Annotated in this window: 57 protein-coding genes and 1 tRNA gene (2 of these 58 running past the window's edge); 27 read left to right on the top strand and 31 right to left on the bottom strand. The window is 71.6% G+C overall.

The features are described 5' to 3' along the window. From ACFYOP_RS07455 to galU, 5 genes are all read right to left on the bottom strand, one after another. A protein-coding gene (locus ACFYOP_RS07455) for a GNAT family protein (RefSeq protein ID WP_356896527.1) crosses the window boundary here: on the bottom strand, nt 1-448 show its 5' portion. It extends 164 nt beyond the left edge of the window; the window shows 448 of its 612 coding nt (coding positions 1-448); the start codon lies at nt 446-448; the stop codon falls past the left edge of the window. A 14-nt stretch (nt 449-462) separates the two neighbouring features. After that, nucleotides 463-969, bottom strand: coding sequence for a MogA/MoaB family molybdenum cofactor biosynthesis protein (locus ACFYOP_RS07450; RefSeq protein ID WP_356896378.1), 507 nt, complete (start codon nt 967-969; stop codon nt 463-465). Beyond that, entirely contained in the window at nt 966-1,529 is a 564-nt protein-coding gene (moaC, locus tag ACFYOP_RS07445) for a cyclic pyranopterin monophosphate synthase MoaC (protein ID WP_356896376.1), read from the bottom strand. Before moaC ends, ACFYOP_RS07450 begins: the two co-directional genes overlap by 4 nt. A 72-nt stretch (nt 1,530-1,601) precedes the next feature. Further along, complete coding sequence (glp, locus tag ACFYOP_RS07440) at nt 1,602-2,903, bottom strand: gephyrin-like molybdotransferase Glp (RefSeq protein WP_356896374.1); 1,302 nt, start codon at nt 2,901-2,903, stop codon at nt 1,602-1,604. A gap of 4 nt (nt 2,904-2,907) precedes the next feature. Then, nucleotides 2,908-3,834, bottom strand: a complete 927-nt coding sequence (galU, locus tag ACFYOP_RS07435) for a UTP--glucose-1-phosphate uridylyltransferase GalU (RefSeq protein ID WP_356896372.1) — start codon at nt 3,832-3,834, stop codon at nt 2,908-2,910. A 93-nt stretch (nt 3,835-3,927) separates the two neighbouring features. Between galU and ACFYOP_RS07430 the strand changes: the two genes are divergently transcribed. After that, nucleotides 3,928-4,545 carry a 5-formyltetrahydrofolate cyclo-ligase gene (locus ACFYOP_RS07430; RefSeq protein WP_356896370.1) on the top strand — a complete coding sequence of 206 codons (618 nt, stop codon included), beginning with the start codon at nt 3,928-3,930 and terminating at the stop codon, nt 4,543-4,545. Here the strand turns inward: ACFYOP_RS07430 and ACFYOP_RS07425 are convergent. Continuing rightward, nucleotides 4,511-7,303 (bottom strand): penicillin acylase family protein, encoded by a 2,793-nt coding sequence (locus ACFYOP_RS07425; RefSeq protein WP_356896368.1) that lies wholly within the window; start codon nt 7,301-7,303, stop codon nt 4,511-4,513. The two genes, ACFYOP_RS07430 and ACFYOP_RS07425, sit on opposite strands and share 35 nt — an antisense overlap. A 217-nt stretch (nt 7,304-7,520) precedes the next feature. Between ACFYOP_RS07425 and ACFYOP_RS07420 the strand changes: the two genes are divergently transcribed. From ACFYOP_RS07420 to ACFYOP_RS07395, 6 genes are all read left to right on the top strand, one after another. After that, on the top strand, nt 7,521-9,086 hold the full coding sequence (locus tag ACFYOP_RS07420) for a potassium/proton antiporter (protein ID WP_356896525.1): 1,566 nt from the start codon (nt 7,521-7,523) through the stop codon (nt 9,084-9,086). Nucleotides 9,087-9,368: 282 nt separating this feature from the next. Next, nucleotides 9,369-10,640, top strand: a complete 1,272-nt coding sequence (locus tag ACFYOP_RS07415; RefSeq protein ID WP_356896366.1) for an MFS transporter — start codon at nt 9,369-9,371, stop codon at nt 10,638-10,640. 67 nt (nt 10,641-10,707) lie between these two features. After that, on the top strand, nt 10,708-11,046 hold the full coding sequence (locus tag ACFYOP_RS07410) for an FmdB family zinc ribbon protein (protein WP_356896364.1): 339 nt from the start codon (nt 10,708-10,710) through the stop codon (nt 11,044-11,046). 81 nt (nt 11,047-11,127) lie between these two features. Beyond that, a complete protein-coding gene (locus tag ACFYOP_RS07405; RefSeq protein WP_356896362.1) occupies nt 11,128-11,991 on the top strand; it encodes an S-methyl-5'-thioadenosine phosphorylase in 864 nt (287 codons plus the stop codon). A 280-nt stretch (nt 11,992-12,271) separates the two neighbouring features. Further along, nucleotides 12,272-12,853: an RcpC/CpaB family pilus assembly protein gene (locus ACFYOP_RS07400; RefSeq protein ID WP_356896360.1), complete on the top strand. Its 582-nt coding sequence runs from the start codon at nt 12,272-12,274 to the stop codon at nt 12,851-12,853. A 123-nt stretch (nt 12,854-12,976) separates the two neighbouring features. Next, nucleotides 12,977-13,495, top strand: coding sequence for an MscL family protein (locus ACFYOP_RS07395; RefSeq protein ID WP_356896358.1), 519 nt, complete (start codon nt 12,977-12,979; stop codon nt 13,493-13,495). 23 nt (nt 13,496-13,518) lie between these two features. Here ACFYOP_RS07395 and ACFYOP_RS07390 read toward each other — a convergent pair whose 3' ends face one another. Then, nucleotides 13,519-13,725, bottom strand: coding sequence for a hypothetical protein (locus tag ACFYOP_RS07390; RefSeq protein ID WP_189886260.1), 207 nt, complete (start codon nt 13,723-13,725; stop codon nt 13,519-13,521). Nucleotides 13,726-13,987: 262 nt separating this feature from the next. On the opposite strand from ACFYOP_RS07390, the gene ACFYOP_RS07385 reads away from it, so the two are divergent. Further along, on the top strand, nt 13,988-15,040 hold the full coding sequence (locus ACFYOP_RS07385) for a P1 family peptidase (RefSeq protein WP_356896523.1): 1,053 nt from the start codon (nt 13,988-13,990) through the stop codon (nt 15,038-15,040). 144 nt (nt 15,041-15,184) lie between these two features. Then, nucleotides 15,185-15,985, top strand: coding sequence for a DUF6227 family protein (locus ACFYOP_RS07380; RefSeq protein WP_356896356.1), 801 nt, complete (start codon nt 15,185-15,187; stop codon nt 15,983-15,985). Between the two features lie 142 nt (nt 15,986-16,127). Here the strand turns inward: ACFYOP_RS07380 and ACFYOP_RS07375 are convergent, their stop codons facing one another. After that, entirely contained in the window at nt 16,128-17,753 is a 1,626-nt protein-coding gene (locus tag ACFYOP_RS07375; protein WP_356896354.1) for an MFS transporter, read from the bottom strand. Between the two features lie 62 nt (nt 17,754-17,815). Between ACFYOP_RS07375 and ACFYOP_RS07370 the strand changes: the two genes are divergently transcribed. Further along, nucleotides 17,816-18,775, top strand: coding sequence for a YafY family protein (locus ACFYOP_RS07370; RefSeq protein WP_356896521.1), 960 nt, complete (start codon nt 17,816-17,818; stop codon nt 18,773-18,775). A gap of 176 nt (nt 18,776-18,951) precedes the next feature. On the opposite strand, the gene ACFYOP_RS07365 is transcribed toward ACFYOP_RS07370, so the two are convergent. After that, nucleotides 18,952-19,977, bottom strand: coding sequence for a sigma-70 family RNA polymerase sigma factor (locus ACFYOP_RS07365; RefSeq protein ID WP_356896352.1), 1,026 nt, complete (start codon nt 19,975-19,977; stop codon nt 18,952-18,954). Between the two features lie 149 nt (nt 19,978-20,126). On the opposite strand from ACFYOP_RS07365, the gene ACFYOP_RS07360 reads away from it, so the two are divergent. Beyond that, nucleotides 20,127-20,666: an N-acetyltransferase family protein gene (locus ACFYOP_RS07360; RefSeq protein WP_356896350.1), complete on the top strand. Its 540-nt coding sequence runs from the start codon at nt 20,127-20,129 to the stop codon at nt 20,664-20,666. Nucleotides 20,667-20,725: 59 nt separating this feature from the next. Here the strand turns inward: ACFYOP_RS07360 and ACFYOP_RS07355 are convergent, their stop codons facing one another. Next, nucleotides 20,726-21,508, bottom strand: coding sequence for a class III extradiol ring-cleavage dioxygenase (locus tag ACFYOP_RS07355; RefSeq protein WP_356896348.1), 783 nt, complete (start codon nt 21,506-21,508; stop codon nt 20,726-20,728). A gap of 129 nt (nt 21,509-21,637) precedes the next feature. Between ACFYOP_RS07355 and ACFYOP_RS07350 the strand changes: the two genes are divergently transcribed. Continuing rightward, nucleotides 21,638-22,153, top strand: a complete 516-nt coding sequence (locus ACFYOP_RS07350) for a MarR family transcriptional regulator (RefSeq protein WP_356896346.1) — start codon at nt 21,638-21,640, stop codon at nt 22,151-22,153. Between the two features lie 127 nt (nt 22,154-22,280). Here the strand turns inward: ACFYOP_RS07350 and ACFYOP_RS07345 are convergent, their stop codons facing one another. Both ACFYOP_RS07345 and ACFYOP_RS07340 read right to left on the bottom strand, forming a co-directional pair. Beyond that, nucleotides 22,281-23,804 carry an MFS transporter gene (locus ACFYOP_RS07345; protein ID WP_356896344.1) on the bottom strand — a complete coding sequence of 508 codons (1,524 nt, stop codon included), beginning with the start codon at nt 23,802-23,804 and terminating at the stop codon, nt 22,281-22,283. A gap of 190 nt (nt 23,805-23,994) precedes the next feature. Continuing rightward, complete coding sequence (locus ACFYOP_RS07340) at nt 23,995-24,642, bottom strand: helix-turn-helix domain-containing protein (protein ID WP_356896519.1); 648 nt, start codon at nt 24,640-24,642, stop codon at nt 23,995-23,997. Nucleotides 24,643-24,940: 298 nt separating this feature from the next. On the opposite strand from ACFYOP_RS07340, the gene ACFYOP_RS07335 reads away from it, so the two are divergent. Then, on the top strand, nt 24,941-26,218 hold the full coding sequence (locus tag ACFYOP_RS07335) for a M6 family metalloprotease domain-containing protein (RefSeq protein WP_356896342.1): 1,278 nt from the start codon (nt 24,941-24,943) through the stop codon (nt 26,216-26,218). On the opposite strand, the gene ACFYOP_RS07330 is transcribed toward ACFYOP_RS07335, so the two are convergent. Then, nucleotides 26,191-27,894: a class I adenylate-forming enzyme family protein gene (locus tag ACFYOP_RS07330; RefSeq protein ID WP_356896340.1), complete on the bottom strand. Its 1,704-nt coding sequence runs from the start codon at nt 27,892-27,894 to the stop codon at nt 26,191-26,193. The genes ACFYOP_RS07335 and ACFYOP_RS07330 overlap by 28 nt on opposite strands. A 243-nt stretch (nt 27,895-28,137) precedes the next feature. On the opposite strand from ACFYOP_RS07330, the gene ACFYOP_RS07325 reads away from it, so the two are divergent. After that, the gene (locus tag ACFYOP_RS07325) at nt 28,138-28,650 is read left to right on the top strand and encodes an HPP family protein (RefSeq protein WP_356896338.1); all 513 of its coding nucleotides are present in this window, start codon (nt 28,138-28,140) and stop codon (nt 28,648-28,650) included. 1,065 nt (nt 28,651-29,715) lie between these two features. Here the strand turns inward: ACFYOP_RS07325 and ACFYOP_RS07320 are convergent. The 4 genes from ACFYOP_RS07320 to ACFYOP_RS07305 all read right to left on the bottom strand — a co-directional run bounded on the left by ACFYOP_RS07320 (nt 29,716) and on the right by ACFYOP_RS07305 (nt 32,954). Next, on the bottom strand, nt 29,716-30,627 hold the full coding sequence (locus ACFYOP_RS07320; protein ID WP_356896336.1) for a LysR family transcriptional regulator: 912 nt from the start codon (nt 30,625-30,627) through the stop codon (nt 29,716-29,718). Nucleotides 30,628-30,668: 41 nt separating this feature from the next. After that, a complete protein-coding gene (locus ACFYOP_RS07315) occupies nt 30,669-31,358 on the bottom strand; it encodes a CGNR zinc finger domain-containing protein (RefSeq protein ID WP_356896334.1) in 690 nt (229 codons plus the stop codon). Between the two features lie 203 nt (nt 31,359-31,561). Continuing rightward, complete coding sequence (locus ACFYOP_RS07310) at nt 31,562-32,194, bottom strand: pyridoxamine 5'-phosphate oxidase family protein (RefSeq protein ID WP_356896332.1); 633 nt, start codon at nt 32,192-32,194, stop codon at nt 31,562-31,564. Nucleotides 32,195-32,321: 127 nt separating this feature from the next. After that, on the bottom strand, nt 32,322-32,954 hold the full coding sequence (locus ACFYOP_RS07305; protein ID WP_356896330.1) for a carboxymuconolactone decarboxylase family protein: 633 nt from the start codon (nt 32,952-32,954) through the stop codon (nt 32,322-32,324). Between the two features lie 135 nt (nt 32,955-33,089). Between ACFYOP_RS07305 and ykgO the strand changes: the two genes are divergently transcribed. The 11 genes from ykgO to ACFYOP_RS07250 all read left to right on the top strand — a co-directional run bounded on the left by ykgO (nt 33,090) and on the right by ACFYOP_RS07250 (nt 45,221). Beyond that, on the top strand, nt 33,090-33,212 hold the full coding sequence (gene ykgO / locus ACFYOP_RS07300; protein WP_356896328.1) for a type B 50S ribosomal protein L36: 123 nt from the start codon (nt 33,090-33,092) through the stop codon (nt 33,210-33,212). Nucleotides 33,213-33,585: 373 nt separating this feature from the next. Continuing rightward, the gene (locus ACFYOP_RS07295; RefSeq protein WP_356896326.1) at nt 33,586-35,085 is read left to right on the top strand and encodes a vanadium-dependent haloperoxidase; all 1,500 of its coding nucleotides are present in this window, start codon (nt 33,586-33,588) and stop codon (nt 35,083-35,085) included. Between the two features lie 297 nt (nt 35,086-35,382). Then, nucleotides 35,383-35,592 (top strand): ferredoxin, encoded by a 210-nt coding sequence (locus ACFYOP_RS07290; protein WP_356896324.1) that lies wholly within the window; start codon nt 35,383-35,385, stop codon nt 35,590-35,592. Next, a complete protein-coding gene (locus ACFYOP_RS07285; protein WP_356896322.1) occupies nt 35,589-36,836 on the top strand; it encodes an FAD/NAD(P)-binding oxidoreductase in 1,248 nt (415 codons plus the stop codon). The genes ACFYOP_RS07290 and ACFYOP_RS07285 overlap by 4 nt, the downstream gene beginning before the upstream one ends. A 99-nt stretch (nt 36,837-36,935) precedes the next feature. Beyond that, on the top strand, nt 36,936-37,382 hold the full coding sequence (locus ACFYOP_RS07280; RefSeq protein ID WP_356896320.1) for a VOC family protein: 447 nt from the start codon (nt 36,936-36,938) through the stop codon (nt 37,380-37,382). 135 nt (nt 37,383-37,517) lie between these two features. Beyond that, entirely contained in the window at nt 37,518-38,432 is a 915-nt protein-coding gene (locus ACFYOP_RS07275; protein ID WP_356896318.1) for a pyridoxamine 5'-phosphate oxidase family protein, read from the top strand. A 477-nt stretch (nt 38,433-38,909) separates the two neighbouring features. Then, entirely contained in the window at nt 38,910-39,326 is a 417-nt protein-coding gene (locus ACFYOP_RS07270; protein WP_356896316.1) for a cupin domain-containing protein, read from the top strand. Nucleotides 39,327-39,388: 62 nt separating this feature from the next. Further along, nucleotides 39,389-39,985, top strand: coding sequence for a cobalamin-dependent protein (locus ACFYOP_RS07265; protein ID WP_356896314.1), 597 nt, complete (start codon nt 39,389-39,391; stop codon nt 39,983-39,985). Next, nucleotides 39,982-41,406 (top strand): methylaspartate mutase, encoded by a 1,425-nt coding sequence (locus ACFYOP_RS07260; protein ID WP_356896312.1) that lies wholly within the window; start codon nt 39,982-39,984, stop codon nt 41,404-41,406. The genes ACFYOP_RS07265 and ACFYOP_RS07260 overlap by 4 nt, the downstream gene beginning before the upstream one ends. 6 nt (nt 41,407-41,412) lie before the next feature. After that, nucleotides 41,413-43,503 carry an FAD/NAD(P)-binding protein gene (locus ACFYOP_RS07255; protein WP_356896310.1) on the top strand — a complete coding sequence of 697 codons (2,091 nt, stop codon included), beginning with the start codon at nt 41,413-41,415 and terminating at the stop codon, nt 43,501-43,503. After that, entirely contained in the window at nt 43,500-45,221 is a 1,722-nt protein-coding gene (locus tag ACFYOP_RS07250; RefSeq protein ID WP_356896308.1) for an AMP-binding protein, read from the top strand. The genes ACFYOP_RS07255 and ACFYOP_RS07250 overlap by 4 nt, the downstream gene beginning before the upstream one ends. A 137-nt stretch (nt 45,222-45,358) precedes the next feature. On the opposite strand, the gene ACFYOP_RS07245 is transcribed toward ACFYOP_RS07250, so the two are convergent. After that, on the bottom strand, nt 45,359-46,615 hold the full coding sequence (locus ACFYOP_RS07245; protein WP_356896306.1) for a PQQ-binding-like beta-propeller repeat protein: 1,257 nt from the start codon (nt 46,613-46,615) through the stop codon (nt 45,359-45,361). Between the two features lie 342 nt (nt 46,616-46,957). After that, entirely contained in the window at nt 46,958-47,278 is a 321-nt protein-coding gene (locus ACFYOP_RS07240) for a hypothetical protein (RefSeq protein ID WP_356896304.1), read from the bottom strand. Nucleotides 47,279-47,506: 228 nt separating this feature from the next. On the opposite strand from ACFYOP_RS07240, the gene ACFYOP_RS07235 reads away from it, so the two are divergent. After that, a tRNA-Arg gene (locus ACFYOP_RS07235) sits at nt 47,507-47,582 on the top strand. A 76-nt stretch (nt 47,583-47,658) separates the two neighbouring features. On the opposite strand, the gene ACFYOP_RS07230 is transcribed toward ACFYOP_RS07235, so the two are convergent. The 12 genes from ACFYOP_RS07230 to ACFYOP_RS07175 all read right to left on the bottom strand — a co-directional run bounded on the left by ACFYOP_RS07230 (nt 47,659) and on the right by ACFYOP_RS07175 (nt 54,437). Beyond that, complete coding sequence (locus ACFYOP_RS07230; RefSeq protein WP_356896302.1) at nt 47,659-48,810, bottom strand: site-specific integrase; 1,152 nt, start codon at nt 48,808-48,810, stop codon at nt 47,659-47,661. Further along, nucleotides 48,810-48,998 (bottom strand): helix-turn-helix domain-containing protein, encoded by a 189-nt coding sequence (locus ACFYOP_RS07225; protein WP_356896300.1) that lies wholly within the window; start codon nt 48,996-48,998, stop codon nt 48,810-48,812. The genes ACFYOP_RS07230 and ACFYOP_RS07225 overlap by 1 nt, the downstream gene beginning before the upstream one ends. Then, nucleotides 48,995-50,284, bottom strand: a complete 1,290-nt coding sequence (locus ACFYOP_RS07220) for a replication initiator (protein ID WP_356896517.1) — start codon at nt 50,282-50,284, stop codon at nt 48,995-48,997. Before ACFYOP_RS07220 ends, ACFYOP_RS07225 begins: the two co-directional genes overlap by 4 nt. A gap of 149 nt (nt 50,285-50,433) precedes the next feature. Next, nucleotides 50,434-50,619: a hypothetical protein gene (locus ACFYOP_RS07215; protein WP_356896298.1), complete on the bottom strand. Its 186-nt coding sequence runs from the start codon at nt 50,617-50,619 to the stop codon at nt 50,434-50,436. Between the two features lie 5 nt (nt 50,620-50,624). Further along, nucleotides 50,625-50,825, bottom strand: a complete 201-nt coding sequence (locus tag ACFYOP_RS07210; RefSeq protein ID WP_356896296.1) for a hypothetical protein — start codon at nt 50,823-50,825, stop codon at nt 50,625-50,627. Nucleotides 50,826-50,917: 92 nt separating this feature from the next. Then, a complete protein-coding gene (locus ACFYOP_RS07205) occupies nt 50,918-51,268 on the bottom strand; it encodes a SpdD-like protein (RefSeq protein ID WP_356896294.1) in 351 nt (116 codons plus the stop codon). 32 nt (nt 51,269-51,300) lie between these two features. Then, on the bottom strand, nt 51,301-51,495 hold the full coding sequence (locus ACFYOP_RS07200; protein WP_264244360.1) for a hypothetical protein: 195 nt from the start codon (nt 51,493-51,495) through the stop codon (nt 51,301-51,303). 15 nt (nt 51,496-51,510) lie between these two features. Further along, a complete protein-coding gene (locus ACFYOP_RS07195) occupies nt 51,511-51,702 on the bottom strand; it encodes a mobile element transfer protein (protein WP_356896291.1) in 192 nt (63 codons plus the stop codon). 5 nt (nt 51,703-51,707) lie between these two features. Further along, nucleotides 51,708-51,839, bottom strand: a complete 132-nt coding sequence (locus ACFYOP_RS07190) for a hypothetical protein (protein WP_388451018.1) — start codon at nt 51,837-51,839, stop codon at nt 51,708-51,710. Between the two features lie 64 nt (nt 51,840-51,903). Next, nucleotides 51,904-52,581 (bottom strand): DUF2637 domain-containing protein, encoded by a 678-nt coding sequence (locus tag ACFYOP_RS07185; protein WP_356896287.1) that lies wholly within the window; start codon nt 52,579-52,581, stop codon nt 51,904-51,906. Nucleotides 52,582-52,725: 144 nt separating this feature from the next. Continuing rightward, nucleotides 52,726-54,093, bottom strand: a complete 1,368-nt coding sequence (locus tag ACFYOP_RS07180; protein ID WP_356896285.1) for an FtsK/SpoIIIE domain-containing protein — start codon at nt 54,091-54,093, stop codon at nt 52,726-52,728. A 5-nt stretch (nt 54,094-54,098) separates the two neighbouring features. Next, on the bottom strand, nt 54,099-54,437 hold the full coding sequence (locus ACFYOP_RS07175; protein ID WP_264244424.1) for a hypothetical protein: 339 nt from the start codon (nt 54,435-54,437) through the stop codon (nt 54,099-54,101). A 348-nt stretch (nt 54,438-54,785) separates the two neighbouring features. On the opposite strand from ACFYOP_RS07175, the gene ACFYOP_RS07170 reads away from it, so the two are divergent. After that, nucleotides 54,786-55,306 carry the beginning of a helix-turn-helix transcriptional regulator gene (locus ACFYOP_RS07170; RefSeq protein WP_356896283.1) on the top strand. It continues 613 nt past the right edge of the window, so 521 of the gene's 1,134 nt are visible here — the first part of the coding sequence; the start codon lies at nt 54,786-54,788; its stop codon lies beyond the right edge, outside the window.

The following is a 55,306-nucleotide window of genomic DNA, read 5'->3' as shown; positions in this document are numbered from 1 at the left end:
CCACGACGCGGCGGCTGGGCTCGTTCTCCGGGCGAATACAGACCTCGATACGGTGCAGACCGATCGAGCGGAAGCAGTGGTCCACGGCGAGAGCGACCGCCGTCGGCATGACGCCGCGGCCGGCGACGCTCCGGTCGACCCAGTACCCCACATGGCCCGAGCACATCGAGCCCCAGGTGATCCCGGCGACGGTCAGCTGTCCGACGAGGGCGCCCTGGTAGTCGATCACGAACGGCAGCATCCGGCCGGCGTTCGCCTCCGAGCGCAGATGGCGGACCATCTGCCGGTACGTCGGGCGCTGGACGACCGGGCCGCCGGGGGCCGGCGGCGGGATCGTCGCCTCCCAGGGGCGCAGCCAGTCGCGGTTGCGCCGGTTGACCTCACGCCAGGCCCGCTGGTCGCGCAGCTTTATGGGGCGGAGGGTGACGTCTCCGTCCACCAGGACCACCGGCCAGCTGACGCTCATGACTCGCCGGTATGGTCGCCGCCGCGCAGCTGGTCGACGGCATGGCGCAGGATCGGCTCCAGGACCGCGAGCCCGTCCCGCACACCTCCGGTGGAACCCGGGAGGTTGACGATCAGCGTGCGGCCCGCGACGCCGGCGACGCCGCGCGACAGCACGGCGGTCGGCACCTTCGCGCGGCCGTGGGCGCGGATCGCCTCCGGGATGCCGGGTACCTCGTGGTCGAGGAGGGCGCGGGTGACGTCGGGGGTCCGGTCGGTGGGCGAGATACCCGTGCCGCCGGTGGTGACGATGACGTCGTACCGGTCGGCCACGCCCGCGCGCAGCGCCTCGCCGACCGGGTCGCCGTCGGGGACGATCCGGGGGCCGTCGACGGCGAAGCCCAGCGCGGTGAGCTTCTCGGCGATCACCGGGCCGCCCCGGTCCTCGTAGACACCGGCGGAGGCCCGGTTGGACGCGGTGACGACCAGTGCCCGGTAGGGGGCGGTGGCGTGCTCGGCGGTCATGCGTGCGCTCCCTGCGTTCCCGGTGCCCCCTCTGAACTCTGCGTTCCCGCAGAGCCCTGGGACGCCTGTGACGCCTGCGGGGCCTCACGGGTCCAGTCGCCGGACTTGCCGCCCGACTTCTCCTCGACGCGGATGTCGGTGATGACGGCCGCCTTGTCGACGGCCTTGATCATGTCCACGACGGTGAGGGCCGCGACGGAGACCGCCGTGAGCGCCTCCATCTCGACACCCGTGCGGTCGGTCGTCTTCACCGTCGCGGCGATCTCGACCGCGTCGTCGGCGACGAGAAGATCGAGCTTCACGCCGGAGACGGCGAGCGGGTGGCAGAGCGGGATCAGGTCGGGCGTGCGCTTCGCCCCCATGATCCCGGCGATCCGCGCCGTGGCGAGGGCGTCTCCCTTGGGGACGCCCTCACCGCGCAGCAGCTCCACCACGTGGGACGAGACCAGGACGCGGCCGGTGGCACGGGCGGTGCGGGCGGTGACGTCCTTCCCGGATACGTCGACCATGCGGGCCGCCCCCGCCTCGTCGATGTGCGTCAGCCTGCCTTGCGTACTCATGTGCGCCTGTGCTCCCGGTCCGGGCCCGTCGCGGCCTGTGTGGTGTGACACGCTACCGCCACCGGGGGCCGGTCAGCCCAGGAGGACCACGACGACCTCGGTGCCGGGCTCCACCGACGTCTCGGACTCGGGAACGACGATCAGACAGTCGGCGTGGGCGAGGGCCGCGACCAGATGGGAGCCCGCGCCGCCGACCGGGGTGACGCTGCCGGACTCCGCGTCGTACGTGCCGCGGAGGAACTGGCGCTTGCCGGCCGGGGAGCCGAGCGCCTTGTCCGCCTTGAGCACGGCGCGCGCGGTCGGGCGGTGCACGTCCGGCAGGCCCATGAGCGTACGGATCGCGGGGCGGACGAACAGCTCGAACGAGACGTAAGAAGACACCGGGTTGCCGGGCAGGGCCAGCAACGGGGTGTGGTCCGGGCCGATGGAGCCGAAGCCCTGGGGCTTGCCCGGCTGCATGGCGAGCCGGCGGAAGTCGATCCCGCTGCCCGGCTCGTCCTCGTCACCGACCGAGGAGAGCGCCTCCTTGACCACGTCGTACGCGCCGACGCTCACGCCGCCCGTGGTGACCAGCAGGTCGGCGCGGACGAGCTGGTCCTCGATGGTGGCGCGCAGGGTCTCGGCGTCGTCGGTGACCGCGCCGACCCGGTACGAGATCGCGCCCGCGTCCCGCGCGGCGGCGGCGAGCGCGAAGCTGTTGGAGTCGTAGATCCTGCCCTCGGTCAACTCCTCGCCGGGCTGCACCAGTTCACTGCCGGTCGACATGACCACCACCCGGGGGCGGGGGCGGACGCGCACCGTGCCGCGGCCGATCGCCGCGAGCAGCCCGATCTGGGGCGGCCCGAGGACCGTGCCGGCCTCAAGGGCGAGGTCGCCCGCCTGTACGTCACTGCCGCGGGCGCGCACATGGGCGCGCTCCTCGGCGGGCCGGTGGACGCGGACCTCGCCGCTCGCGCCCTCCGGGGCCTCACCGGCCGGAAGCATGGTCAGGGCCGCTCCCCCGCCGGTGCCGCCGTCGGTCCACTCGACCGGGACGACGGCCTGGGCGCCGGGCGGCAGGGGCGCTCCGGTCATGATGCGGGCGGCCTGGCCGGGGCCGACGGTGAGCAGAACGCCGCCGCCCGCGGCCACGTCGCCGATGACGGTCAGGACGGAGGGGAACTCCTCCGTGGCGCCCGCGACATCGGCGACCCGCACCGCATACCCGTCCATGGAGCTGTTGTCGAACGGCGGCAGCGCGACCGGGACGGTGACGTCCTCGACGAGGACACAGCCCTGCGCGTCCGGCAGTTGCAGCTCGATCGGGTCGAGCGGGCGGATCGCGGCGAGGATGTCCTCGAGGTGGTCGTCGACCGACCAGGTCGTACTGCTCACGGTCCTACATCTCCTCGGTCACAAAACTGCGAAGCCAGTCCCGGAACTCCGGGCCCAGGTCCTCACGTTCGCACGCGAGTCTGACAATGGCACGCAGATAGTCACCGCGATCGCCGGTGTCATAGCGGCGGCCCTTGAAGACCACGCCGTGGACCGGACCGCCGGGACTGCCCGCGGGGTCCGTGGCCGACTGCTCGGCCTCCGCGAGCTTCTGCAGGGCGTCGGTGAGCTGGATCTCGCCGCCGCGGCCCGGCTCCGTCTCACGCAGTATGGCGAAGACGGCGGGGTCGAGGACATAGCGGCCGATGATCGCCAGATTGCTGGGCGCGTCGGCCGGGTCCGGCTTCTCCACCAGGTCGGTGATCTTGACGACGTCGCCCTCGGCGGTGGGCTTCACGGCGGCGCAGCCGTAGAGGTGGATCTGGGCCGGGTCGACCTCCATCAGCGCGATGACGCTGCCGCCCTCGCGCTCCTGCACCTCGACCATGCGCGCCAGGAGCGGGTCGCGCGGGTCGATCAGGTCGTCGCCGAGGAGGACCGCGAAGGGCTGGTCGCCGACGTGCGGTTCGGCGCACAGCACGGCGTGGCCGAGGCCGCGCGGGTCGCCCTGGCGCACGTAGTGCATGGTGGCGAGGTCACTGGACTCCTGGACCTTGGCGAGCCTGCCGGCGTCGCCCTTGCGGGAGAGCGCCTCCTCGAGCTCGTAGTTCCGGTCGAAGTGGTCCTCGAGGGGGCGCTTGTTGCGGCCTGTGATCATGAGCACGTCGGAGAGACCGGCCGCCACGGCCTCCTCCACGACGTACTGGATCGCGGGCTTGTCGACCACAGGCAGCATCTCTTTGGGAGTGGCTTTCGTGGCAGGCAGGAACCGGGTACCGAGGCCTGCGGCGGGGATGACAGCCTTGCTGATCCTGGAGTGCGACTGAGTCATGCGGAGACAATAACCGCTGAACATGGGCGGAAGATGATGCTCCGGTTAACTTCGTGACCATAAGGACGTGTACAAGATGTTTACGGATGGTCAATGAACGCCGACATGTCGGGAAAAAGTGAGCTGCGGGCCGAACTTCTCGGCGCTCGCAGGCTCTTGTCGGCACAAGACGTCCAGGAGACCGCCGCGGTTCTCGCGCGACACGCCCTGGGCCTGCCCGAACTGGCGGACGCCGGCACCGTCGCCGCCTATGTCTCGGTCGGGCGCGAACCCGGCACGCGCGCGCTCCTCGACGCGCTCCGCGCCAGGGGCGTACGCGTCCTGCTGCCGGTGCTGCTGCCCGACAACGACCTCGACTGGGGGACGTACCGGGGCCCGGACCGCCTGGAGCCCGCCGGGCGCGGACTGCTGGAACCGGCCGGGGAGCGGCTCGGTCCGGACGCCGTCGTCACGGCGGACGCGGTGCTGCTGCCGGGCCTCGCGGTGGACACCCGCGGTATGCGGCTCGGGCGCGGCGGCGGCTCGTACGACCGGGTCCTGGCGCGCCTGGCCGCCGCCGGGGCGCACCCGGCGCTGGTGGTGCTCCTCTACGCGAACGAGGTGGTCGCGCGGGTCCCGGTGGAACCGCACGACCACCCCGTGCACGCGGTGGTGACGCCGGACGGCGTCAGCCGGTTCACGGGACCGAGTGACCCGGCGGGTGGAGGGTGAGCGTGTCGACGGCGTCGGCGGACACCGCGTTCGCGCTGTAGGCCCAGTCCAGCAGTTCGCCCTGGGCCCACTTGTCGGTCTGGTCGGTGTAGTGCGCGCTGAACGCGTGCCCGGACGCGCCGGTGAGGTTGATCCACCGGGACTCGTCCCAGTCGCCGACGTTGACGACCATCCGCATCGAGGGGACCCACACGACCTCGTAGCCGCCGGCCGCGTTCCACCCGGTCGCGTTCACGGCCGCCTCGCCGCCGCCCAGGTTCCACGGGCCGCGGTTGAGCATGCGCTGCAGGAAGCCGGGGCCCTCGGTGCCCAGCGTCTGGTTCTTCAGCGTCAGCTGGTGCAGTCGGCCCCAGCTCCAGCTGGAGGCGTCCTTGCCGAGCTTGGCGGTCAGCTCCCAGCGGGCGTCCACCATCGCGCGGCCGAGCAGCTCGTCACGCTGGTCGGTCGCCTCCTCCGTACGGGTGCGCGGCGACTGCCACCAGGCGTTGTCCTCGTCCTTCAGCAGCCGGCGCACCACCTCGAACCAGCGGTCGCCGCCGTCCGGCTGAGCCGAGTCCGCGTCGCGCCGGCCGCACTCGCGCACCCGCTCCTCGAGGTCGTCGTCCGGGGCGGTGCTGTCGGCGGGCCGGACACTGAGGCACTCGCCCTCGACGCGCAGCTCCTTGGGGAGCTTGTTGCCGAACGCCAGCTTCAGGACGTTGCGCCACACGGCGTTGAAGTAGGCGGCGGCGCCGGAGTCCGGCTCCTGGGTGTAGTCCCAGCCCTCCAGCAGCTTCTGCGCCTCGCGGACGTACGGGTCGGAGATGTCGATCTTCAGCAGATAGGGCGTCAGCAGCTTCGCGATCTCGCTGCTGTTGTCCATCTGCATGGTGCGCATGTCTTCGGTCGAGATCTTGCCGCCGTCCTGGATCTTCGACTCGACCAGGTCGTTGATGCGCTGGCTGCGGGCGCCGTAGCCGTAGTCCTTGGTGATCAGATACGGGTACTTCTCGGCGTCGATGACGGCCTGGTTGGCAGTGACGATGTAGCCGCGCTCCGGGTCGTACTCGTACGGCAGCTCGTCGAAGGGGATGTAGCTCGTCCACTTGTACGCCGGGTCCCAGCCGGGTGCGGGCATCGAGCCGTCGCCCTCGGCCCTGACCGGGATCTTTCCGGGCGCCTGGTAGCCGATGTGGCCCTCGGTGTCGGCGTAGATCAGGTTCTGCGAGGGCACCTCGAACTTCTGGGCGGCCTTGCGGAAGCTCTGGAAGTCGCTCGCCCGGTTGAGCTCGAAGACGGCGTCCATGGTGTTGCCCGGCTGGAGCGCGGTCCACTGGAGGGCGACGCCGTAGCCCGTGCCGCGGTCAGGGGCGGCGTTGGACACGGGGGCCTTCTCGCCGACCTTCTCCAGTTCGTCGCTGCGGTCGGAGACCAGGGGGCCGTGGCCGGTGGAGCGGACGGTGATCGTCTTGCTGGCGCCGCCGGCGACCTTGATGACCTCCGTGCGGGTCGTCAGCTGCTTCTCCTCGTCGCCGACCAGGTAGCTGTTGCCGGTGAGCTTCTCGAGGTAGAGGTCGGTGACGTCGGCCCCGAGGTTGGTGAAGCCCCAGGCGATGTCCTTGTTGTGGCCGATTATCACGCCCGGCGTGCCGGAGAAGGTGTAGCCCGCGACGTCGTACCGGCACTTCGGGGAGGTCTCCCGGCAGTGCAGACCCATCTGGTACCAGAGCGAGGGAAGCTGCGGCGCGAGGTGCGGGTCGTTGGCGAGGAGGGGCTTGCCGGTGGTCGTGTAGTCGCCGGAGACCACCCAGGAGTTGGATCCGATGCCGTTGCCGCTGGGGCCGAGGAGCGCCGGGATGGCGTCGAGGGTGTCGGAGAGCGCGGACAGCTGGGAGTTCAGGCCGGAGGCGGCGTCCGCCGCACTGCCGGTTCCCGTGCCGTCGGCACTGCCGGTGCCGGTTCCCGTGTTCGCGCCGGTGGAGCCGTCGTCGAGGTCGGAGGGCTTGGCCGCCGGGTCGAACTTGCCGGTGACCTCGCTGATGCCGCCTTCCTCCACGATCGGCTTGTTGCGGTCGAACGGATAGGCCGGATAGAGGTCCTTGATCTGCTTCTCGCTCAGCCTGCTGGTCAGCAGGGAGCGGTCGATCTCGTCCTCCATGTTCCCGCGCAGGTCCCAGGCCATCGCCTTGAGCCAGGCCACCGAGTCGACCGGCGACCACGGCTCGGGCTTGTAGTTGTTGGTGAAGGCCAGCGCCGCGTACTCCACCGAGATCTCCTCGGCGGAGCGCCCCTCGAGGTAGGCGTTGACACCCTCCGCGTAGGCCTTGAGGAGCTTCTTCGTCTCGGCCGACAGCTTGGTGTCGTACTCCTGCTGCGCGACGCGGCGCCAGCCGAGTGTGCGGAGGAAGGCATCCGTCTCGACCTGCTCGGAGCCGAACATCTCGGAGAGCCGGCCGGACGTCATGTGCCGGCGGACGTCCATCTCCCAGAAGCGGTCCTGCGCCTGGACGAATCCCTGAGCGCGGAACAGGTCCTCGTCGCTGTCGGCGTAGATCTGCGGGATGCCGTGGCCGTCCCGTTTGACCTCGACCTGACCGCTCAGTCCGTCGAGTTGGATCGAACCGGTGGTCTGCGGGAACGAGGCACGCACCGTGCTGATGCTCCAGTACGCCCCGTATCCGACGCCCGCGACAAGCGCCAGCACCAGGACGAGCACGAGCAGTCGGGCGCGTCGCCCCTTCTTCTTCTTGGGGGAAGAGGCGGTTGTGTTGGCGGGCATCGCTGTCCTTCGAGGGGCAGGGTGGTCCTGGGAATGCTGAGGCAACTCTAGGCGCAGCATCCGACCGGCCCGGACGCGGTATCCACAAGGCATCCCCCACCCTCGGACAAACAGATCATCACACCGTCAAGGGCACGTAAAAGATTAGGTAAGGTAACGAAGTGTCGCCTGCCGGTACGAGGATCCGGCCGCATGGCGCAAAGGGAAGGATCGGCCACTGACTGTCCACCAGCTCAACGAACTCCTGCTCGTCTGCTCGCTCGTCCTGCTCATCGCCGTGGCGGCCGTGCGCATCTCGTCGCGCAGCGGCCTGCCCAGCCTGCTGCTGTATCTCGGCATCGGGATCGCGATGGGCCAGGACGGGCTGCTCGACCTCCAGTTCGACGACGCCGAACTGACGCAGGTGATCGGCTACGCCGCGCTCGTGGTGATCCTGGCCGAAGGTGGGCTCGGCACGAAGTGGAAAGAGATCAGGCCCGCGCTGCCCGCGGCCGCCGCTCTGGCGACCGTCGGCGTCGCGGTGAGCGTCGGAGTGACGGCGACCGCCGCCCACTATCTGGTGGGGCTCGGATGGCAGCAGGCGCTGATCGTCGGCGCGGTCGTCTCGTCGACCGACGCCGCCGCGGTCTTCTCCGTGCTGCGCAAGGTGCCGCTGCCGTCCCGGGTGACGGGAGCCCTCGAGGCCGAGTCCGGTTTCAACGACGCCCCCGTCGTGATCCTCGTGGTGGCCTTCTCCTCCACCGGACCGATCGAGTCCTGGTATCTGCTCGTCGGCGAGATCGCGCTGGAGCTGGCGATCGGTGCGATCGTCGGTCTGGCCATCGGGTGGCTCGGCGCCTACGGCCTGCGGCACGTGGCGCTGCCCGCCTCCGGCCTCTACCCCATCGCCGTCATGGCCATCGCCGTGATGGCGTACGCGGCCGGCGCCCTGGCGCACGGCAGTGGCTTCCTCGCCGTCTACCTCGCCTCGATGGTCCTCGGGAACGCCAGGCTGCCGCACTCCCCGGCCAACCGGGGTTTCGCCGAGGGGCTGGGCTGGATCGCCCAGATCGGCATGTTCGTCCTGCTCGGCCTGCTGGTCACGCCGCACGAACTGCTCCGCGACTTCTGGCCGGCCGTGGTGGTGGGACTGATACTGACCGCGGTCGCGCGCCCGGTCGGGGTGTTCATCAGCCTGGTGCCCTTCCGCATCCCCTGGCAGGAGCAGGTGCTGATGTCCTGGGCGGGCCTCCGCGGCGCCGTGCCCATCGTCTTCGCGACGATCCCCATGGTCTCCGGCGTCGAGGGCAACGACCGGATCTTCAACATCGTCTTCCTCCTGGTGGTCGTCTACACCCTGGTGCAGGGCCCGACGCTGCCCTGGCTGGCGAGGCGGCTGCGGCTCGGCGACTCGGCGGAGGCCGCCGACCTGGGCATCGAGTCCGCGCCCCTGGAGCGGCTGCGCGGGCATCTGCTGTCGGTCGCGATCCCCGAGGCGTCGAGGATGCACGGAGTGGAGGTCGCGGAGCTGCGCCTCCCGGCGGGCTCCGCCGTCACGCTCGTCGTACGCGACGGCAAGAGCTTCGTACCGCTGCCGACGACGGTACTGCGGCACGGCGACGAACTCCTCGTGGTGGCGACCGACCCCGTACGCGACGCGGCGGAGCGGCGCCTGCGCGCGGTCGGGCAGGGCGGCAAGCTGGCCGACTGGCTCGGCACGGGAGGCAGGAGAGGCAGAGGAGCCACCGGAGCCAGGAGAGGCACTGGAGGCGCGGGAGGCATCAGGCACCGCAGAAGCGGTTGACCCACGGGAGACACGGCCGAACCGCGGACTCCGGGGCCGAATCGCAGGAATATGGCACGTGATCCGTGTCATTTCCCAGGACGGGCCGGGAAAAATCCCTGTACCATGAAGGCACACTGATCGACCAACTCTGCCTGACGCAGAGCTGGCGCGACCGTATGGCGGCCGCGGAGTTCCTCTGAGTGGACCCCGGCATCTACCGCAGTTCCGCGCAAGAGGACAGCTCTCGGCGGCTCCCGTACACCCAGGGGAGCGCTACCAGGCGGCAGAAAGGCAAGGACCGTGGAGTCCACGGTCGCTTCTGGCAAGCGCCCCGGTTATGGGCAGCTGCTCCGTACCGCAGGCGCATGGACGTTCCTGCTTCCCGGGTTCGCCGCACGCCAGCCCTTCGCCATGCTCACCATCAGCATCGTGCTGCTGGTGCAGCACACCACCGGCTCGTACGGCACCGCCGGCGCCGTGGCCGCCGTCACCGGCGTGTCCATGGCTCTCTTCGCGCCGCAGAGCGGCAAGCTGGCCGACCGCTTCGGCCAGGGCGCCGTGCTGGTGCCCGGCGTACTCGTCCACACGGCCTCCGGGGCCGCGCTGACCACGCTCGCCCTCACCGGCGCCCCTCTTTGGGCGCTGTTCGCCGCGGCCGTGCCGACCGGCGCCTCGGTCCCGCAGGTGGGCCCGATGGTGCGTGCGCGCTGGGCGTCACGGCTCCAGGGCTCGCCGCTGATGCCGACCGCCGCGGCCTTCGAGTCGGTGACGGACGAGTTCACCTTCGTGGTGGGCCCCGTCCTGGCCACCGCCCTGTGCACCGGCGTCCACCCGGCGGCCGGTCTGATCGCCGAGTCGGTTCTCACCCTCGCCGGCGGACTGCTGTTCGCGGCCCAGCGCCGCACCCAGCCCGCCCACGGTCTCTCCCTCTCCGACGCACAGACGAAGCGCATGTCCGCGCTGTCCGTACCCGGCGTGCGGGTCCTGGCGGTCGCCTTCCTCGGCATCGGCTCCGTCTTCGGCGGCATGCAGGTGTCCCTGACGGCGTTCACCGAGGAGATCGGCCAGCCCGGTATGAACGGCCTGCTGTACGGGCTCTTCGCCGCCGGCAACATGCTCGCCGGTGTCGCCGTCGGCACCATCGCCTGGAAGACCGGACCGCGCCGCCGGCTGGTGCTGGGCTACGCGGGCCTCACCGCGGCCGCGTCCCTGCTGTGGACGACGGACTCCGTGGTGCTGCTCGGAGCGCTGGGCCTGGTCGTCGGGCTCTTCATCGCCCCCGCCCTGATCACGGGCTACACGCTCGTCGACTCGCTGGTGCCCGCCTCGGCCCGCACCGAGGCCTTCACCTGGCTGACCGGCGCGGTGGCCCTGGGTCAGGCGGCCGCCGTGACGGCGGCCGGACAGCTGGCCGACGGATACGGCGCGAGCGCCGGATTCGCCGTGCCGCTGGCGGGCACCGCACTGGCCATGACCACCCTGGTGGCCCTGCGTTCCCACCTGGCGCCGAAGGCTCCGGGACGGGTCGCGGCACGTGGGATCGGTCACCGAGTGCCGGTGACGGTGGACTGATCCAGCGGAATACGTCAGTATGGAGCGTCGTTAGCACTCATCGAGTGAGAGTGCCAGGAGGAAGACAGTGCCGACCTACCAGTACCAGTGCACCGAATGCGGCGAGGGCCTCGAGGCGGTGCAGAAGTTCACCGATGACGCCCTGACCGTGTGCCCCAGCTGTGAGGGACGCCTGAAGAAGGTGTTCTCCGCGGTCGGCATCGTCTTCAAGGGCTCCGGTTTCTACCGCAACGACAGCCGCGGCTCGTCGTCGAGCAGCGCGCCCGCGTCCTCGGCGTCGGCCACGAAGCCGTCGGAGTCCAAGTCGTCGTCGGAGTCGAAGACGTCGTCCGCCGCCTCGTCGTCGACCGCTTCCTCCTCGTCGTCGAGCACGTCGAGCACGAGCTCGTCCGGCTCCGCAGCCTGATTCCCGCGTTCTGAGGACCCCGCCCTGGCAGCGACCACGGCCGGGTCCTCGGCGTGTTCGCGTGCGGCTACTGTGTGCGCCATGGCGACCAATTCGAACGCAAGCGAAGCGGCCGGACCGGCGGAGATCGGCGTCATCGGCGGCTCCGGCTTCTACTCCTTCCTGGAGGATGTCACCGAGGTCCAGGTCGAGACCCCGTACGGCCCGCCCAGCGACTCGGTGTTCCTCGGTGATGTCGCGGGCAGGCGGGTCGCCTTCCTGCCGCGTCATGGGCGGGGGCACCATCTGCCGCCGCACCGCATCAACTACCGCGCCAACCTCTGGGCACTGAGGTCGGTCGGGGTCCGCCAGGTGCTCGGCCCCTGCGCGGTCGGCGGCCTGCGCCCCGAGTACGGGCCCGGCACGCTGCTCGTGCCCGACCAGTTCGTCGACCGTACGAAGTCCCGCGCGCAGACGTACTTCGACGGTCTGCCGCTGCCGGACCGGACCGTCCCCAACGTGGTGCACGTGTCGCCGGCCGACCCGTACTGCCCGAGCGGGCGACGGACCGTGCTCGAAGCGGCACGCGGGCGCGACTGGGAGCCGGTCGACGGAGGGACGCTGGTGGTCGTCGAAGGCCCTCGCTTCTCGACCCGGGCCGAATCCCGGTGGCACGCGGCGATGGGCTGGTCGGTGGTCGGCATGACCGGGCATCCGGAGGCGATCCTCGCCCGCGAACTCGAGCTCTGCTACACGTCGATCACGCTGGTCACCGACCTCGACGCGGGCGCCGAAGCGGGTGAGGGCGTCTCGCACGAAGAGGTGCTCGAGGTGTTCGCGGCCAACGTCGACCGGCTGCGGACCCTGCTGTTCGACGCGGTGGCCGGGCTGCCGGCGACCGAGAAGCGCTCCTGCTCGTGCGGCGACGCCCTGGCGGGCATGGACCCCGGGATCAGGCTGCCGTAGGCGGGCCCTGCGGGTGGTCCTGCGCGGGGCGGGGCGCTGGCCGGGTGCGGGCGGGGCGAGTTCGGGCAGCCGGGGGTCAGGTGCGGGCAGCCGGGGGCCGGGCGGCGGCCGGCGGCCGGGGCGGGATTCCGAGCGTGCGATCACCCTTGCCGGTGAGCGAGTTGTCCACATCCGGCGGCCTGTCCACAGGCCGCTGCAGGGCGGCGGCGGAACGTGGATCGTGAGGAGCGATCGGCACGGGCACCGGGCTCGGGCCACTCCGCACAAGGCGGTGCACAACATGTCCTCTCTGCCTTCCTCCCCTGCCTCCTCCCCCTCTTCTTCTCCTACGCCCGAGCCCTTGGGCGTGCCGCCGTTCGCACCGCTGCGCGTTCGCGGCGGGGCGCAGCGGCTGCGCCGCGCGGTGTGGCGGCAGCGGCGCACGATGGCCGCGGGTCTGGCGGTGACGGCCGCGGCGCTGGCCGCGTCGACCGCCCGCGGGGCCGACGCACCGGGCGCGCCCGCGGCAGCGGAGGCCAGAGGCGGGACGGGCGCCGGTGCGGCGGCGGCCGCGGCTCCGACGCGTGCACACCGGCCCGCCACCGCGATGGTGTCGGCCCCGGTACGCATCGCGGACGCCGCCACGGTCCGGCTGCTGCGGCCCGGTGACCGCGTCGACGTCATCGCGGCAGCGGAGGCGCCTGCGGGCGAGGACCCCGAGGCGAAGGTCGTGGCCTCCGGAGTGCGCGTCGCCGAAGTGCCGGGCCCGGCTGACGACCCCATGGAGAGCGGAGCCCTGGTCGTGCTCACGGTGCCCCGCGCCATGGCGACGGAACTGGCCGGTGCGGCGGCCAACTCCCGTCTGGCGGTGACGCTGTGCTGACTCGTACTGATGTATTACCGGGCCCCCTGGGGGCGGGTACGGATTGGACAAGGTGGTCGGGCGCTGCCGTAAGTTGCAAAGCTGCCCCCCTCCCCTACAGCTGGTATGAAAAGAGGCTCATTCGTGAGCGAGAAGAAGCCGAGCGTGCTCGAGGGCTTCAAGGCCTTCCTGCTCCGCGGCAACGTGATCGACCTCGCGGTCGCGGTCGTCATCGGTGCCGCCTTCACCAACATCGTGAACGCGGTGGTGAAGGGCGTGATCAATCCGCTGGTCGGCGCGTTCGGCACCAAGGATCTGGACGCCTACGCCTCCTGCCTGAAGGGATCCTGCGTGGCGGGCCCCGACGGCGAGATCCAGGGCATCCTGATCATGTGGGGGTCCGTGCTCGGCGCGACCCTCCAGTTCGTGATCACGGCCGCCGTCGTCTACTTCCTCATGGTGCTGCCCATGTCGAAGTACCTGGCCCGTCGGGTCGCCGCCCAGAAGGCGAAGGAGGGCGTGCGGGAGACGCTCGAGGTCACCGAGCTGGAGGTGCTGAAGGAGATCCGCGACACCCTCGTGGCACAGCGCGGCTCCGGCGCTGCGGGCTCCGGGGGCACGGCCGGCCCGTCGGGTGCGCCGGGGGCCGACGAAGGCCGCTGACGCGGCCGGCGCCGCGTCGGCGCTCAGATGTGGTGGGGCGGCTTCTCGTCGAGGAAGCGCGCAAGATCGGCGGCACTGTCGCCGCTCGCGGGAGGCCGCTCACCCCACCCACGGTCCGTATCGTCCGCCGATTGCTGGTCCAGCGGATCGTCGAAGATCAGCCTCGGCTCGGGACGCTGCTGTCCGGGCTGCTTCGCGTCTCGCGGTCCGGGGGCGGGGGCGGTGCTCATGCCTCCAGGATACGGCGAAGTACCGCCCGTACCTCAAGGCCGGGGCTGCGCATCGCGGGGACCGTAACCGCGGCCTCGGCCGGTCCCGGCACGGGGCCTTCGCCGGCGCGACAACGCGGCGGGCACGGTCCGCCGCCTGACAGGGCGGTCCCGGCCGCCGGGCCGTCGGGGCGCCGCGCCCCCGACGAGCCGTACGCCCCAGGACAGGCCGTCCCGCCCCCGGCAAGGAGCCTGTCCAATTAACCTGACGGGCATGGTCGTTATGGAGAGGGTCGACGGTCCGGCCGGCGGTCTCACGGACGTCGCGGGCCTGCGGGTCGGTCATGCGCAGGTCGCCGGGCCCGGTGCGCTCAGCGGCACCACGGTCGTCCTGGCCCCCGCGGGCGGAGCGGTCGCCGCCGTGGACGTGCGGGGCGGCGGTCCCGGCACCCGGGAGACGGACGCCCTGGACCCGCGCAACGTCGTCCAGCGGATCGAGGCGGTGGTGCTGACCGGCGGCAGCGCGTTCGGGCTCGACTCGGCCGCCGGCGTGATGGCCTGGCTTGAGGAGCAGGGCCGCGGCGTACGCGTCGGTCCCGACCCCTCGCAGGTCGTGCCGGTGGTGCCGGCGGCGTGCGTCTTCGACCTGGGGCGCGGCGGGAACTGGCATGCGCGTCCGGACGCGTCGACGGGTCGCGCCGCCGTGGTCGCGGCGGCCGCCACCGCCGAGGGCGCGCCGGTCGAGGAGGGCTCCGTCGGCGCCGGGACGGGCGCGGTGATCGGGCGGCTCAAGGGTGGGATCGGCACGGCGAGCACCGTCCTCGACTCCGGGATCACCGTCGCGGCGCTGGTCGTGGCCAACGCGGTGGGTTCGGCGGTCGATCCACGGAACGGCGCACTCTACGGCGAGTTGGTCACCGAGGGCGTGGACCGCGCGGCGCTCCCGGCCTCGGCCGTGCACGCCGCGGCCCAGCTGCGGCTGGCGGAGGCGGGCGGGAAGACCGGGCCGCCGCCGCTGAACACGACGCTCGCCGTCGTCGCCACCGACGCCGATCTCACCCGCTCGCAGGCGCACAAGCTCGCGGGGACCGCGCACGACGGCATCGCGCGCGCCGTGCGGCCTGTGCACCTGCTCAACGACGGAGACACGGTGTTCGCGCTGGCCACCGGCTCGGTCCCGCTGGATTCCGGCAGTCCGCTCGCGCTCAACGACGTGCTGGCCGCCGGCGCGGACGTGGTGACCCGGGCGATCGTGCGCGCCGTGACGGCGGCCGCGAGCGTCGACGGACCGGGCGGCAGCTTCCCTTCCTACACGGAGTTGTACGACATCGACTGACGTATCGGGCGCCCGAGTTGGGGGCGCGCGGGAACTTCTGCCGTGCGCCCCTTCGTTTTACCCAACCCAGAAGCACACTGTCAGACGGAAGCGCTACTTTTAGCAATCACCAAGTGACTTGTGGCGACGGCCTGGAGACCCCTCTTGAACGATCCCATCGAGCCGTACGGTCCGTACGATCCGTATGAGGCAACCGAGACGCACGTCGAGCGACTCCTGGGTCGGGCGCTCAACTCCTTCGATCTGCCCGACTCGACGGTCGAGCGGCTCGACTCCGCGCTGGCACACGCCAGTTCCCTGCACTCGTCGCACCACAGCGCGTCGCTGCACCGTTCCACGTACCGCCATGCCTATCTGCTCGGCGACGGCAGCTCCCTCGTGCTGTGGGAGCTGGTGCACAACACCGGCCGCGACGGCAGCGACCAGCACGAGCTGTACGCGGAGGAGTCCGAGGCACGGCTGGCGGCGTCCCGGCTGCCCGCCGGTTTCCCCGGGTTCGCCGGGTCGGGAAGCACGCTCGGCCAGGAGCTCGGTCTCGACCTGGACGACGAGCTGGACGACGAGCTGGAGCTGCTCGCCGCGCTGATGGCGCCGCCCCCGGCCCCGCTGCCGCCGATGTACGTGCCCGACAACTCCGCCGACCACGCGCGCCGGCTGCTGCGCCGCGCGGAGAACGACGACCGGCCGGGCGAGGAGACGGCCCGTCTGCTGCGCGGCGCCTTCGCCCACCACATCACCCAGGTCTTCGGACGCCAGTTCCGCGTCGCCGGAAAGGACGCGGGCTTCACGCTCTACGAGCACGCCTTCCTGCTGCTCGACGGCACGGAGCGGAGCCTGTGGGAGGTCGAGCACACGGCGACACCCGACGGTCGCCACATGTGCGAGGTGTACGAGGCGGAGCACGACGCCCGCGAGGCCATGGAGCTCCGCGCCCGGGTCCGGTAGCCCGTCCGGCCGCCCCGGATCGCCGGCCACGTACCCCGTAGTTCGGGTCCGGTGGCGCTGGGCGGGCCGGTCGCCGACCCGCGCACGACGGTGCCCGTGCCACAGCACGTGGCACGGGCACCGAGGGCGGGCCACGGATTGTTCAGCGCGAGAGCGCCGGCTCGGGCTCGGCGTCCCGCTTCCCGAGGGGCACCACCGGGGTGCCGTCGTCGCCGCCCTCACCTGAGCCCGCGATGTCGCCGTCGACGTGCTGCTTCGGCCGTGCCGGCAGGGCGAACATCACCAAGAAGATCAGGACCAGTACCCCGACCACCCACCACAGGGAGCTCTCGAAGGCCTCCACGAAGGCCGGGCCCATGACGTCCGGCGACGCGGCCGCGAGCTCACCGGCCGGTCCACCCCCCGACGCACCCCTCGCCGCTTCGGCCGACGCGTCGATCGAGCGGAAGAAGACGAGGGACACCAGACCGAGGCCGAGGGCGGTGCCCATCTGCGCGGTCGTGTTGATGAGTCCGCTCGCGGAGCCGGCGTGCTCGCGCGGCACGTCGGAGAGGACGGCGTCGGTCAGCGGCGCCACGATGAGCCCCATGCCCACGCCCATCACGACCAGCGGCAGGATCATCTGCCACGAGTGGATGGCCATGCCGTACCGGTCGGCCTCCCAGATGTAGACGACCAGACCGGCGGCCATCGTGACCGCGCCGGCCTGCAGCACCTTGCGGCCGAACCGGGGCACCAGCAGCTGCACGGACATCCCGGCCGCCGCCGAGACGGCGACGGAGAACGGCACCCCGGTCAGCCCGGCCCGCAGCGGGGTCCAGCCGAGACCCTGCTGCATATAGAGGGTCCAGACGAGGAAGAAGATGCCCATCACGACGCCGAAGGTGAGCTGGACGGCGATACCGGCGGCGAAGCTCTTCACCTTGAACAGCGACAGTTCGACCAGCGGCGAGCCGTCCTTGCGCGTCTTGTGCTTCTCGTACGCCACGAAGGCGGCGAAGACGAGCAGGCTGCCGGCCATGCACAGGTGGCCCGAGAGCGGCCAGCCCAGCTCACGGCCGCGGGTGAGCGGGTAGATCAGCATCAGCAGGGCGGCCGTCACCATCACGACGCCGACGAGGTCGAGCCTCAGCGCCTTGGGGGCACGGGACTCGAGGATGAACTTCCGGCCGAGGATCAGCCCTGCGATGCCGACCGGCAGGTTGATGAGGAAGATCGGCCGCCACTCGAGGCCGAAGAGGTTCCACTGGGTCAGCAGCGCGCCGAGCAGCGGTCCGGAGACCGCGCCGAGGCCGACGACGGCGCCGAACAGGCCGAAGACCTTGCCCCGTTCGTGCGCCGGGAAGGTGACGTGGACGATCGACAGCACTTGCGGGACCATCAGCGCGGCGGCCGCGCCCTGTAGCAACCGGGAGCCGACGAGCATCTCCGCGTTGACGGCGAATCCGCACAGCGCGGAGGCGAGTGTGAAGCCGGTGATGCCGACGAGGAACAGCCGCCGGCGGCCGTAGATGTCACCCAGCCTGCCGCCCGTGATCAGACCGGCGGCGAACGCGAGCGCGTATCCCGCGGTGATCCACTGGATGGCGCCGAACCCCGCGCCGAGATCCTGCTGGATGCTGGGGATCGCGATGTTGACGATGGTGACGTCGACCAGATCCATGAAGGCCGCGGTCATGACGATCGCCAGGGCGATCCAGCGCCGGCGGTCCGTCGCCGCCTCTGGCCCGGCTGCCGTTTCTGCCACGGCGGGCTGCTGTGAACTCATACGAGGAAACTAGGCAGCGTATAGGTCAGATCATGTCCTAGATGGAGGGCATCCTGAAGGACATGACGGACACTCCGGCACGACTTCTGAATCTGCTGTCACTGCTCCAGACACCGCGGGAATGGCCCGGCAGCGAGCTTGCCGAACGCCTCGACGTCAGCCCCCGCACCATCCGGCGGGACATCGACCGGCTGCGTGACCTGGGCTATCCCGTCGAGGCGACCAAGGGCGCGATCGGCGGATACCGGCTGGTCGCGGGCGCGGCCATGCCGCCGCTGCTGCTGGACGACGAGGAGGCCGTGGCGATCGCCGTCGGCCTGCGGGCCGGGGCCGGGCACGCCATCGAGGGCATCGAGGAGGCGTCCGTACGGGCGCTGGCCAAGCTGGAGCAGGTGCTGCCGTCACGTCTGAGGTACCGGGTGGCCACGCTGCAGGCGGCCACGCTCCCGCTCACCAGGGGCGACGGGGCGACGATCGATCCGAAGACGCTGACGGTCATCGCGGGGTCGGTGACGGCACGCGAACGGCTCCGCTTCGCCTACCGGGCGGGCGACGGCGCCGAGTCACGGCGCCAGGTGGAGCCGTACCGGCTGGTGTCGACCGGGCGGCGGTGGTACCTCGTGGCGTACGACCTCGGGCGCGAGGACTGGCGCACGTTCCGGGTGGACCGGGTGGCGGAGCCGTTCTCTACGGGCGCCCGGTTCACACCGCGAGAAGCGCCGGTCGGGGACGCGGCGGAGCTGCTGGGCCACTCGACGTCGCGAGTGCAGCAGGAACACGACGTCGATGTGAGCTTCGGGGCGCCGGCGTCGTTCGTCGCGGCACGGCTGCCGGAGCATCTGGGCGCACCGGCCCCGATGGGTGAGGAGAGCTGCCGACTGCGGACGCGGTCGGCGGACTCGGTGGAGTGGCTGGCGCTGCGACTGGCACTGGTCGACTGCGAGCTGACCGTCCATGGACCCGCTCCGCTGCGCGCCTACATGACGGACCTGGCGACCCGGCTCGCCCGCGCCACGGCCTGAAACGACCGGCCCGGGAGGCTCCGGGTCGGCAAGGCACAACAGCCCACAGCACAACGGCACACGGCACAACCGGCGCGGCTCGCCACGCCGGCACCGGCGCGGCACGCGCGGGCATCGCGCCCTCCGGCCGGAGGCGGACCTCCGGCCGATGCCGGGCCGAGCCCCAGCCCCGCGGGCTACGCGGCCGGCTCGAAGCCCGTGTCGCGGGCCATCCGCTTGAGCTCGAGCAGCGCGTGCTTCTCGATCTGGCGGATCCGCTCGCGCGTCAGGCCGTGCTCCTTGCCGACCTCGGTCAGCGTCCGCTCCCGGCCGTCCTCGATCCCGTACCGCATACGGATGATCGAGGCGGTGCGGTTGTCGAGCTTGCCGATCAGATCGCCGAGCTCCTCGCTGCGCAGCAGGGTGAGCACGGACTGCTCCGGGGAGACGGCCGAGGTGTCCTCCAGCAGGTCACCGAACTGGGTCTCGCCCGCGTCGTCCACGGCCATGTTGAGGCTGACCGGGTCCCGGGCCCAGTCGAGGACGTCTATGACGCGCTCCGGGTTCGAGCCCAGTTCCTTGGCGATCTCCGACGGCTCGGGGTCCCGGCCGTTCTCCCGGTTGAACTCGCGCTGGACGCGGCGGATGCGGCCGAGCTCCTCCACCAGGTGGACGGGGAGCCGGATGGTGCGGGACTGGTCTGCTATCGAGCGGGTGATCGCCTGGCGGATCCACCACGTGGCATACGTGGAGAACTTGAATCCCTTGGCGTAGTCGAACTTCTCGACCGCGCGGACCAGGCCTGCGTTCCCTTCCTGGATCAGGTCGAGCAGCGGCAGTCCGCTGCGCGGATAGCGCCGGGCGACAGCCACGACGAGCCGCAGATTCGAGCGGATGAAGATGTCCTTGGCGCGCTCGGCCGCTTCGGCCAGCGCCTCGAGCTCCTCCCGCGTGGCACCGCCCGCCTCGCTCTCCCCCGCCGCGGCAGCGGCTGATGTCACGTTCTTTTCGAGGATCTGGCGGGCGTACACACCTGCCTCGATGGTCTGGGACAGCTCGACTTCCTTGGCGGCGTCGAGCAGCGGTGTGCGCGCGATCTCGTCGAGGTACATGCCGACCAGGTCGCGGTCGGCGATCTCCCCGCCCACGGCGCGAACACTGCTTGCCCTGTCGGTCGCCCCACCGGAGTCGGACTGACGACGGGCGACGGCACGGGTTGCCATGCGAGCTCCCTTACTGAGTAGGTCGCGACACCCTCCCGGGTGCCCTGCATCCGAAGGAAACAACGACTGGAATCCGGACAGAATTCCCATCGGGTGCTTCGAATTCCGCGATCATGCAGTACCCTGTGCCGCCACCCAGGGAGGGAACGATGCCGCCGGAGCACACGGAGGTGCAGGTCAGGGCGGGCACCGACGCCGACCTCGAAGCGCTTACGGACATCTACAACCACTATGTCCGCGAGACCCCCATCACCTTCGACACCACGGTTTTCACCCCCGAGCAGCGCCGCCCATGGCTGCACTCTCACCCTGAAGACGGCCCGCACCGGCTTCTGGTTGCTCAGGATGTCCGTTTTGTCGACAGCAATCCACCGGCCGGCGTCCTCGGATACGCCACCAGCAGCCCCTTCCGCCCCAAGCCGGCCTACTCGACCTCCGTCGAGGTCAGCGTCTACTGCGCCCCCGGGGCCGCCGGGCGCGGCATCGGCACGCTTCTCTACGAGGCGCTCTTCAAGGCGCTGGGGACCGAGGACGTGCACCGGGCCTACGCGGGTGTCGCCCTGCCGAACGAACCCTCGGTCCGTCTGCACACCCGCTTCGGCTTCCGGCACGTCGGCACGTACGAAGAGGTGGGCCGCAAGTTCGGCCGGTACTGGGACGTGGCCTGGTTCGAGAAGCGCCTGGACTGAGCCGGCTCGCCCCACGCCGCCCGGACCGCCCCGGACCGACCCGCACGGCCCCGGCGGTCTCAGCCGAACTGCACCGACCGCTTCGCCAGTCCCATCCAGAAGCCGTCGATGACGCTGCGACCGGTCCCGACCTCCGCCTCCGACGCGCCCAGGGTGACGAACAGCGGCGCGAAGTGCTCGGTACGCGGATGGGCGAGCCTGCCCGCCGGAGCCTTGTTCTCGAAGTCGAGCAGCGCGTCCACGTCGGCGGCCGCCAGCGCCCGCTGCCCCCAGTCGTCGAACTCGGCCGACCAGCCGGGCGTCCCGCCGTGCCGCAGCGCCGCGAGGTTGTGGGTGAAGAAGCCGCTGCCGACGATCAGCACGCCCTCGTCCCTCAGCGGGGCGAGGCGGCGCCCGATCTCGAGCAGCTCCCGCGGGTCGAGCGTGGGCATGGAGATCTGCAGCACGGGGGTGTCCGCGTCCGGGTACATCTCCACCAGTGGCACATACGCACCGTGGTCGAGACCCCGGTCGGGGATGTCCTGCACCGGCATACCGGCGCGGCGCAGCAGTTTGCGCACCGAGTCGGCCAGCGCGGGGGCGCCGGGGGCCTCGTACCGGACGCGGTAGTAGTGCTCGGGGAAGCCCCAGAAGTCGTACACCAGCGGCACGGTCCGGGTCGCGCCGAGCGCGAGGGGCGCCTCCTCCCAGTGGGCGGAGACCATCAGGATCGCCTTCGGCCGGGGCAGCGAACCGGACCAGTCGGCCAGCTCTGCCGGCCAGACGGGGTCGTCGGCGAGGGGCGGGGCGCCGTGGGAGAGATAGAGGGCGGACATACGCGGGGCGGTGGGGATGGCGTTCATGACGATCGGCTCCCGGTCTGCTGAACCTGGTCTGCTGCGCTGGGGACATTTACTTTAAGTTTCAAGCTTAGGAAGGACCCTAACGCCATTTAGTTCAAGTTTCAAGAAGGGGGGTCGTAGAGTGGATACATGAACAGGGCACTCAATGGAGAGGGCGGTCCGGGACCACGCTGGCTGAGTGACGAGGAGCAGCGCGTCTGGCGCGCGTACCTCCATGCCACCACCCTCCTGGAGGACCATCTCGACCGCCAGCTGCAGCGCGACGCGGGCATGCCGCACATCTACTACGGCCTGCTGGTCCAGCTCGCGCAGGCCCCGCGCCGCCGCAAGCGGATGACCGAACTGGCCATCGACGCCAAGATCACCCGTTCCCGCCTCTCGCACGCGATCGCCCGGCTCGAGAAGAACGGCTGGGTGCGCCGCGAGGACTGCCCCTCCGACAGGCGCGGGCAGAACGCCGTACTGACGGACGAGGGCTTCGGCGTCCTGGAGCGGACCGCTCCGGGCCATGTCGAAGCCGTCCGGCAGGTGATGTTCGACCGGCTGACCCCGGAGCAGGTCGGCCAGCTCGGCGAGATCATGCGGGTCATGGCGGAGGGGCTGCAGCCCCAGGACACCGGCGCGGACCTCCCCTGGCTCAGATGACCCCGCCGCCGGGCCCGGCCCCGCAGCACGAAGGGCCACGACCGGGTGCGGATTCCGCACCCGGTCGTGGCCCTTTCTCATGCGCGGACGACCTGCCCATCCGGCGGCTGAGTCGCCGCCCGGCCGCTCAGTGGGCGATGACGGGGATCTTGACCTCGTCCTGCGCGCCGGCGTCCTTGCCCGGGCCGGCCGCGACCGGGCCGGACTGCGGGCGTCCGGTGTTGATGAACGTGAACGCGATCGCGGCGGCGGCCGCCAGGATGCCCACGGCCCACCAGATGGCCGACGAGAAGCCGTGCACCATGCCCTGGAGTTCGAGCAGCTTCGGGTCGGTCGCCCCGGCGGCGTGCGCGGCGACGTACGAGGTCGTGGCGGAGGCCGCGATGGTGTTCAGCAGCGCCGTGCCGATCGCGCCGCCCACCTGCTGCGAGGTGTTGACCATCGCGGAGGCGACACCGGCGTCGGCCGGGTCCACTCCGTGCGTGGCCAGCGACATCGCCGGCATGAACGCCGTACCCATGCCCAGACCCAGCATCAGCTGCGCCGGCAGGATCAGACCGGCGTAGGAGCTGTCGATCTCGAGCTGGGTCAGCAGCAGCATGCCGAGCGCCGCGAGCACGAAGCCGGGGCCCATCAGCAGGCGCGGCGCCATGCGGGTCATCAGCCGGGCGCCGATCTGAGTGGAGCCCGTGATCATGCCCACGATCATCGGCAGGAAGGCGAAGCCCGTCATGACGGGCGAGTAGCCCTTCACGACCTGCAGGTAGAACGTCAGGAACAGGAAGAGCCCGAACATCGCGATGATGGCGAGGCCCAGCGAGAGGTAGACACCGCCGCGGTTGCGCTCGGTCAGGACGCGCAGCGGCAGCAGCGGCGACTTCACCTTCGCCTCGGTGACGACGAACGCGGTGAGCAGCACCGCGGAGGCGATGAACATGCCCACGGTCAGACCGTCGGACCAGCCGGCGGACTCGGCGCGGGTGAAGCCGTAGACGAGCGCCACCAGACCGAGGGTGGAGAGCACCACACCGGGGATGTCGAGCGAGGAGCGGTTGCGCGAGCCCTCCGGCTCACGGATCACCAGGTACGCGCCGACGGCGGCGACGATCGCGAACGGGATGTTGACGTAGAAGGTCCAGCGCCAGTTCAGGTACTCGGTGAGGACGCCGCCGAGGATCAGGCCCACGGCGCCACCGCCACCGGCGATCGCACCGTAGATGCCGAAGGCCTTGGCACGCTCCTTGGCGTCGGTGAACATCACGGCGAGCAGCGACAGCGCGGCGGGCGCGAGCAGTGCGCCGAAGGCGCCCTGCAGGGCGCGGGCGCCGAGCATCATCGCCTCGCCGGTGGCGGCGCCACCGAGCGCGGAGGCCGCGGCGAAGCCGAGCAGGCCGACGACGAAGGTCCGCTTACGGCCCCACAGGTCGGCGATGCGGCCGCCGAAGAGCAGCAGTCCGCCGAAGGCGAGGGCATAGGCGGTGATGACCCATTGCCGGTTGGCGTCGGAGATGCCCAGGTCCTGCTGGGCGGTGGGGAGCGCGATGTTCACGATCGTCGCGTCGAGCACCACCATGAGCTGGGCGAGGGCGATGAAGACCAGAGCTCTCCAGCGGCTCGGGTCGGGGAGTGATATGTCGGCTGTTTTCGGCATGGGTCTGGCCACCTAATCGGTCACGGGAGGTCACGCGGTACGCGGTCCGCGGTGAAGGGTTCTGAGCGTCAAGTGCTTTACGCGTCGAGGGCCTTGAGCGGCAAAGGTGCTGCGCGGGGTGCCGCGCGCCAAGGGCTCGAGGGCTGCTGTGAAGAGAGGACCCGGGGAGAGCGCCGGCTCCGTCACGGCGTCACTGAGTGGTCCGTAGGTCCTCCAGGGTCGCGGCGGCACCCGGCAGTTCGGAGCGCGCCGGCGCCTCGAGCCCGTCCAGGAACAGCTGCAGATGGCGATGGACGAACCGGTCCATGTTCGGACAGGCGGTACCCGGCAGCGGCCGGGTGAGCTGGGAGAGCGCGACCATCAGATCGCCCACGGCGACATCGGTGCGCATCCTGCCCGCCGACTGCGCCGCCTCGACAAGGCCGCGGACGGCGTCCTCGAGACGTTCGCGTCCGGCGTGGAGGTCGGAGTGGTCGTGGTCGAAGGCTCCGGAGAGCATCGGGCACAGGGCGCCGATCCGTTCGTCGGCGGCCTGGTGGACGAAGCGGCGCAGCGCGGCGAAGGGGTCGGCCTCCTCGGCCGCCGCCCGGTCCGCCTGCTCCGTGGTGCGGGACATGACGCTGAGGACGACCTCGCGGACGAGAGCGGCACGGTCCGGGAAGTGCCGGTAGAGCGTGGCGTTGCCGACGCCGGCGCGGCGGGCGATCTCGTCGAGCGGGACGTCCGGCCCGCATTCGACGAACATCTCGCGCGCGGCCGACACGATCCGCTCGCGGTTGCGCAGGGCGTCGGCCCGGGGGCGCGGTGTGCGGCGGGTCTCGACGGCGGCGGTGCGCACGGCTTCACACCCGGCGGTGCTCACGCCTCCGTACTCGGCGGTGCTCACGGCTCCACACCCTTTCGATACTCGGTCCCAAGCGGGGACAGCCTCCCCGCTTCGCGGGACACCGGTTCAAACGGGGAAACGCTCCCCGGTTATTTCCGACACCCGCTGTGACCTGGAGCACATATGCGTCCCGCCGGGAAAACCCCACGATCGGACCACCCGGCGCGCGTCCTCCCGGCACCCGCCACAGGCTGATCGAACAGAGCGCAGCCAGGGTCCGGCCTGCTGCCGGGGACCGGAAGGCGATCGCATGGAGCAGGCTCGTCACCGGATACGCGGACGGGGCAGGCTCGGCGTACTCGCCGCCTCCGGCGCCCTCGCCCTCGCCGCCCTGACCACGGCCAGCTCGACGGTCCCCGTCCCCGACCGGCTCTCCGCCGGGCCGAGCGCCGCCCCCGACTCGGCGAGCCTCGGGCCCTGCCGGATCCCGACCGCCGTCGGCGTCCAGATGTCCGAGGGCCTGCCCACCCCGGGCGGCTACGTCCGTTCCACCGGCGTGGTCCGCGCCCTCAACCTGATGATCGACTTCCCGGACGCCGAAGGCAGCGGCTCCGCCCTCGACCGGCTCGCGGAGTTCTTCCCGCAGACCGAGAAGTGGTTCGCGACCAGCTCGTACGGCCGCCTCAGCTACCGGCCGGACGCCCCCGTGAACGACTGGCTGCGGATGCCGAAGCCGTTCGCCGCCTACGGGATAGAGCGCGGCTCACCGTACGAACCGGGGTACCGCCACCTGGTCGAGGACCTGGTCGCGGTCGCCGACCCGAAGGTGGACTTCGACGCGTACGACCTCGTCAACGTCCTCGTCACCCCCAACGCGGGCCCGTCCGCGCTGGACACCGTGCTGTCGGTGACGTTCTCCGGCAACGAGCAGGCGCCGGTCGCCGACGGTGTGCCGCTCGCCAACACATCGTTCGTCTACAGCCGCCAGGACGACGGCTCCGGTTCGTACGCGGAGACCGGCTACCGCGTCCTGCCGCACGAGAACGGCCATGTCTTCGGCCTGCCCGACCTCTACACCGCGGACGGCGGCGGCGCGGTCGGCCACTGGGACATCATGTCCGAGGACTGGGGGGCCAACAACGACCTGCTCGGCTGGCACAAGTGGAAGCTCGGCTGGCTGGACAACAGCCAGGTCAACTGCGTCGCGGCCCCCGGCACGAGCGAGTACGCGCTCACCCCGCTCGCCACCCGCGGCGGCTCCAAGCTCGCGGTCGTGCCGCTGACCGAGAACACCGGCTGGGCGGCCGAGGTGCGCACCCGGGCCGGCAACGACGACCACGTGTGCGAGCCAGGCGTCCTCATCTACCGGGTGAAGTCCGACGTCGACACCGGACAGGGCCCGGTGACCGTCTCCGACAGCGACGACGACAGCGGCGGCTGCACCCGGCAGCCCAATGTCCACGCGGAACTGTCCGACGCCCCCTACCGGCCGGGCCAGTCCTTCACCGACCGCGAGACCGGCGTCCGCATCTCCGTGGTCGACGAGGACGAGGACGGCGGCTACCGGATACGGGTCACCCGCTCCTGAGGAGCGCCGAGCGGGGCGAGCGATTCCCGCAGGACCCGCTTGAGGATCTTGCCCGTCGGATTGCGCGGCACCGGCTCGTCCCGCACCACCACATGGGCGGGCACCTTGAAGGCGGCCAGCACCCCGCCGACGTGCTCCCGCAGCCCGTCCGCGGTGACCGTGGCGCCGGGCCGCAGCTGCACGACCGCCGCGACCTCCTCGCCGAGCACCGGATGCGGCACGCCCAGCACCGCCGCGTCGGTGACGTCGGGGTGGTCGTGCAGCACGGCCTCGACCTCGACGCAGTACACGTTCTCCCCGCCGCGGATCACCATGTCCTTGATCCGGTCGACGATGCTCACCCGGCCGTCGCGCAGCGTCGCGAGGTCCCCGGTCCTGAGCCAGCCGTCCCGGAAGGCCGCCGCCGTGGCCGCCTCGTCGCGCCAGTAGCCGCGCATCAGACCCTGGCCGCGCAGCCACAGCTCCCCGACCGCCCCTTCGGGCAGCGCCTCGCCCTCCGGCCCGGCGATCCGCACCTCGACGGCGGGCGCGGGACGGCCGACACCGGCCGGGTGCTCGCGGCAGGCGTCCCCGAAGTTCGCCATGACACCGCCGCTGGTCTCGGTCAGACCGTAGCCGTTGCGCGGCTCGATCCGGTGCCCGTAGGCGGCCGTGAGCCGGGCGACGAGACCGGGCGGGGCGGCGGCCCCGCCGGTGCTCAGGTTGGTCAGCGTCTCCAGGCCCGCCCCGGTCCGCCCGGCCGCCTCCACGAGCTGGAGCGCGGTCGTCGGCACACCCGAGTAGTGCGTGACCCGGTGCCGCTCGATGAGCGCGAGCGCCGCCTCGGCGTCCCACTTGCGCATCAGGACGAGCGTGCCGCCGACCGCCATCGTCGAGTACAGCGTGGTGAACGCCGCCACATGGAAGAACGGAAAGGTCATCAGCGCGATCGGCGCGGGGCCCTGACCGGGCAGCACGCCACGCGCCAGCGCCGCCGCGGCCGCGTGGTAGCGGGGATGCTGGGCCGCGCCGGCCTGGGCGAGCTGTGTGGCGACGGCGCCCTTGGGCCGGCCGGTGGTGCCCGACGTGTAGATGATCGTGGCGTCCGCCTCCGCCGCGACGTCGACGGCGGGCGGCGCGGCGAGCGGGTCCGCGGCGCCGAAGTCCTCGTACCGCTCGACGCCGTCGGGCACGTCCCCGCCGTGCTCCTCGTGGTGGAAGACGACGGTGCGCGCGCCGTGCGCCGCCGCCCACCGCGCCACCCGTGGCAGCCGCTCGCCGTCGACGAGCAGGACGCGCGGCGTGCAGTCGTCCAGCGCGTACGTCAGCTCGTCCTCGGTCCACCAGGCGTTGAGCGGCACCGCCACGAGCCCGGCCAGCTGCGCCGCCCAGAAGGCGATCTGCCACTCCGGATGGTTGCGCATCGCGACGGCCGCCCGGTCCTCCGGCCGCAGCCCGTACGTGTCGGTGAACCGGCAGGCGAGCGCGGAAGCGGCGGCGAAGAACTCGCCGTACGTGTACGTCCCGCTCTCCGCCACGAGGAACGGCCGCTCCCCGTACGCCCAGGTCGTCTCGACGAACTCGCGCAGCGTGCGCGGCCCGTTCGCGTACTGCAGCGTCCCGTCCTCGCCGCGTACGACGGCGAAGGGGGCGCCCGGCGCGGTGAGGGCGGCTTCGGTATACGCGGCGTGCGGCACGGTCGGCCCTCCAGGCGCTTGCTCGATCCGCCGCGACGCTATGTCGCCCCCGGAACCCCGTCAAGGCCCCGCCGACCTGCGGAAACCACCACGCCCCGGCCGACGGCCCGAGCGGCTCGCGGAGTTCGGCGCGTGGGGTGGCGGAGGCGGGAAGTTACCGGCAGATGAAGAGTCCCGCACGACCTGACGAAGACCGGCGCCGGGGCTGGGGCCGCGGCCGACCCGACTCCTAGCGTCACCTACATGGCAGCCACAACTGAAGTCAAGCCCCCGGGCAGGAGCAAGGCCCCTGCCAGGGCGGCCACGCTCACCATCGCCCTCGCCACCGCCGCGTCGGTCGTCGCCCTCGTCCTCCTCGTCGCGATCGGCGAGACCATCGACCAGGTGCTCCTCGTCCCGCCGCTCGCGGCCAGTGCCGCACTCGTCTACGGGGCGCCCGCGCTGCCCCTGGCCCAGCCGCGCAGCGTCATCGGCGGGCAACTGCTCTCCGCGCTGACCGGGTTCGCCGTACTGCTGGTGTCGGGCAGCTCGGTGTGGGGCGCCGGCGTCGCGGGCGGGCTCGCGCTCGGCGTGATGATGGCCGCGCGCACTCCGCACTCCCCGGCCGCCGCGACCGCGGTGATCGTCGTTTTGACCGAGCCGTCCGCGCAGACGTTCCTGCCGCTGCTCGCGCTCGCCGCCGTGGTGCTGGTGCTGGTCGGCGTCCTCGCGGGACGCACCGGCCGGCTGCCCCGCTACCCCACCTACTGGTGGTGACGTCCGGCCCCGCCATGTCCCCGCGCCCGGCGGGTGGCGAGCGGGCCGGGGCGTGACCGTCGCGCTCGCCGCGTGCGGCACGGCGGCGGTGCTCACCGTGGTGGCGTTCCGACGCGGCCGGTGAACTCGCGGACGCCGGGCCGCACATACTCCCCACCGCCGTGGAGCCGGCCGCGATCATGCTCGGCGGCATCCTGCTCGGCGAACCGATGAGCCCCACCGGAGCGCAGCAGCGGCTCGGCGACCGGATCGGCCGGGCGTGCGGGGCGCCGGGCGTGCCGTGCTGCTCGTGCCCCCTCGCCGAGTCGCTCACCGGCTTCGGCGTCGTCGTGGCCGTCCCCCTGCTCCGCCGCCCTGGTCTTCCCCCGGCCAGGGCGGCGGCCGTCGGTCTGTTCGCCGTCGGCACGCTGTGGACCGTCGTGTGGGCGGGTCAACGCATGCGTCGGCGTCCCCCTGGCCGGCGTCCTCGGCGGCCCGGCGACCATCGCCGTACTCCTGCTGCTCTCCCGGCCGGACCGCCCGCGCGCCCCGGGAGCCGGTCGGCCGCGGCGGACCGCGGTCCCGGCCATCTGTTCCTGGCCCCGTGGATCGGCGCCGTGGATCGGCCCCGTGGATCGGCGCCGTGGGCGTTTCCTGACGGGCTCCGACGCCGGCGCCAACGCGATGTTCGCCGCCGGGCAAGGCGCCACCGCGCAGGCTCTGGGCTCCCCCGAGGCGCGGCTCGGGCCGTGCAGAACGTCAGCGCCGCGCCGGCCTCCGGCGCGGCGCTGACGCGAGGGGACCCGGCGGTCCGGGGGCCGGCGCGGGACGGCCCGGTGCGGAGGAGCCACGCGTCGTGCACAAGGGACGTGCGGCACGGGCGGAGGCGGGCCGCCCGGCGGACACCGCGGCGGTACCGCGCACGGTGCTGGCGGCGTACGCGCCGGTGTTCCTGTCGCTGGGGACGATCGCGGTCCTCTGGCGCAGGGAACCGGCCGGCCGGCACCCGGCGGGCCCATGGCCGAAACGCCCGATGCCGCCCTCCTCACCGGGGGGCGGCATCGGCGTGTGCTGTCTTCGTACGGTCTACACGGCCATCGTCACCGGCGCGTTGGCCCAGCGCTGGGCGATGCCGAGCACCGCGGAGACCGCCGGCGGCAGCCAGGACTGCTCGCCCCAGATGATGCGCGCGACCCGGTGCTGGCGGGGCACCTCGTCGAGGACGATGACATCGCCGCGCTCCACCTCCCGCGCCACCGCCGCCTCGGGCAGCATCGCCACGAAGGCGCCGTTGCACATGAGCTCGAGTACACCCCGTATCGAGCCGGCGGAGGTGAACTCCGGGCTGATGCCGTACGCCTGCGTCAGTTCGTCGCGCAGCTGCTGATGCGACGGACAGCCCGAATCCATCGTCAGGATGCGAATGTTGCCCGGGGCGCCGCGCACGCCGAGCATCGGCTGCACGGAAGGGCTCGCCACCGGCACCATCTCCACCGCGTGCAGGTCCGCATGGTGCAGCGGGGCCGTGGTCTCGACGGGGTGCTCGGGGTGGGCCAGTACGAGTCCCAGATCGAGCTTGCCCGCCGCGATCTCCTCGGGGATGCGTGAGGAGTGCATGGTCATGGGCGAGACCTCGACCTTGGGATAGCGGTACTGGCACTCCCAGATCAGCCGGGTGATCTCCTTGTCGACGAGTACGGACGCGACACCGACCGACACCCGTCCGGTGGTTTCGCCACGTGCGGTGAGCGCGTCGGACAGTTCGTCGACAAGGCTGAACAGGCGCGCGACATAGGAGTGGAAGGTCTCACCGTCAGCGGTGAGCCGGACGCCGTGCGGCAGGCGCTGGAAGAGCGAGGCCCCGGTCTGTGACTCAAGGGTCCTTATATGGGACGTCACCGTGGACTGCGAGTAGCCGAGGCGGCGTCCTGCCTGCGTGATGCTTTCGGTACGGGCGACTTCCCAGAAGGTGCGGAGCTGATACAAGGCGATGTCCATCAAGTCCCTCCCCGTTCATCTGGGGAAATCATGGCCGGTACTCATCGGGAACGCCGTGCGCTCTCGGCTACTTCGTCAGCTGTCCTACCGGTATCTCCCGTACCACTGTTTTCGGACACCGCCCGCGGACGGTCCCGCAGCTGGTGGCGTGCGGCGCGGGCGCGGTTGCCGCAGGCGGGAGAGCACCAGGTGCGGCGCGGGTGGGTCTTGACGTAGAAGAGGACGCAGCGGGGCCCTTGGCAGGCGCGCAGCGCTGCGAGTTCGGGCCCGGTGAACAGGGAGATCACCGACTCGGCGAGCTCGGCGAGGGCCGCGGCGACGGGCCGGCCGGCGCTGTGGGCCGTGGCGCTCGGCGCTTCGGCTGCCGGGTCGTCGCCGCCCCAGGCGAGCGCGCGCCAGTGCGGTGCGGCCCTGGCGGTCTCGTTGACGGTGTCGACGGCTTCGCGTGGCGGGGGTGTGCGGTGCACGGCGGCGGTGGCCAGCTCCCGGACTGCGTCCCGGAGCGCGCGGGCGGTGCGGAGGTCGTTCTCGTCGGCGCCGAGCAGGTCCTGGTCGGTGAGCCGGATCGCGAGCCGGGGGCGGACGTCGCGCAGCCAGGCGGCGAGCTCCTCGCGCCCCGCCAGCCCTTCCTGCGGCCGGCCGCGCACCGCGTACGCCGTGTTGGCCAGCTCGATCGCGGGCGGCTCGCCGAGAAGCGGGGCGCCGCCCGACGCGAGTTCCGAGACGTTCACCGGGTCGATGCTACTGGCCTCCGGCCTTCAGGGACCGGCCCGACCGTCTCGCCGGGCGCTCGGCGTCGCGCCGTGGCGCGGAGGGCCGCGACGAGGGTGAACAGCATGGTGAGGACGACCGCCGGCCGGGGGCCTTCCGTCAGGAAGACCCCCGGCCGGCGGTCGTCCCCGCCTGCCGAAACGGTGTCGGAGCCCGAAGGCTCTCAGGCCTTGGCCGGGCCCTGGAGAGAGCGCAGCTCGGCGTTCTCGCGCTCCAGGCGGGTGACCTTCTCGAGCAGTTCCTCCACGGTGTGGCGGACCTGGGCCTCTGTGTACAGCGGCGGGATGTGCTGGGGGCAGTTCCAGTCGAACGCCTCCACGTGGATGAGCAGGGCGCGTTCGGGATGCGCCTTGTAGCCGTCCGGGGTGAGCCGGGCCATCAGCTCGGGGTCGGCGGCGGCCTCCACGGCGGTGGCCCGTCCGTACATCTTCAGCCGGGTCTTGTGCGCGTAGTCCATGAGGAAGAGCGCGACCCGGTCGTCGTGGTCGATGTTGCCGCGGCTGATGTACTGCCGGTTGCCGCGGAAGTCGGGGAACCCGAGGGTGTGTTCGTCGAGGGCGCGCAGGAAGCCGGGCGGCCCGCCCCGGTGCTGGATGTAGGGCCAGCCGCTCTCACCGACGCTGGCCAGGTAGAAGCTGTCGCGGAGGCTGATGAAGTACCGCTCGTCGGGGCCGAGGGGCTCGCGCTCGGCGGTGGGGCCGGCGGTCCTGGGCCCGTACGCGCGATAGCTGCCGTGCAGGCGCTGATGGCCCTGGACCTTGGGCGAGAAGGCGATCTGGGCGTAGCGGTCGGTCATGGTCCGGCTCCTGTTGTCCAGCTCTCTGGGTGGCGGCACGCGGCCCGTGCGCGGGGGGAGGCGCACACGGGCCGCGTGAGGGTGGTGGCTTCGGGCCTTCGAGCCCTTCGCGGGCGGGGGCGCGGGATCAATTGTCGTGGCGGACGACCGGCCAGTCGATCTCGGTCCCGGCGCCCTTGTTGAGGAAGTTCGTGAAGACGTTCAGCGCGACGTTGGCGATGACCTCGGCGATCTCGCCGTCGGTCAGTCCGGCGGCACGGGCGTTGTGCGCGTCGGCGTCGTTGATGCCGCCCTTCGTGCGCAGCACCGCGTCGGCCAGGGTGAGGACCGCCTGCGCCTTGGCGTCGGCGGACTTGCCGCGGCGGGCGGCGGCGGTCTCCGAGTCGTCCAGCTTGGCGACATTGGTGGCCAGGTAGCTGTGGGCGGAGAGGCAGTAGTCGCAGCCGTTGTCCTGGGCGACGAGCAGCGCGATGCGCTCGCGCTCCGGGGCCGACAGCGAACCCTCGCCCAGGGCGCCCGAGAAGCCGAGGTACCCCTTCAGCACGGCGGGGCTGTTGGCCATCGCCTTGGTCATGTTGGGGGTGACGCCGAGGGCCTTCTGCACGCCGGCCAGCAGTTCGGCGGCGGCACCGGTGGCGGACTCGGGCTGGATCAGGGGCAGACGGGACATGTCGGTACCTTCCGGGCGCGTGTGGTGCTCGTTGGCGGTCGGGGCCTGGGTCTGCTCGGTGTCGCTCTTGCGGAACAGGGCGCGGAACACGGTGGTCTCCCGGTGCGGTGGGGTGGACCGGACGAGTGGACCGGTCTGGACAGTACGGGAAGTTCTCACGGTTGCAGACGCTTGCAACCAATAGATCGGCGGAAGCTATTCCCGCCCCGGAGAGAGGAATCCCGAGTGAAGGTCCGCAACTCGCTGCGCTCACTGAAGAAGAAGCCGGGAGCGCAGATCGTGCGCCGCCGCGGCAAGGTGTACGTCATCAACCGCAAGGACCCGCGCGGCAAGGCACGCCAGGGCTGAGCCCCTCCCCGCCGCGAGGCGACGGTACCGGGCCGGACCCCCGCGGAACGGGGGTCCGGCCCGGTATCGGAAAGTCCGCTGAGACCATCGGCGCAGCCGGTGAACTGATCTCCGGAGAGTCCGATTTCAGCCATGCGGGATGCCGTGGTCCACCGGCCCTATTTTTCACTAACGTCTTCTCCAGGACGCGGCACCGCCGCCCCCGAAACCACGGGGGCCTTGTGTGCGGACAGTTCGCGAGCCGCCCCCCACGCCGAGACGCCTCGGCCGGCGCCTCCTTGAACCAGCGCTGCTTTTCCGCACGTTCCGTGCTCCACACCTTTCGTGTTCCACGTGTTCCGTGATTCCGCGTGTCTTGGAGAGGACGAGTTACATGAGTTCCAGAATTGCCCGTGCCGGCCGGAGCCGCATATCCGGCGCTGTCGCCCTGCTGATGGCGGCCGGCTCCCTCGCCGTCGCGTCGCCCGCCGCCGGTGCGTCCACGACCGAGGCGATACCCGCCCCCGGAGGCACGAACGCGAATGTCGCGTACGCCTGGAACGTGTACACGGTCGACGCCGTGATCAAGGCGTCCGGCGGGGCCACGGCGCCGCCCGTGGGCGCCCGCTACTTCGCCATCGTGAGCACCTGTGTCTACGACGCCTGGGCCGCGTACGACGCCACGGCGGTCGGCACCCGGCTCGGCGGCACCCTGCGCCAGCCCGCGTACAAGCGCACCGCCGCGAACAGGACGAAGGCCGTCAACTACGCCGCGCACCGGGCGCTCGTCGACCTCTTCCCCGCGCAGAAGAACAGCTTCGACGCCAAGCTGAGCGCCATGGGCGGCGACCCGGCCAACAACGAGGTCAACACGACCACCCCGGCCGGCGTCGCCCACAAGGCCTGCGACGCCGTCTTGGACTACCGCCACACCGACGGCGCCAACCAGCTCGGCAACCCCCCGTACTCCGACCCGAACCCGGACTCGTACGAGTACACCAACGGGTACATGGACTACGACAACTTCGACAAGACCACGGTCGTGGACCCGTACAAGTGGGCGCCCATCCGCAAGAACGGCGTCACGCAGAAGTTCATCGGCTCGCAGTTCCCCACCGTGAAGCCCTTCGCGATGCGGAGCGTCGACGATTTCCTGCCGCCGGCGCCGCCGGCGTACAACTCGGCGGAGCAGCAGGCGGCCGAGGCCGAGCTCATCAACCTCAACGCCAACCTGACCGACAAGCAGAAGGTCATCGCCGAGCACTGGATCGAGGCCGCGATCTCCCCGACGGGGCACCAGAACGAGTGGGCGCAGTTCGTCTCCCGGCGTGACCAGCACACGCTGGACGAGGACGTGAAGATGTTCTTCGGCCTCAACCTGGGCATGGGCGACGCCGGCATCGCGATCCGCAACTCCAAGAAGCACTACGACATCGCCCGCCCGATCTCCACCATCCGCTACGACCACGCGGGCACGCAGATGCAGGGCTATGCCGGCCCCGGCCAGGGCACCCAGACCATCGACGGCGGCGACTGGAAGCCGTACATCTCCACCCCGGCCTTCCCGGCCTACGTCTCCGGCCACTCCACCTGGGGCGCGACCGCGGCCGAGTACCTGAAGCTGTGGACCGGCAGCGACGCCTTCGGTGACTCCTACACCATGCAGGCCGGCGCCTCCACCATCGAGCCCGGCACCACCCCGGCCCAGAACGTGACCCTGCGGTGGAACACCTTCAGCCAGGCGGCCGAGGAGGACGGCATGTCCCGCCTGTACGGCGGTGTCCACTGGAGGTACGACAAGGAGCAGGCCCAGGTGCTCGGCATCGACCTGGCCCGCAACGCCCACAGCGTGGCCCAGGGCTACTTCAACGGTCAGGCGCCTGCCACTTCCTGACCCGCGCTCACGCCGCGGCCGGGACGCCTCCTGACCGGCGACGGCTCACGGGCCCGCCACCCACACGGTGGCGGGCCCTGCGCCATGCCCCCCGGCCGGCCGCCTCCCGGCCCGGACCGCCCGCACTTGACGGAGTGTCGGGGCCGAGGTGGCGGGGCCTGCCACCCTCCCGCATCGTCGTGGTGGCGCCGCGCACAGCGAAGTTTTTTCTGGACGGGCGGAATAACGCTCTAACCGTTAAAGTTGAGATAGAGAGTTAGGCGCCACAGAGCGCGAAGAAGGAGGAGAAGGAGCGTCATGAAGATCCACGTCGACAGGGACCTGTGTGACAACCACGGACAGTGTGTCTTCGCCGCCCCCGAAGTGTTCTCCTTCGACGACGACGACTACCTCGTCCACCAGGAGGAAGCCGGCGACGACCTGCACGAGAAGGTCGCCAAGGCCGCCGCCGTCTGCCCGGTCCGCGCCATCACCTTCACCGGCGGCCCGCAGGAGGCCGGCGCATGACCGGCCGGCACGCGGCCGCCACCGGCCCGGGCATCGTCGTCGTCGGCGCCTCACTCGCCGGAGTACGCGCCGCCCGCGCCCTGCGCGAGCGGGGATACGGCGGCCGGCTGACCCTCGTCGGGGACGAACCGCACCTGCCCTACGACCGGCCGCCGCTGTCCAAGGAGTTCCTGACGGGCCGGGCCGACGCCGAACGCGTCCGGCTCCCGCTCGAAGGACTGGACGCGGACTGGGCACTGGGCCGGGCCGCCGCACGGCTCGACTCGGAGCGCCGCGTCGTCGTCCTCGTCGACGGTACGGAGCTGCCGTACGAGGGGCTGGTGATCGCCACCGGCTCCCGCGCCCGCCCCTGGGGCGCCGGCGCGCCGCGCCACGGCGTCCACACGCTGCGGGGACTCGACGACGCGCGTGCGCTCGGCACGGCGCTGGCCCGCGGCGGGCCGCTCCTCGTCGCGGGCGCGGGCTTCGTGGGCACGGAGGTCGCCGCCGCGGCGAGGGCCGCCGATGTGCCGGTCACCCTGGTCGACAGGGACGCCCGCCCGTGGATCGGGCGCTTCGGCGACGAGGCCGCGGCCTTCGTGGAGCGCCTGCACCGGGACGCGGGCGTGGACCTGCGCTGCGGCACCCTGGTGGAGACCCTGAAGGGCGACGACCGGGTGACCGGGGCCGAGCTGTCCGACGGGACGTCCGTGGCGGCCGACGCCGTGGTCGTCGCCCTGGGCGCGGTGCCCGCCACCGAGTGGCTCATCGGCTCGGACATCGCCCTTGACGACGGCGTACTCGTCGACGCGTACTGCCGGGTGCTGCGCACGGACGGCAGCCACCTGCCCGGCGTCGTCGCGGCCGGGGACGTGGCGCGCTGGCCCCATCCCTGGATGCCGGGGCGCGGACTCGCGCTCGGGCACTGGAGCAACGCCGTCGAGCAGGCCGAGGCGGCGGCGGCCACCCTGCTCTTCCCCGACGACCCGGCCGCGTACCGGCCCGTGCCGTCCTTCTGGTCCGACCAGTACGGCGTCAAGTTCCGCTCGGTGGGCCTGCCGGAGCTCGCCGACGCGGTCGAGGTGCGCGAGCAGAGCGTCGAGCGCCGCCGCCTCGACCTGGCCTACTACCGCGACGGAGCACTCGTCGGCGCCCTGACCGCCAACCGTGCGGCCCGGACCGCCTCCTACCAGGCACAACTGGCGGCGGCCCTCGTTACGGCTCCGGACGCGCCACCCGCCGGCCGGCAGCCCGCCACCACCTGACCGCCGGCCCGGAGCTCCCCCGATACCCCCACGAAGAACCGCACCACACGCACTTCCGGGCACCGAGACCCGGACTTCACCAGAAGGAATGTGACTGACATGACCACCCTGCAGACCGGACACGTCGGCATCAACGTCACCGACCTCGAGCGCTCTCTCGCCTTCTACACCAAGGTCTTCGGCTTCGACGTCATGGGCGAGGGCAAGGAGGAGGGCCGCCGCTTCGCCTTCCTCGGTCGTGACGGGAAGCTCCTCGTCACGCTGTGGCAGCAGTCCACGGAGGGTTTCGACGCCACCCGCGCAGGACTGCACCACCTCTCCTTCCAGGTCGAGTCGATCGAGGACGTGAAGTCCGCCGAGCAGGTGCTGCGCGGAGTGGGCGCCGAGTTCGCCTACGACGGAGTCGTCCCGCACGGTGAGGGCGCTGCCTCCGGCGGCATCTTCTTCGCGGACCCCGACGGCGTCCGCCTGGAGATCTACGCGCCGTCCGGCGCCGAGGGCGAGGCGGCGCCCACGGCGGACGGCCCCACCTGCGGCTTCTTCTAAACCACGGCACCGCGCGACCGCGCAGCCGGTCGACCGCGCAACCGGTCGACCGCGCAACCGGTCGACCGCGCAACCGCCGCGAAGAGAACCCGTATCCCTCTGTCCGCCACCCCGACCGAACCCGGAGAGCATGTCGTGGCCACTTATCACAGCGGAGAAGTAGCCGTACAGGAACGCGCGGGCCTTCGGCAGTACGCCGAGATGGCGCTCGGCGGCATCGGCTCGACCGTCCCGGACATCGCCGCGGAGTTCCTGCTCCAGCAGCCGATGGTCGTGCTCGGGGCGGCGGACGAGGCGGGCCGGATGTGGGCCACGGTCCTGGCGGGTGAACCCGGCTTCCTGCGAGCCGTCAACCCGATCACGCTGACCGTCGACGCCCGGCCCGCTGCCGACGACCCGCTGGCCGGCGTCCTCGCCGCCACCGCCCGCGTCGGAATGATCGCCATCGAGCCCGCGAACCGCCGCCGGATGCGGATCAACGGGCTCGCCCACCCCACCAGGAACGGGCTCCAGGTCGATCTCCACCAGGTGATCGCCAACTGCCCCAAGTACATCCAGAAGCGGGACTTCACCCTGCTGCCTCCCGATGAGCAGGCCCCCCGCTCGACCACCACCGGCACCGCGCTCACCCCCGATCAGCAGTCCGCCGTCGGCGGGGCCGACACCTTCTTCGTCGCCACCGCCTCCCCCGAGGGCGACGCGGACGCCTCGCACCGCGGCGGCAGCACCGGCTTCGTGCAGGTGCTCTCCCCCACGCATCTGCGCTGGCCGGACTACGTGGGCAACGCCATGTTCCTCACACTGGGCAACCTCGCGCTCAACCCGGCCGCCGGCCTGGTCTTCCCGGACTGGCGGACGGGCACGCTGCTGCACGTCACGGGCAGCGCGCACACCGACTGGGACGCCGACTCGGCGGCTCAGGTCCCCGGAGCCCAGCGGCTGGTCGACTTCCACGTCAGCGAGGTGCGCGAGGTACGGGGCGCGGTGCCGCTGCGCTGGACCGACCCCGTCTTCTCGCGCTTCAACCCCCCGGTGCCCACGGGGTCCTGACCCCGCGCCCTCCCCGGGGCGCGCCGCTCCGCCACGAGCGTCGGAGCACACCGCCGACTGACCGTCTCCTCCCCCGCAAGCCTCCGGGCCCGCACCGTTTCGGTGCGGGCCCGGAGGCTTTTGCGCTGCCCCTCGTGAAGGGCCGCCGGCCGCCGAATGCCTGCTCAAGGGGCCGGCGGCCGACTTCGTCAGGTCCCATCGGCTGCACCGTTGGCCCCCCATCGGATAGACCGAGGTTCTGGGTCCAGGTCCCCCGCCTAGATTTGTTCATGACGGAGAGAGCGGCCGCAAAAAGGGCCACTGAATTCTCCGGCGGGATGAGCAGACAGCCGAATGCGAAAAGCGGCGGATGACGCGTCCAGCGTTATACGCCACACGAATTCACTCGTCCCGCTAATGGTCACACCGAGCTGGCGTATCCATTTCCCGCAGAACCTCACGCAATTACTGACCAGAGAATGGAACAAGGGGACCCCCATGTCCGAAATCGAGTACATCAAGAACGTCTTCCGGAGCGGTTTCGAGCTGACCGGAATCGAGTGGTCGACCTGGGCGGAGCCGGGCCGCGTCGGCGTCGAGCACCACGTCCTGTGGGCCCCCGACGAGGCGGCCGGCGAGCAGTCCGTCGGCCTGCTGCTGCGCTTCCCGCCGACCGCCCACGGCGACTTCCACGAGCACCTGGGCTACGAGCTGATGCTCGTCCTGGACGGCCGGCTCGACCACAGCGACGGCACCTCCTACGTCAAGGGCGACCTGGTCGTCGAGGGCCCCGGCACGGAGCACCAGATGTCCAGCGCCACCGGCTGCACGGTCCTCGCCATCCGGACCAAGCCCGCAGCGGCCCGCGAGCCGAAGCAGCCGATCCGCCCGGTGGGCGCGGCGGCGTCCGCCTGACCCACCGCACGCGCCGGCCCGCCGGTGTCCGCCCCGCCCCGCCCCAGGAAAGAGAGAGGTCCATGTCTGTGCCCGCCCGACCGAGGGACGCCCGGCCTGCCACCCGGCACGGCGGCGGCCGTCGCGTCCTGGTCTCGAGTGTCTCCTCCGACTCCCACACCTGGAACCTGGTGTTCCTGCAGCTGCTGCTCGAAGAGCTCGGCCACGAGGTGGTCAACGTCGGAGCCTGTGTCCCGGACGAGCTGCTGATCGCCGAGTGCCGCCGCACCGACCCCGACATGGTGGTCGTCAGCAGCGTCAACGGCCACGGACACCTCGACGGCAGGCGTCTGATCGGCCGGCTGCGCGCCGAGCCCGACCTGCGGCACCTGCCGGTGGTGATCGGCGGGAAGCTCGGCACCAAGGGCGCGGAGAACGGCACGTACGGACCGGAGCTGATGGCGGCGGGCTTCGACGCGGTCTTCGAGGACTCGGAGGGCATCGCCCCGTTCCGCCAGTACCTCGCGGGCGCCTCCGAGCAGACGGCGCTAACGGCGGGCCCCGCGGCTGCCGGAGCGGCGGGCCACCTCGCCCTCACCGCGGTGATCACCTCCGAGCGCACCCCGCTCACCGCGACGGTCCCGTCCACGGCGACTCTCACCACGGGAGGTGCGGCATGAGCGCCGCCGATCTCACCCCTCGCTCCCCGCGCTCCCCGCAGTCGCCGGGGGCCACGCCGGCCCCCGCCCGGCGGGCCTCCACCGCCCCCTTCGGGGCGACGGTGGCCGCCGCCGCGGCCGCCGGGCGGCTCGTCGTCCAGCCCCGGATGGGCATGCCGACCGTCCCCGCGATGCAGGAGGGCCTGCGCGCCGTCCGCGCGGCGAACGCCACCACCGTCGGCACGGTCACGCTCGACAGCTACACCCGGGTCGGCGACCACGACTCGGCCCGCAAGGCCCTCCGCGACGGCAGCGACCTCAACGGCTTCCCGATCGTGGCGCACGGCGCCGACACCACGCGGGCCATGCTCGCCGGAGTGACGGACGGCGACTTCGCGATCCAGGTACGCCACGGCTCCCCGCTCCCGCTGGGCATCGTCCAGGCGCTCCTGGACGCCGGCCTCGACGCCACCGAGGGCGGCCCGGTCTCGTACTGCCTGCCCTACAGCAGGACCCCGCTGGCCGAATCGGTCGACGCCTGGGCCCGCGCCTGCGAACTCCTCGCCGAACGCGTGGAAGGGGCCCACCTGGAGAGCTTCGGCGGCTGCATGCTGGGCCAGCTCTGCCCGCCCAGCCTGCTGGTGGCGATCTCCCTCCTGGAGGGCGTCTTCTTCAAGCAGCACGGCCTGCGCTCGATCTCCCTCAGCTACGCCCAGCAGACCAGCTTCACGCAGGACATCGACGCGATAGCGGCCCTGCGCCACCTGGCCGGCGAGTTCATCGGCGACACCCAGTGGCACGTCGTCCTCTACACGTACATGGGAGTCTTCCCGCGTACGACACCGGGCGCGCTCGCCCTCCTGCGCAACAGCGCGGTCCTCGCCGCGACCACCGGCGTCGAGCGGATGATCGTGAAGACGCCGGCGGAGGCCCACCGCATCCCGACCGTCGCCGACAACATCCAGGCGCTCGAGGAGGCCGCCCGCGCCTCCGAGGACCTGATCGTCTTCGGCGACCGCCCGCTGCTGAGCGGCGGCGGCGCGGGGGCGGACATCAACGACAACCCCGTGTACGCGGAGGCCCGCGCCCTCGTCGACGCGGTGCTCGAACTCGACCCGGACGTCGGCAGGGCCCTGCTGAAGGCCTTCGCCAAGGGCTACCTGGACGTCCCCTTCTGTCTCCACGACGACAACGCCCAGCGCACCCGCGCCCACATCGACGAACGGGGCGCACTGCAGTGGCTGTCGGTCGGCTCGATGCCGCTCCGGGCCAAGAGCGCGACGGGCGCCGGCCGCCTGCGCGCCGACGACTTCCTGGACATGCTCGGCCATGTGCAGCGGCACTTCGACCAGGCGGCGCTGGAGTCCCGGAACCCGTCCACGGCCGCGCAGCCCACGCTCGCCCCCTCCACGTTCTCCACTACCGCCCTCGCGAAGGACTGAACGCCCGTGTCTGCCACCAGCAACAGTGACGCCACTCCCGCCACCCCTCTCTCACTCGCCGTCATCGGCACGGGCCCCCGCGGTATCTCCGTGCTGGAGCGGCTGGCCGCCCGCCTCGCGGACGGCGCGTACGCGGACCGCCCGGTCAGGATCCACGTGATCGACTCGGTGGAGGTGGGCGCGGGCCGCATCTGGCGCACCGACCAGGACGACTGGTTCACCATGAACACGGTCGTGGGCCAGGTCACCATGTACTCCGGCGCCCCCGACGACGGTCCCGCCCGCCCCGGCGCCGGCCCCTCGCTCGGCCAGTGGATCGAGGAGCGCGCCCGCACCCACGGCGAGCCCCCGCTCGGCCCCGACGACTACGCCTCGCGCCGGCGCTACGGCCAGTACCTCCGGTCCGTCTACGCCTCGATCGTCGGCCACCTGCCCGAGCACGTCGAGCTGACGGAGGTCAGGGGCCGGGTCTCGGGCATCGTGCCGCGCCCCGAAGGGGGTTACGTGCTGGAGCTCGACGGCGCCCCGTACCTCGTCGACGCCGACAAGGTGCTGCTCGCCACCGGCCACCCGCAGAACGAGCCCGACGACTTCGAGAGCCGCATGCTCTCCTTCGCCTCACGCCACGACGGCGTCCACTACATCTGCGGCGACTCGGCCGCGGACATGGACCTCGGCGAGAAGGTGATCCCGCCGGCCTCCACGGTCGCCATCCGGGGCCTCGGCCTCTCCTTCTACGACGTGATGCTGAGCCTCACGGTCGGCCGCGGCGGCACCTTCGCCCGCGACGCCGACGGCACCCTGCGCTACCTGCCCAGCGGCCTGGAGCCGCACATCGTCACCGGCTCGCGCAGCGGCCTGCCGATCCCGGCGCGCGGCCGCAACCAGAAGCGCCCCGACCACACCCACCGCCCGCTGTTCCTCACCAAGGAGGCGGTGGCCGAGGCCCGCAGCCGCCGCCTGGAGGCCACAGGAAGCGACCGGCTGCGCTTCGCCGAGGACGTACTGCCGCTGCTGACGAAGGAGGTGGAGCACGTCTACCAGGAGACGCACCGGCGCAATGGCGGCGCGGACGGTGAACTCCCGCCCCTGGACCTGCACTCCCTGGCCCGCCCCTTCAAGGACGCGCACTTCTCCTCGCCCGACGAGTTCCGCACCCACCTCCTGAAGGTCATGGGCGCCGACCTGGAGCAGGCGGAACTGGGCAACGTGGAAGGCCCGTTGAAGGCCGCACTTGACGTACTGCGCGACATCCGCAACGTCGTACGCGAGGCCGTCGACTACGGTGGGCTGCACCCGGACTCCCACTCGACGGAGTTCGAGCGTGACTTCCTCCCGGTGAACTCCCTGCTCTCCGCGGGTCCGCCGGCCGAACGGGTGGAGCAGCTCGTGGCCCTGGTAGCCCAGCAAGTGGTGGAGGTCGTGGGCCCCGCGACGCGGTTCGCCCCGGACGAGGAGGCCGGCGGCTTCCTGGTCTCGTCCGCCCAGGTGGAGGGCTCGGCCCGGATCGCCACCTGTCTGATCGACGCCCGCATCCCGACCCCGGACCTGCGCCGCGACACCTCCCCGCTGACCCGGACGATGCTCGCCGACGGCCTGGTGCGCGAGTACGTCCGCGCCGAGCCGAAGACCGGCGCCCAGGTCACCACGGGCGGCCTGGACGTGACCCGGGCTCCCTTCCACGTGGTCGACGCCGACGGCACGGTCCGCCCGGACCTGTACGCGCTGGGCATCCCGACCGAGCACGCCCGCTGGTTCACCCAGGTGGGCAGCGGGAAACCGGGCCTGAACACCCTGTTCCGGCAGGACGCGGACGCGATAGCCGCGGATCTGCTGCGGGCGGACGTGCCGGCGAGTGCGGCCGCGCCTGCTCAGACACCCGCTCAGGCACCCGCTCAGGCACCCGCTCGGACCGCTGCTCAGACCGCTGCTCAGGCACCTGCTCGGGCATCTGCTCAGGCGACGGTCCCGGGACCGCGTGCGGCGACCACGACCGGGACCGCGACCACGACCGGGACCGCGACCGCTGCCGGGACCGCGACCACGAGGATCCCGGCGCCGCGTGCGGCCGCCGCCACCGCGGGGAGGGCGTCATGAGGACCGGCACACCCCACAACCCCGAGGCCACCGCCGCCTTCCGCGCGGCCCGTGACACCCTCCTGAAGCACAGCACGAACCCGGACGCGGCGACGGCGGAGTTCCGCTGGCCGCAGCTCGACCGCTTCAACTGGGCGCTCGACTGGTTCGACGCGCTCGCCGCGGCCCCGGAGTCGGCCGAGCGGCCGGCGCTGAGACTGGTCGACGCGGCGGACCCGGCCCAGGACCGGAACATCACCTACGCACGACTCTCCCGGCGCTCGGACCAGGTGGCGCACTGGCTGCGGGAGCAGGGCGTACACCCGGGCGCCCGCGTCCTGCTGGTCCTCCACAACCGCCTCCCGCTCTGGGAGACGATGCTCGCCGTGATCAAGCTCGGCGCGGTGATCGTGCCGACGTACGCGACGGCGACGCCGGACGACCTGGCGGACCGCCTCTCCCGGGCGGAGATCACCCACGTACTGGCCGAGTCCGAGCTGACCCCGCTCTTCGACGGGCTGAAGGGCTCCTGGCAGGGAATCGCGGTCGGACGGGCGGTGACCGGCTGGCTGGCGTACGGCGACTCGTACACCGCCCCGACCACCCCCTTCACTCCGGACCGCGAAAGCCTGGCGACAGACCCCCTGTTCCTCTACTTCACCTCGGGCACGACCTCGCGCCCCAAGATGGTCGAGCACACCCACGCCAGCTACCCGGTCGGCCATCTGTCGGGCATGTACTGGAACGGCGTACGGCCCGGGGACGCACACCTGAACATCTCGGCGCCGGGGTGGGCGAAACACGCGTGGAGCTCCTTCTTCGTCCCGTGGAACGCGGGGGCGACTGTGGTGGCCATGGACACGTCGCGGGCGACCTCCGCGGACATCCTGGAGGTCCTGCGCACCCGCGGCGTGACGACCTTCTGCGCACCGCCGACGGTCTGGCGCGGCCTGCTCGCGGAGGGCCTGGGCGAGACGCCGGGGCTGCTCCGGGAGGCGACCTGCGCCGGCGAGCCGCTGGAGGCCACGCTCATCGACCGGGTGGCACAGGCCTGGGGCGTGTACGTACGGGACGGCTACGGCCAGACCGAGACGACGGGCCAGATCGGCCACACGCCCGGCCGCCGCCCCGAGCCGGGCACGATGGGCCGCCCCCTGCCGGGCTACCCGATGGCGGTCGTGGACCCGAAGACGGGCCGCCCGGTGGCGCCCGGCGAGACGGGCGAACTCTGCGTCGAGCTCGGCGAGCAGCGGCCGCTGGGCCTGATGACGGGCTACCTCGGCGACGACCGCAAGACGGCGGCGGCGTTCGCGAACGGCTACTACCACACAGGGGACTTGGTCCGCCTGGACGCGGACGGCACGACCCTGCGCTACGTCGGGCGGGACGACGACATGTTCAAGTCCTTCGACTTCCGCATCTCGCCGCTGGAACTGGAGCGCGTCCTGCTCCGCCACCCCGCGGTCGCGCAGGCGGCGGTCGTACCGGTCCCGGACCCGGTCGGCATGTGGATCCCGAAGGCGTTCGTGGTCCTCGCCCCCTCCTGGCCGGAGCCGGCGGAGACGGCCGCCCGCGCGATCCTGGCCCACGCGGCGTCGGAACTCCCGGCCGAGAAGCACGTGAAGGCCCTGGAGCTGACCCCGTCCCTGCCCACCACGATCTCCGGCAAGATCCGCAGAGCGGCGCTGCGGGAGGCGGGGACCCTGGGAGGCACGGAACTCCGCCTGGAGACGGCCTGACCCGGCGGTCGCCCGCTCGGGGCCGGGCCCGCTTCCGGCCGGGCACTCCTCCGGCCGGGCACGCTCCGGGCCGCCGGGCCCGGTTCCCGTACGGCGACGGCCGCGGGAACCAGCCCCGCGACGCGACCGGAATCCGGTCAGGCCGGCAGCGCGTGCAGCATCTCGCCGTGCAGAGCGAAGATCTGCTTGCCGTCGGTGGCCACGAGCCAGGCGTGGTAGTCGCCGGACCCGTCGTTGAACGTCCAGCGCAGGGCACCGGTCCTCGCGTCGAACGCGTGGACGCCGCCCCGCTTGTCGAGGTCGGTGGCACCGTAGAGCGTGCCACCGGCCTTGACGAACTGCCGGGGCACCGGGGCGCCCGCGTCCGCGAGGCCCTTTGCCTGCCAGATCTCCTTGCCGCTCAGCGGGTCGAGAGCCCACAGCGTCTTGCCGCTGTCCGCCGTGTAGAGCGTGCCCTCCACCACCGCCGGCTCCTTGAAGGTGGCGAACTGCTCGGTCCGCACCGTCCACTTCACGGCGCCGTCCGCCAGGCCGAAGGCCTGGAGTTCACGGCCCTGCGGGACGATCACGAGGTCCTGGTGGACGGCGAAGACACCGTAGTTCGTCTTCGTCGTCTTGTGCGTCCACACCTGCCTGCCCGTGGCGGTGTCGCGGACCGTGAGGTTCTTCTTGAAGTCGGTGTAGACCAGGTGCCGGCCCCGTACCGCGGCGTGGACGCCCGTCTGCTCGGTGCCCAGATCGCGCTCTTCCTTCCACACCACCTTGCCGGTACGGCTGTTCAGCGCCGCGATCACATTGGTGTGCGAGGAGCCGTCCTCCTCCAGGATCTCGGCGATGACGTACACCTGCTCGTCGTCCACCGCGACCGGCCTCGGCTGCCGGTACTCCTTGCCGAGGCGGCTGCGCCAGGTCTCCTTGCCGGAGGCGGGGTGGTATCCGGCGACGGTGCCGTCGTACTTGCCGCTGGCCAGGTACAGGGTGCCGTTGCCGAGCAGCAGGGGCGCGCCGGGCGTGGCGCCGTCCGCCAAAGACCACCGCTTCTCGCCGCTCGCCCCGTCGAGGGCGTCGAGTGGCTCGCCGCTGGCGATCACCAGGCCGTCCGTGGCGACGAGTTCGTCGTTGTCGCCGTACGTCTTGGCGGCGGTCCGCCTGGTCCACAGCGGCTCGGGCGCCCGCCCGCCCTCGGGGGCGGCGCCCTCGGAGGGCTTGCCGTCCCCGGGGGCGGCGCTCTTGGAGGGCTCACCGCCCCCGGAGCCCGCGCCGTCGGTCACGTCGTCCGTGCGGCAGCCGGCTGTCCCCGCTCCCAGAATGGCCAGCGTGAGCCCTCCGCCGGCCAGTCGAAGCGCCTGACGCCGGGAGGACCTGCCGACTATCGCGGAGTTCCTCTTGAACATGTCGTACCCCCGTGGAGTCGCTTGAGCAGAAGATCAGCAGACCTTGCCGCACCGGTGCGCAGGGCCTGCGAGCAGGCACGTTAGCCGCCGAGAGCCGGTGCCGGGCTCGGCTGTGCGCGACGGGGACGAGACCGTGAACCAACCGGGACATGCGCCAAGGTGGACAAAGCTTCCATCGCGTACGACCGGCCGACGACCTACGACAGCCCGGCGCGGCCGTCGTGGTGGTGAGCGCCTGCGCATTCATCGCCGGATACCGAGGGGGACCGTGCCCGCGCTGCTGACCGGCGGCACCGTCACCGGGCCTGACGGAGGCGGGCCTGACGGGGGCGGGCCCACCGTTCAGTGCGGTGCCGGCTGCGGGTCCAGGGCGTTGGCGACGGTGCAGCCGCCCTCTCCGGGCATCCGCCGGATCCGGGACGGCACCCACACCTCGGTGGCACCCGGGCCCACGCGGGCAAGAAGGCAGTCCTGCGCGTCGAAGCCGTTGCCCTTCACCGACAACAGAACGCCGACCCGGCCGCCGAGGCGGACAGCCCACCGCGCCTCGTCCCGCGTGGGCCGTGGATCGGCGGCAGCATCCGGGAGCTGCGGATCCGCCCCCGAGGGCCCGGCGCAGACCCCGCGCCGGCCGATCCAGGTCACCTGGGATGTGCGGGGCACCACCGTAGGGTCGGTTTCCGGGGGATCAGGCGCGTCGGCCCCATCGGTCCGCGCATCAGCGCCCGCCCGAGCCTCGATCCGGTACCCTGTGGGTCGAGCGCCCAGGCAGGCGCTGCGGCATGCCACCCAGGCCCCGCCGCAGCCGCCGGCCAGGACACTCAGGGCTTGCCGCAGAGACCTGGTCACGACCGGTTCGCCGCGTTCCGTGCAAGGTTTCGATCAAGCCCCGCCTTCGTAGCTCAGGGGATAGAGCACCGCTCTCCTAAAGCGGGTGTCGCAGGTTCGAATCCTGCCGGGGGCACCAGCTCAAAGGGGCTTCACCTACCCATTTTGGTAGGTGAAGCCCCTTTGACATCCACGTCTGACATCAACGGGAGCGGTCACTCACGGCCGGGCCGCCTCTTGAGCAGCCGGTCCATGTGGCTGATCGCCTCGCGCTGCGTGTCCTGGACGACGTGCGTGTACACGTCCATCGTGATGCTGATCTGGCTGTGCCCGAGGATCTCCATCACGACGCGAGGAGCGACCCCGGCAGCGGTGAGCAGGGTGGCGCAACCGTGCCGGGCATCGTGCAGCCGGATGACGCGGAGGCCGGCAGATTCGGCGACCCGGGTGAAGGACCGGTACACGTTGCGCGGCTCGACCGGGCGACCAGTGCGGGTGGCGAACACGTACCCTCCCTCGTCCCATGACTTTCCCGCGCGCAGCTTGGCGGCGGCCTGGCGCATCCGGTGCCAGCGAAGCGGCGCGATGCACATCGCCGGAAGCGGCACGGCCCGGCGACGGCGGCCCTTGGGGTCGTCGTTGTAGAGGACGCCGCGCCGACGCTGGGTCTGCTGGCGGACGTAGAGCACGCGCTTGTCCAGGTCGACGTCGACCCAGCGGAGACCGATGATCTCGCCCCGCCGCAGACCCATGGCGATGGCGAGGACGAAGGCCGCGTACAGCGGGTCCTTTCGAGCGGCAGCGAGGAAGTCCAGCGTCTCGTCGAGGGACCACGGGCTCAGCTCCCGGGACTTTGCCCGGGGCGGCTCGACGAGGCTCGCCACGTTGCGGGTCACCAGTTCCTCGCGACAGGCAGCCGTCAGGGCCGTGCGCAGCACCCGGTGCGATTCCTTGGCAGTGGCCGCGGTGGTCTTGTTCTCCAACTGGACGAGAAAGCGCCGGACATCGGCCGTGCCCAGGGATTCAAGCCGCTTCGAGCCAATCATGGGCACGAGGTACAGCCGGACGTGCGCCTCGTACTTGTCGTACGTGCTGAGCTTGCGGCGCGGCTTGATGATGTTGTCCAGCCAGTACGGCAACCACTCGGAGAGCCTGGCAGAACGGGTCGGCACGGGCACGCCCTGGTCGACCTTGTCGAGCAGGTCCCGGCGCTTGGCGTCGCACTCGGCCCAGGTCTTGCCGTAGGCGAACTTGCGCGCGCGGGTGCCGTCAGGTTGGAGGACGTAGACAGCGGCCTGGTAGCGGCCGTCCTTACGCTTGGTGATCGTGCCCGCGCCGTTGGGGTTGCGCTTGCGCTGGGACGCCATCAGGCGGCCTCCTCGATCTCGCGGGTGATGAAGTCCCGCAGTGCGTCTGCCGGTACGCGCCGGGCGCGGCCGATGGTGATGGAGGCAAGGCGGCGCGAGCGGATCAGGTCGTAGACCGTGGAGCGTCCGAGCCGCAGTCGGGCCATGACCTCGGGCACGGTCAGCAGTTCGGTAGTGGCGGTGGTCATGCTGCGGCTCCTTCCATGTCGGTGGTGTCGGGTGTGAGTGAGGCGGCGAGCCATTCCTCGGCGCGGCCGAGTCCGGTTCCCGCGAAGGTCCAGTGCTCGAGGACGAGGGTGGTGTCGTCGTCCTGCGGTTCGGCCGGCACGGTGTTCTGGTCTTCGCGGGCGATGGCGGCTTGGAGGCGTCGCCATTCGGCGCGGGCAGTGCGGAGTGCGCCGAGGGTGGTGGAGTAGCGGCGGGTCTTGGTGGAGAAGTGGCCGCGGAAACCGAGCATGTGGGCCCAGGCGCGAAGGCGGAGGTCTTCCAGGTCTTTGCGGGCGCCGAGGGTCCAGGCGGTGCGGATGAGTCGGCGGGCGTGTTCGGGGATGGACTTGCGGCCGAGTTCGGCAAGGAACTTGATCGGGCGGTCGAGGGTGCCGGTCGCTGTCTCTGCTCCTTTGGTGGCGTACTTGGCGATGTAGGCGGCGACGGCTCGTTCGGTCAGTTCGGCGGGGCCGTCGAAGTCGGCCGAGCGGACGGGGCGGATGTCGAGCTGGGTGCCGAACGCGAAAGTGTGGGCGCGGCCGTCCACGACGGGGCCGGGCACGTCAGCAGCGGTGGCGGCGGCGCGGATGGCGTCGGCGAGGAGTTCGGCGGTGGCCCAGGCCGGGGGCGGGGTGTCGCCGCCGTCGGGGCCGTCGAGGCGGATCACGGCGTGGAAGTGGATGGCGCCGCGGCGCTGGTATTCGGCGACCTTGGCGAAGGAGACGCGGGCGTGCTCTTTGAAGGCGCGTTGGGAGAGTCCGGCGCGCTTGGCGACTTCGCGGCGCAGGTAGATGGAGAACCGGGCCCAGATCTTGGAGGCGTGCGCGTTCCAGAGCACGGCTGCTTCGTAGTCGTAGCGTTCGGGGTCGAGCGGGGTGCCGAGTTCGGGGGCGTCGGTGGGGTGGGTGGTGCCGCAGCGGCAGCGGCCGTTGGCAGGGCGGTTGTGGACGGGGCCGAAGCTGGGGGCGGTGAAGGTGGCGAATACCCGGGGGTGGGTGGCGACGCGTTCGGGGGTGCCTTTGCCGCCGCGCAGTCCGGCGGTGATGAGCTGGTAGGTGTCGCGGCGGTAGGTCTCGGCGCAGGCCGGGCAGCGGGTCGTACGGCGGTTGTTGCAGCGCACGAGGAGGTTCCCGGCGGGCAGGTCGGCCGCGGTGAGGTGGTGCAGGATCTCGCCGGTGGTGGTGTGGACGTCGGTGCGGTGGCCGTCGAGGCGGATCGGGGTGGTGCAGCCGCCCAGGCCGCGCAGTTGGCGCATGAGGCCGGGCATGGTGCCGAGCGAGGCGAGGAAGGCGAGGTCACGCAGCGGCGGCGGTGTCGTGGTGGTGGTCAAGGCAGAGTCCTCCTCTCGAAGGTCGGAATAGGGGGCGGGGCACCGGCCGGCAGAAGTGCGGTCGCGGTCGGTGCCCCGGCGAGGGGTTAGCGGTGGGGGCAGGTGTTGCGGTGGTCGATCCACTCGGCGACCAGGTCGCGGACGTTGTCGTCACCCCTGGTGCGGCCGGTGGCTCCGCAGCGGCAGGCGTAGGAGCCGGTGGCGGGGAAGTCCCGGGCGGGTTTGGCGACGTGCACGCCGGGTTGGCCGGTGGTGGGGGCGAGGTCCGCCATGGCGGTCAGCTCGTGAACGCGGCGTCGGCGGCGTTGTCGAGGAGCTGGCGCAGGGGCGGGACGGTGCCGGTGCCGTGGCAGGTGCGGCAGTGGGCGGTGATGGTGCGGCGCTGGCCGTTGCGGTCGCGTCCGCCGAGGGTGATCGAGGCGGAGGCGAAGCCGTCGCAGGACGGGCAGATACGGGCCGGGGCAGGGCGGTGCTGCATGATGGGTAGTCCTTCCGGTTGATGAGATCGGGTTGGGGCTGGCCGTCCGGGCGGCGGAGACTTGGCGGTTTCAGGGCCGCCCGGAGGGCCGGTCAGCGACGGCGCGCGGTGCCCGTGGTGCCGTTGACCATGGAGCGCAGGACGACGGCGCAGACGGCGACCGAGGCGGCCGTGATGGCGACGGCGAGGAGCATGGAGACGAGGACCGCGCCGACGACCAGGACGACCGCGGCACCGCCGCCGACAGCGACCAGAAGGCCGGTCGGGCTGAGCCGGACCGCGGGCGCCGACTGAGCGACCGGGGCCGGGACGACGGCCGGGGCCGGAGCAGTGTGCTGGCAGGCGCAGGCGGTGGCCTGGTGCTGCTCGACCGGGGCCGGGTGGACGAACGGGGCAACGATGCCGGTCGGTTTCGGCATGGTCGGGATACGCGGGCGGAACATGGTGGATCTCCCTTCTGGCGGGTCTGGGCTGGTTACTTGGTGGTGCCGTTGACGGCGTCGACGCCGGTGCGGGTGCCGGATTCGATGGCCGGGGCGAGGAAGGTGTCGGCGAGGAGGAAGCCGCCGAGGAGGAGCACGACGATGAGCCAGGTCGGCGGGCGCATGAGCTTGATGCCGAAGTAGCCGAAGATGGCGACGAGGATGATCAGCGGAAGTTCGACGTTCACGACGGGCCTCTCGGGTTAGTTGGCGCGGCAGCGGTGGGTGCGGGCGGCGAGCTGGGCGGCCGACTGGGTGGAGAAGTCGGCGGACCAGCCGCAGTTGTCGCGAGAGCAGACGGCGGCGTGCTTGGTACGGCCGTGCCGATCGCGGTGAGTGCCGATCTGCACGGGGCCGATCCGCATCACGGAGTGGAAGAAGTCACGGGCGGGCATGGTGGTCAGTCCTCCGCTCGCAGGCTCAGGCCGGGGAACTCGGCGAGGATGCGGGCGGCGTCGGCCGGGCCGGTGGCACGGTCGGCAGCTTCTTCGGCGAGCAGCCGGGCCAGGGTCGTGCGACCGGCACCGGCCATTTCGCGTGCTGCTGACAGGTATTCGTCTCGGGTCGGTTCGTGTCCGGGCATGAGGGCTGTCCTTTCAGGCGAGGTGGGCGGCGAGCTGGTCGGCCATGGGGCCGGGCAGGCCCAGGCGGTCGCGCAGGGTGGCGGCGTCGATCGGGTTGCCGGTCGTGGCGCGGTGGGCGTCGGCGAGTTTGCGGGCGTGGTCCACGAGCGCGGGCGGCACATCAGCCGGGGCCGGTGCGGCGGGCAGGGCCGGGACCGGCTCCGGGGCGGGTTCGACCGCATCCGTCACGGGGGCGGGGTCGGGTTCGGCCGGCACAGTCACCGGCTCGACCACCGGCAGTGGCTCCGGCTCGGCAGACTCAGGCGCGGGGTTCGGGGTGGTGGGTGAGTGGACGAGGAGGGTGCCGCCGAGGAAGGCCAGGGCGGGCCATCCGGCGACGAGGATGCGCAGCCAGTCGGGCACGTCGTTCAGGTCGAGCAGGCCCGCGGTGGCGACGTTCGCGCCGAGGGACGCAGCGAGGGCGACGGCGAACCAGGTCCACGCGGCGCGGGCGGGTTCGCCCTGGGCGCGCAGGGTCCGCAGGCGTCGCCAGGCTGCGACGAGCAGCAGGTCGACGGAGACGGGGTAGGCCCAGGCTTTCCAACCGTCCTGTCCGGCAGCGGCGGCGAGGTCGTGCAGGTGGGCGAAGGACAGGGCACCGGCGATCACGGCTTGCACGAGTACGGCGTCAATGCGGATCGAGCGGAACATGAGTCTTCACCTCCTTGAAGGAGTTGAGGCCGGGGCCGGGCGAGGCGTGGTGGGCCGGTCGCCGGGCCCCGGGAGCCGTTTCGGGCATGGCGGGGGTAGGGACATGGCGCGAAGTGGTCACGCCAACCGGATGGAGCGGAGAGATCAGGCGGTGAGAGGCTTGGCCGCCGAGGCCGGGGCCGGGATCTCGATCGGGGCCAGGTCCGGCAGGACCGGGCGGAAGGACTCCAGGCCGTCGAGGACCGGGGTGCGGTGAGCGTTGGCGGTGCAGGCGTTCACGGCCTGGCGCATCGTCGTGAACGGCGTACGGATGCGGACCCAGCCGCCCGTGGAGTCACCGGCGACAGCCAGGCCGGGCCGTTCGACCGGGATTTGTGTGGTGGCGAGCACGGCATCGGGGGAGATGTCGCCGAACGCCATCTTGGCGGAGGCTTCATCGTTGACCCGGTGCGAGAGGCGGCCGGTGAGCTGGGAACGGAGCATCGTGATTCCGTCCCCGAGTTCGGCGCCGAAGCGCTGCCCGCAGATCTCCACGTAGATGCCGGCAGCCCGGCCGAGCTGGACCAGGCGGACGAGGGCGGTGATGATCCGCTCGCGGCGCTTCTTCTCCGCCGTGTTGGAGAACAGCGCCAGTTCGGCGACCTCGTCCACCAGGAGGACGACCGGCACCGGCCGCAACTCTTCCGGCAGGCCCCACAGGTCGGCGGTGATCTCCTCATCCGGGGTGTCCGCACTGATGCGCTGCTCGCGCCGGATCACCTGATAGGTGTCGGCCATGCGCTGCACGAGTGCTTCCAGCAGGTCGGCGGCATCGTCCGGGTTGTCGGCCAGCGCGGAGAACCGGCGGACCAGCGGGGCGAGTTCCACCCCCTGCTTGCAGTCGATGCCGACCAGCGCGACATGCCGGGAGGCGAGTTCCTTGACCAGGTGGCGTTGGTAGACGGACTTGCCCGACTTCGTCGCACCGAGGTTCAGCGAGTGCGGCACCTCCCGGTAGTCGCGGTAGTGAACTGCCCCGTCCTCCCGCAGCGCGACCGGAACCCGGAGCCCTTCCCGCTCGACCTTGGCGGGCATCTGCACCCGCTCCAGCACGTCGTAGCCGGTCATGCGCAGCTCGACCACACCCGACTTGATCTCACGGGACGTGACGCTGTGCATGGCGAACGAGTGCCGCAGCCGGTCCGTGGAGGCCACGAAGTCGAACGCGTCCTGACCGGGCCGGAGCTTGACCCGCAGCACCAGGCCGGTGCGGGTCGGACGGAAGCTGAGGATGCGCGGCGGCCGGGACGCGGGCGCCGGCCGATTGGTGAGCCGGGCGAGGGTGAGCCGCAGCCGGGACGGCGGAACGGTCAGCCCGCACGCCTCCATCACCGAGGCGTACCGGACCACCACCCGGAGCGTGGCGAGGGTGACGCCGATGCTCAGCCAGTACCAGGCCGGGCGCAGCCGCCGCAGCACCAGGGCTACGGCGACCACCACCAGGCTTAAGAGGAGGAGCGTCGTGGTCGACATGCCGCTCAGCCCTTGGCCGACGGGACGACGAGCGCGACCGCGCGGAAGGCGATGCCGAACCGCTTCTCACCGTTGAAGGTGTTCTCCCAGTCCCGCGCCTTGAGGCCGACGACCTTGACCGGCATCCCCAGCGTGATCCCCTCCGGGACACCGGTCTCCGGGATCGAGACGGTGTAGAGGTTCGCCTCACCCTCGTCCGCGATGGTCAGGCCGACCGTCATCATCTTCGCGCCGGTCTCCCGGTCGACCGCGATCTCCCCGGTCTGCTTGTTGATGACCTTCGCCTTCGGCTCCACGGCGACGAAAACGACAGCGGTCGAAGTGTCGATCTTGAACGATGACATGATGGAAGCTCCCTGATAGGGGCGGAAGCGGCGGCTTGCTTGGCGGTAGGGCGCCGCTTCTGCGTTGGCTTGTGGGAGTCCTGCGACAGCACCGCAGGACGTTCGCGTTCCAACTGGTGCGCACCAGTAGATTGCATCTGGTGCGCACCAGCTGTCAAGCGTTGCCGCCGTCCGGTTTCTCAACTCGCCTTCTTGCGACACTTCTAGAGAAGCGCGCCGCTCAACCGCCCGGTAGCCAACAGAGGTTCACTGCCGACCCGTTAACCCGGCCTGTTAACCCCTGCCGACCTGCGCGGATGTGAGGCATGCTGCTGTAGAGCTGTCAGACCACATGCGGGGGCGGTACAGGTGCTCAACCGGCTGCGAGAGGTGAGGAACGGGCGCGAGTGGTCCCAAGCGCGTCTCATCCACGAGATCGAGCAGTTCGCGAGACGCCATGCGCTCGACATCGGCTCGACCGCCAGCCTGCGCGTCTACGTCTCGGAGTGGGAGAACGGTAAGCGCCCTATCAGCGAGCGCTACGCGCAGATTCTGCGGCCCGTCTTGGGCGTCACCGATGAGGAGCTGTTCGGCCGGCACAGTCCGACCGCGCCGCCCCCGGCAGTTGGCGGCTATGACGAGCTGATCAGCCGTATCGACTCGGCCCGCAACGTCAGTCTCACCATGGTGAAGACCTTCATGGACCAGACCGAGTTGCTGCGCACGGTCGACCGCCAGATGGGCGCGGCAACGCTCGTTGATCAGATGACCGGGCATCTGGCGACCCTCGAAGACGCCTTGACGTTTGCCGTCCTGCCCGAGACCCGCCGTCCGGTAGCTCTAGCCCTGGCTGGTGCCGCCACCCTCGCAGCTTGGCAAGCCCTCGATGC

Source organism: Streptomyces sp. NPDC006294, assembly GCF_042870895.1.
Taxonomy (GTDB): domain Bacteria; phylum Actinomycetota; class Actinomycetes; order Streptomycetales; family Streptomycetaceae; genus Streptomyces.
The sequence above is the reverse complement of the archived record's forward strand: the minus strand, read 5'-3'. Positions and strand labels throughout refer to the sequence as shown.

Excerpts from the sequence above, each read along its gene's own strand:
- ACFYOP_RS07450 (WP_356896378.1), bottom strand. The coding sequence starts at position 969 with ATGACCGCCGAGCACGCCACCGCCCCCTACCGGGCACTGGTCGTCACC.
- moaC (WP_356896376.1), bottom strand. The coding sequence starts at position 1,529 with ATGAGTACGCAAGGCAGGCTGACGCACATCGACGAGGCGGGGGCGGCC.
- galU (WP_356896372.1), bottom strand. The coding sequence starts at position 3,834 with ATGACTCAGTCGCACTCCAGGATCAGCAAGGCTGTCATCCCCGCCGCA.
- ACFYOP_RS07430 (WP_356896370.1), top strand. The coding sequence starts at position 3,928 with ATGAACGCCGACATGTCGGGAAAAAGTGAGCTGCGGGCCGAACTTCTC.
- ACFYOP_RS07425 (WP_356896368.1), bottom strand. The coding sequence starts at position 7,303 with ATGCCCGCCAACACAACCGCCTCTTCCCCCAAGAAGAAGAAGGGGCGA.
- ACFYOP_RS07405 (WP_356896362.1), top strand. The coding sequence starts at position 11,128 with ATGGCGACCAATTCGAACGCAAGCGAAGCGGCCGGACCGGCGGAGATC.
- ACFYOP_RS07400 (WP_356896360.1), top strand. The coding sequence starts at position 12,272 with ATGTCCTCTCTGCCTTCCTCCCCTGCCTCCTCCCCCTCTTCTTCTCCT.
- ACFYOP_RS07390 (WP_189886260.1), bottom strand. The coding sequence starts at position 13,725 with ATGAGCACCGCCCCCGCCCCCGGACCGCGAGACGCGAAGCAGCCCGGA.
- ACFYOP_RS07385 (WP_356896523.1), top strand. The coding sequence starts at position 13,988 with ATGGAGAGGGTCGACGGTCCGGCCGGCGGTCTCACGGACGTCGCGGGC.
- ACFYOP_RS07375 (WP_356896354.1), bottom strand. The coding sequence starts at position 17,753 with ATGAGTTCACAGCAGCCCGCCGTGGCAGAAACGGCAGCCGGGCCAGAG.
- ACFYOP_RS07370 (WP_356896521.1), top strand. The coding sequence starts at position 17,816 with ATGACGGACACTCCGGCACGACTTCTGAATCTGCTGTCACTGCTCCAG.
- ACFYOP_RS07365 (WP_356896352.1), bottom strand. The coding sequence starts at position 19,977 with ATGGCAACCCGTGCCGTCGCCCGTCGTCAGTCCGACTCCGGTGGGGCG.
- ACFYOP_RS07360 (WP_356896350.1), top strand. The coding sequence starts at position 20,127 with ATGCCGCCGGAGCACACGGAGGTGCAGGTCAGGGCGGGCACCGACGCC.
- ACFYOP_RS07355 (WP_356896348.1), bottom strand. The coding sequence starts at position 21,508 with ATGAACGCCATCCCCACCGCCCCGCGTATGTCCGCCCTCTATCTCTCC.
- ACFYOP_RS07350 (WP_356896346.1), top strand. The coding sequence starts at position 21,638 with ATGAACAGGGCACTCAATGGAGAGGGCGGTCCGGGACCACGCTGGCTG.
- ACFYOP_RS07345 (WP_356896344.1), bottom strand. The coding sequence starts at position 23,804 with ATGCCGAAAACAGCCGACATATCACTCCCCGACCCGAGCCGCTGGAGA.
- ACFYOP_RS07335 (WP_356896342.1), top strand. The coding sequence starts at position 24,941 with ATGGAGCAGGCTCGTCACCGGATACGCGGACGGGGCAGGCTCGGCGTA.
- ACFYOP_RS07325 (WP_356896338.1), top strand. The coding sequence starts at position 28,138 with ATGGCAGCCACAACTGAAGTCAAGCCCCCGGGCAGGAGCAAGGCCCCT.
- ACFYOP_RS07320 (WP_356896336.1), bottom strand. The coding sequence starts at position 30,627 with ATGGACATCGCCTTGTATCAGCTCCGCACCTTCTGGGAAGTCGCCCGT.
- ACFYOP_RS07310 (WP_356896332.1), bottom strand. The coding sequence starts at position 32,194 with ATGACCGACCGCTACGCCCAGATCGCCTTCTCGCCCAAGGTCCAGGGC.
- ACFYOP_RS07295 (WP_356896326.1), top strand. The coding sequence starts at position 33,586 with ATGAGTTCCAGAATTGCCCGTGCCGGCCGGAGCCGCATATCCGGCGCT.
- ACFYOP_RS07290 (WP_356896324.1), top strand. The coding sequence starts at position 35,383 with ATGAAGATCCACGTCGACAGGGACCTGTGTGACAACCACGGACAGTGT.
- ACFYOP_RS07285 (WP_356896322.1), top strand. The coding sequence starts at position 35,589 with ATGACCGGCCGGCACGCGGCCGCCACCGGCCCGGGCATCGTCGTCGTC.
- ACFYOP_RS07280 (WP_356896320.1), top strand. The coding sequence starts at position 36,936 with ATGACCACCCTGCAGACCGGACACGTCGGCATCAACGTCACCGACCTC.
- ACFYOP_RS07270 (WP_356896316.1), top strand. The coding sequence starts at position 38,910 with ATGTCCGAAATCGAGTACATCAAGAACGTCTTCCGGAGCGGTTTCGAG.
- ACFYOP_RS07265 (WP_356896314.1), top strand. The coding sequence starts at position 39,389 with ATGTCTGTGCCCGCCCGACCGAGGGACGCCCGGCCTGCCACCCGGCAC.
- ACFYOP_RS07260 (WP_356896312.1), top strand. The coding sequence starts at position 39,982 with ATGAGCGCCGCCGATCTCACCCCTCGCTCCCCGCGCTCCCCGCAGTCG.
- ACFYOP_RS07250 (WP_356896308.1), top strand. The coding sequence starts at position 43,500 with ATGAGGACCGGCACACCCCACAACCCCGAGGCCACCGCCGCCTTCCGC.
- ACFYOP_RS07245 (WP_356896306.1), bottom strand. The coding sequence starts at position 46,615 with ATGTTCAAGAGGAACTCCGCGATAGTCGGCAGGTCCTCCCGGCGTCAG.
- ACFYOP_RS07230 (WP_356896302.1), bottom strand. The coding sequence starts at position 48,810 with ATGGCGTCCCAGCGCAAGCGCAACCCCAACGGCGCGGGCACGATCACC.
- ACFYOP_RS07225 (WP_356896300.1), bottom strand. The coding sequence starts at position 48,998 with ATGACCACCGCCACTACCGAACTGCTGACCGTGCCCGAGGTCATGGCC.
- ACFYOP_RS07220 (WP_356896517.1), bottom strand. The coding sequence starts at position 50,284 with ATGCCCGGCCTCATGCGCCAACTGCGCGGCCTGGGCGGCTGCACCACC.
- ACFYOP_RS07215 (WP_356896298.1), bottom strand. The coding sequence starts at position 50,619 with ATGGCGGACCTCGCCCCCACCACCGGCCAACCCGGCGTGCACGTCGCC.
- ACFYOP_RS07210 (WP_356896296.1), bottom strand. The coding sequence starts at position 50,825 with ATGCAGCACCGCCCTGCCCCGGCCCGTATCTGCCCGTCCTGCGACGGC.
- ACFYOP_RS07205 (WP_356896294.1), bottom strand. The coding sequence starts at position 51,268 with ATGTTCCGCCCGCGTATCCCGACCATGCCGAAACCGACCGGCATCGTT.
- ACFYOP_RS07195 (WP_356896291.1), bottom strand. The coding sequence starts at position 51,702 with ATGCCCGCCCGTGACTTCTTCCACTCCGTGATGCGGATCGGCCCCGTG.
- ACFYOP_RS07190 (WP_388451018.1), bottom strand. The coding sequence starts at position 51,839 with ATGGCCGGTGCCGGTCGCACGACCCTGGCCCGGCTGCTCGCCGAAGAA.
- ACFYOP_RS07185 (WP_356896287.1), bottom strand. The coding sequence starts at position 52,581 with ATGTTCCGCTCGATCCGCATTGACGCCGTACTCGTGCAAGCCGTGATC.
- ACFYOP_RS07180 (WP_356896285.1), bottom strand. The coding sequence starts at position 54,093 with ATGTCGACCACGACGCTCCTCCTCTTAAGCCTGGTGGTGGTCGCCGTA.
- ACFYOP_RS07175 (WP_264244424.1), bottom strand. The coding sequence starts at position 54,437 with ATGTCATCGTTCAAGATCGACACTTCGACCGCTGTCGTTTTCGTCGCC.